This window comes from Deferribacter abyssi (assembly GCF_049472655.1).
GTDB classification, from domain to species: Bacteria; Chrysiogenota; Deferribacteres; order Deferribacterales; family Deferribacteraceae; genus Deferribacter; species Deferribacter abyssi.
The window spans coordinates 1-57671 of record NZ_JAQNCS010000004.1 but is presented as its reverse complement, the minus strand read 5'-3'; the positions used below and the strand labels follow the sequence as shown (position 1 = coordinate 57671).

55 protein-coding genes, 3 tRNA genes and 1 pseudogene (1 of these 59 running past the window's edge) are annotated in these 57671 nt (G+C 31.5%); 47 read left to right on the top strand and 12 right to left on the bottom strand.

Annotated features, from left to right (window positions below; genetic code table 11):
• The 14 genes from OWK30_RS03270 to OWK30_RS03205 form a co-directional block, all read left to right on the top strand.
• Positions 1 to 1987, top strand: partial view of a heterodisulfide reductase-related iron-sulfur binding cluster gene (locus tag OWK30_RS03270; protein ID WP_423323558.1) — the 3' portion only. Its footprint begins 5 nt before the window's first position; the window shows 1987 of its 1992 coding nt (coding positions 6-1992); its start codon lies off the left edge, out of view; the stop codon is at positions 1985 to 1987.
• Positions 1988 to 2004: 17 nt separating this feature from the next.
• The gene (locus OWK30_RS03265; RefSeq protein WP_423323556.1) at positions 2005 to 2775 is read left to right on the top strand and encodes an electron transfer flavoprotein subunit beta/FixA family protein; all 771 of its coding nucleotides are present in this window, start codon (positions 2005 to 2007) and stop codon (positions 2773 to 2775) included.
• Positions 2776 to 2787: 12 nt separating this feature from the next.
• Positions 2788 to 3708, top strand: a complete 921-nt coding sequence (locus OWK30_RS03260; RefSeq protein WP_423323555.1) for an electron transfer flavoprotein subunit alpha/FixB family protein — start codon at positions 2788 to 2790, stop codon at positions 3706 to 3708.
• Between the two features lie 79 nt (positions 3709 to 3787).
• Entirely contained in the window at positions 3788 to 4093 is a 306-nt protein-coding gene (locus OWK30_RS03255) for a hypothetical protein (RefSeq protein WP_423323553.1), read from the top strand.
• 161 nt (positions 4094 to 4254) lie between these two features.
• Complete coding sequence (locus OWK30_RS03250) at positions 4255 to 5226, top strand: NAD(P)H-dependent flavin oxidoreductase (protein ID WP_423323551.1); 972 nt, start codon at positions 4255 to 4257, stop codon at positions 5224 to 5226.
• 253 nt (positions 5227 to 5479) lie between these two features.
• Positions 5480 to 6877: a TolC family protein gene (locus OWK30_RS03245; RefSeq protein WP_423323549.1), complete on the top strand. Its 1398-nt coding sequence runs from the start codon at positions 5480 to 5482 to the stop codon at positions 6875 to 6877.
• A complete protein-coding gene (locus OWK30_RS03240; protein ID WP_423323548.1) occupies positions 6874 to 8040 on the top strand; it encodes an efflux RND transporter periplasmic adaptor subunit in 1167 nt (388 codons plus the stop codon). The genes OWK30_RS03245 and OWK30_RS03240 overlap by 4 nt, the downstream gene beginning before the upstream one ends.
• Positions 8033 to 11119: an efflux RND transporter permease subunit gene (locus OWK30_RS03235; protein ID WP_423323546.1), complete on the top strand. Its 3087-nt coding sequence runs from the start codon at positions 8033 to 8035 to the stop codon at positions 11117 to 11119. The genes OWK30_RS03240 and OWK30_RS03235 overlap by 8 nt, the downstream gene beginning before the upstream one ends.
• A gap of 74 nt (positions 11120 to 11193) precedes the next feature.
• A complete protein-coding gene (locus OWK30_RS03230; protein WP_423323544.1) occupies positions 11194 to 11607 on the top strand; it encodes an HIT family protein in 414 nt (137 codons plus the stop codon).
• 496 nt (positions 11608 to 12103) lie between these two features.
• A complete protein-coding gene (locus tag OWK30_RS03225) occupies positions 12104 to 12313 on the top strand; it encodes a type IV pilin protein (RefSeq protein WP_423323542.1) in 210 nt (69 codons plus the stop codon).
• A 17-nt stretch (positions 12314 to 12330) separates the two neighbouring features.
• Complete coding sequence (locus OWK30_RS03220; protein WP_423323540.1) at positions 12331 to 12651, top strand: hypothetical protein; 321 nt, start codon at positions 12331 to 12333, stop codon at positions 12649 to 12651.
• Between the two features lie 333 nt (positions 12652 to 12984).
• Entirely contained in the window at positions 12985 to 13770 is a 786-nt protein-coding gene (locus OWK30_RS03215) for an ABC transporter permease (RefSeq protein ID WP_423323538.1), read from the top strand.
• Positions 13771 to 13786: 16 nt separating this feature from the next.
• The gene (locus OWK30_RS03210; RefSeq protein ID WP_423323536.1) at positions 13787 to 14704 is read left to right on the top strand and encodes a hypothetical protein; all 918 of its coding nucleotides are present in this window, start codon (positions 13787 to 13789) and stop codon (positions 14702 to 14704) included.
• Complete coding sequence (locus tag OWK30_RS03205; RefSeq protein WP_423323534.1) at positions 14682 to 15584, top strand: ABC transporter ATP-binding protein; 903 nt, start codon at positions 14682 to 14684, stop codon at positions 15582 to 15584. The genes OWK30_RS03210 and OWK30_RS03205 overlap by 23 nt, the downstream gene beginning before the upstream one ends.
• On the opposite strand, the gene OWK30_RS03200 is transcribed toward OWK30_RS03205, so the two are convergent.
• Positions 15581 to 17113, bottom strand: a complete 1533-nt coding sequence (locus OWK30_RS03200) for an ATP-binding protein (protein WP_423323532.1) — start codon at positions 17111 to 17113, stop codon at positions 15581 to 15583. The two genes, OWK30_RS03205 and OWK30_RS03200, sit on opposite strands and share 4 nt — an antisense overlap.
• 204 nt (positions 17114 to 17317) lie before the next feature.
• Between OWK30_RS03200 and OWK30_RS03195 the strand changes: the two genes are divergently transcribed.
• From OWK30_RS03195 to folE2, 13 genes are all read left to right on the top strand, one after another.
• On the top strand, positions 17318 to 17662 hold the full coding sequence (locus tag OWK30_RS03195) for a cupin domain-containing protein (RefSeq protein ID WP_423323530.1): 345 nt from the start codon (positions 17318 to 17320) through the stop codon (positions 17660 to 17662).
• Between the two features lie 3 nt (positions 17663 to 17665).
• On the top strand, positions 17666 to 18460 hold the full coding sequence (locus tag OWK30_RS03190) for a DUF72 domain-containing protein (protein WP_423323528.1): 795 nt from the start codon (positions 17666 to 17668) through the stop codon (positions 18458 to 18460).
• The gene (locus OWK30_RS03185; protein ID WP_423323526.1) at positions 18447 to 18710 is read left to right on the top strand and encodes an EscU/YscU/HrcU family type III secretion system export apparatus switch protein; all 264 of its coding nucleotides are present in this window, start codon (positions 18447 to 18449) and stop codon (positions 18708 to 18710) included. The genes OWK30_RS03190 and OWK30_RS03185 overlap by 14 nt, the downstream gene beginning before the upstream one ends.
• Positions 18711 to 18850: 140 nt before the next feature.
• Positions 18851 to 19891: a heat-inducible transcriptional repressor HrcA gene (hrcA, locus tag OWK30_RS03180; protein WP_423323524.1), complete on the top strand. Its 1041-nt coding sequence runs from the start codon at positions 18851 to 18853 to the stop codon at positions 19889 to 19891.
• Positions 19884 to 20525 carry a nucleotide exchange factor GrpE gene (grpE, locus tag OWK30_RS03175; RefSeq protein ID WP_423323522.1) on the top strand — a complete coding sequence of 214 codons (642 nt, stop codon included), beginning with the start codon at positions 19884 to 19886 and terminating at the stop codon, positions 20523 to 20525. The genes hrcA and grpE overlap by 8 nt, the downstream gene beginning before the upstream one ends.
• Positions 20500 to 22467 carry a molecular chaperone DnaK gene (gene dnaK, locus OWK30_RS03170; RefSeq protein ID WP_423323520.1) on the top strand — a complete coding sequence of 656 codons (1968 nt, stop codon included), beginning with the start codon at positions 20500 to 20502 and terminating at the stop codon, positions 22465 to 22467. Before grpE ends, dnaK begins: the two co-directional genes overlap by 26 nt.
• Positions 22468 to 22766: 299 nt before the next feature.
• On the top strand, positions 22767 to 23870 hold the full coding sequence (gene dnaJ, locus OWK30_RS03165) for a molecular chaperone DnaJ (protein WP_423323518.1): 1104 nt from the start codon (positions 22767 to 22769) through the stop codon (positions 23868 to 23870).
• Between the two features lie 158 nt (positions 23871 to 24028).
• On the top strand, positions 24029 to 25177 hold the full coding sequence (locus tag OWK30_RS03160) for a sensor histidine kinase (protein ID WP_423323516.1): 1149 nt from the start codon (positions 24029 to 24031) through the stop codon (positions 25175 to 25177).
• Entirely contained in the window at positions 25167 to 26483 is a 1317-nt protein-coding gene (locus tag OWK30_RS03155; protein ID WP_423323514.1) for a sigma-54-dependent transcriptional regulator, read from the top strand. Before OWK30_RS03160 ends, OWK30_RS03155 begins: the two co-directional genes overlap by 11 nt.
• Position 26484: 1 nt before the next feature.
• Complete coding sequence (argH, locus tag OWK30_RS03150) at positions 26485 to 27867, top strand: argininosuccinate lyase (protein ID WP_423323511.1); 1383 nt, start codon at positions 26485 to 26487, stop codon at positions 27865 to 27867.
• On the top strand, positions 27839 to 28687 hold the full coding sequence (locus OWK30_RS03145) for a hypothetical protein (protein ID WP_423323509.1): 849 nt from the start codon (positions 27839 to 27841) through the stop codon (positions 28685 to 28687). The genes argH and OWK30_RS03145 overlap by 29 nt, the downstream gene beginning before the upstream one ends.
• A 98-nt stretch (positions 28688 to 28785) precedes the next feature.
• Positions 28786 to 29505 (top strand): tetratricopeptide repeat protein, encoded by a 720-nt coding sequence (locus OWK30_RS03140; RefSeq protein WP_423323507.1) that lies wholly within the window; start codon positions 28786 to 28788, stop codon positions 29503 to 29505.
• Positions 29506 to 30291 (top strand): GTP cyclohydrolase FolE2, encoded by a 786-nt coding sequence (folE2, locus tag OWK30_RS03135; protein ID WP_423323505.1) that lies wholly within the window; start codon positions 29506 to 29508, stop codon positions 30289 to 30291.
• Between the two features lie 255 nt (positions 30292 to 30546).
• Here the strand turns inward: folE2 and OWK30_RS03130 are convergent, their stop codons facing one another.
• Positions 30547 to 31329, bottom strand: a complete 783-nt coding sequence (locus OWK30_RS03130) for an IclR family transcriptional regulator (RefSeq protein WP_423323503.1) — start codon at positions 31327 to 31329, stop codon at positions 30547 to 30549.
• Positions 31330 to 31833: 504 nt separating this feature from the next.
• On the opposite strand from OWK30_RS03130, the gene ffh reads away from it, so the two are divergent.
• From ffh to rpsI, 8 genes are read left to right on the top strand one after another with little or no spacing between them, the layout of a single operon-like run.
• Positions 31834 to 33177, top strand: a complete 1344-nt coding sequence (gene ffh / locus OWK30_RS03125) for a signal recognition particle protein (protein ID WP_423323499.1) — start codon at positions 31834 to 31836, stop codon at positions 33175 to 33177.
• A 14-nt stretch (positions 33178 to 33191) separates the two neighbouring features.
• Positions 33192 to 33470 carry a 30S ribosomal protein S16 gene (gene rpsP, locus OWK30_RS03120; RefSeq protein ID WP_423323497.1) on the top strand — a complete coding sequence of 93 codons (279 nt, stop codon included), beginning with the start codon at positions 33192 to 33194 and terminating at the stop codon, positions 33468 to 33470.
• A gap of 15 nt (positions 33471 to 33485) precedes the next feature.
• Positions 33486 to 33716: a KH domain-containing protein gene (locus tag OWK30_RS03115; RefSeq protein ID WP_149266084.1), complete on the top strand. Its 231-nt coding sequence runs from the start codon at positions 33486 to 33488 to the stop codon at positions 33714 to 33716.
• A gap of 35 nt (positions 33717 to 33751) precedes the next feature.
• Positions 33752 to 34264 (top strand): ribosome maturation factor RimM, encoded by a 513-nt coding sequence (rimM, locus tag OWK30_RS03110; protein WP_423323495.1) that lies wholly within the window; start codon positions 33752 to 33754, stop codon positions 34262 to 34264.
• On the top strand, positions 34251 to 35516 hold the full coding sequence (trmD, locus tag OWK30_RS03105) for a tRNA (guanosine(37)-N1)-methyltransferase TrmD (protein ID WP_423323493.1): 1266 nt from the start codon (positions 34251 to 34253) through the stop codon (positions 35514 to 35516). The genes rimM and trmD overlap by 14 nt, the downstream gene beginning before the upstream one ends.
• A gap of 11 nt (positions 35517 to 35527) precedes the next feature.
• Positions 35528 to 35875, top strand: a complete 348-nt coding sequence (gene rplS / locus OWK30_RS03100) for a 50S ribosomal protein L19 (protein WP_423323492.1) — start codon at positions 35528 to 35530, stop codon at positions 35873 to 35875.
• Between the two features lie 14 nt (positions 35876 to 35889).
• Positions 35890 to 36315: a 50S ribosomal protein L13 gene (gene rplM, locus OWK30_RS03095; RefSeq protein ID WP_423323490.1), complete on the top strand. Its 426-nt coding sequence runs from the start codon at positions 35890 to 35892 to the stop codon at positions 36313 to 36315.
• Between the two features lie 10 nt (positions 36316 to 36325).
• Positions 36326 to 36715 (top strand): 30S ribosomal protein S9, encoded by a 390-nt coding sequence (gene rpsI / locus OWK30_RS03090; protein ID WP_423323488.1) that lies wholly within the window; start codon positions 36326 to 36328, stop codon positions 36713 to 36715.
• Positions 36716 to 36848: 133 nt separating this feature from the next.
• Here rpsI and OWK30_RS03085 read toward each other — a convergent pair.
• The 8 genes and pseudogenes from OWK30_RS03085 to OWK30_RS03050 form a co-directional block, all read right to left on the bottom strand.
• Positions 36849 to 36968: pseudogene (locus tag OWK30_RS03085) on the bottom strand (hypothetical protein); the annotation flags it as partial.
• A gap of 64 nt (positions 36969 to 37032) precedes the next feature.
• Positions 37033 to 37108, bottom strand: a tRNA-Asn gene (locus OWK30_RS03080).
• 162 nt (positions 37109 to 37270) lie between these two features.
• Positions 37271 to 38557 carry an adenylosuccinate synthase gene (locus OWK30_RS03075; protein ID WP_423323486.1) on the bottom strand — a complete coding sequence of 429 codons (1287 nt, stop codon included), beginning with the start codon at positions 38555 to 38557 and terminating at the stop codon, positions 37271 to 37273.
• A gap of 10 nt (positions 38558 to 38567) precedes the next feature.
• Entirely contained in the window at positions 38568 to 39665 is a 1098-nt protein-coding gene (locus OWK30_RS03070; RefSeq protein WP_423323484.1) for an ATP phosphoribosyltransferase regulatory subunit, read from the bottom strand.
• Positions 39662 to 40819, bottom strand: a complete 1158-nt coding sequence (locus OWK30_RS03065) for a pyridoxal-phosphate-dependent aminotransferase family protein (protein ID WP_423323482.1) — start codon at positions 40817 to 40819, stop codon at positions 39662 to 39664. Before OWK30_RS03065 ends, OWK30_RS03070 begins: the two co-directional genes overlap by 4 nt.
• Before the next feature lie 15 nt (positions 40820 to 40834).
• Positions 40835 to 41479 (bottom strand): ribulose-phosphate 3-epimerase, encoded by a 645-nt coding sequence (gene rpe, locus OWK30_RS03060; protein ID WP_423323740.1) that lies wholly within the window; start codon positions 41477 to 41479, stop codon positions 40835 to 40837.
• A 109-nt stretch (positions 41480 to 41588) separates the two neighbouring features.
• The gene (locus tag OWK30_RS03055; RefSeq protein ID WP_423323480.1) at positions 41589 to 42917 is read right to left on the bottom strand and encodes a 2-dehydropantoate 2-reductase; all 1329 of its coding nucleotides are present in this window, start codon (positions 42915 to 42917) and stop codon (positions 41589 to 41591) included.
• Positions 42895 to 45294 (bottom strand): ATP-dependent Clp protease ATP-binding subunit, encoded by a 2400-nt coding sequence (locus tag OWK30_RS03050; protein ID WP_423323478.1) that lies wholly within the window; start codon positions 45292 to 45294, stop codon positions 42895 to 42897. Before OWK30_RS03050 ends, OWK30_RS03055 begins: the two co-directional genes overlap by 23 nt.
• Positions 45295 to 45436: 142 nt before the next feature.
• Here OWK30_RS03050 and OWK30_RS03045 point away from each other — a divergent pair, with 142 nt between their 5' ends.
• The 8 genes from OWK30_RS03045 (at position 45437) to OWK30_RS03010 (ending at position 55034) form a co-directional block, all read left to right on the top strand.
• Positions 45437 to 46666: a cyclic di-GMP phosphodiesterase gene (locus OWK30_RS03045; protein ID WP_423323476.1), complete on the top strand. Its 1230-nt coding sequence runs from the start codon at positions 45437 to 45439 to the stop codon at positions 46664 to 46666.
• Positions 46663 to 47202 (top strand): glycine cleavage system transcriptional repressor, encoded by a 540-nt coding sequence (locus tag OWK30_RS03040; RefSeq protein WP_423323474.1) that lies wholly within the window; start codon positions 46663 to 46665, stop codon positions 47200 to 47202. The genes OWK30_RS03045 and OWK30_RS03040 overlap by 4 nt, the downstream gene beginning before the upstream one ends.
• On the top strand, positions 47203 to 47706 hold the full coding sequence (gene def, locus OWK30_RS03035) for a peptide deformylase (protein WP_423323472.1): 504 nt from the start codon (positions 47203 to 47205) through the stop codon (positions 47704 to 47706).
• Positions 47703 to 48653 (top strand): 2-hydroxyacid dehydrogenase, encoded by a 951-nt coding sequence (locus OWK30_RS03030; protein WP_423323470.1) that lies wholly within the window; start codon positions 47703 to 47705, stop codon positions 48651 to 48653. The genes def and OWK30_RS03030 overlap by 4 nt, the downstream gene beginning before the upstream one ends.
• A gap of 54 nt (positions 48654 to 48707) precedes the next feature.
• Positions 48708 to 49664, top strand: a complete 957-nt coding sequence (locus OWK30_RS03025; protein ID WP_423323468.1) for an ABC transporter substrate-binding protein — start codon at positions 48708 to 48710, stop codon at positions 49662 to 49664.
• A gap of 103 nt (positions 49665 to 49767) precedes the next feature.
• Positions 49768 to 51636, top strand: a complete 1869-nt coding sequence (locus OWK30_RS03020; protein WP_423323466.1) for a two-component system sensor histidine kinase NtrB — start codon at positions 49768 to 49770, stop codon at positions 51634 to 51636.
• Between the two features lie 3 nt (positions 51637 to 51639).
• A complete protein-coding gene (glnE, locus tag OWK30_RS03015) occupies positions 51640 to 54486 on the top strand; it encodes a bifunctional [glutamate--ammonia ligase]-adenylyl-L-tyrosine phosphorylase/[glutamate--ammonia-ligase] adenylyltransferase (RefSeq protein ID WP_423323464.1) in 2847 nt (948 codons plus the stop codon).
• Complete coding sequence (locus OWK30_RS03010; RefSeq protein WP_423323462.1) at positions 54483 to 55034, top strand: thiamine phosphate synthase; 552 nt, start codon at positions 54483 to 54485, stop codon at positions 55032 to 55034. The genes glnE and OWK30_RS03010 overlap by 4 nt, the downstream gene beginning before the upstream one ends.
• Here OWK30_RS03010 and OWK30_RS03005 read toward each other — a convergent pair.
• A tRNA-Cys gene (locus tag OWK30_RS03005) sits at positions 55035 to 55105 on the bottom strand.
• A 12-nt stretch (positions 55106 to 55117) separates the two neighbouring features.
• Positions 55118 to 55190, bottom strand: a tRNA-Gly gene (locus OWK30_RS03000).
• Between the two features lie 635 nt (positions 55191 to 55825).
• Between OWK30_RS03000 and OWK30_RS02995 the strand changes: the two genes are divergently transcribed.
• The 4 genes from OWK30_RS02995 (at position 55826) to OWK30_RS02980 (ending at position 57490) form a co-directional block, all read left to right on the top strand.
• On the top strand, positions 55826 to 56080 hold the full coding sequence (locus OWK30_RS02995; protein WP_423323460.1) for a ComEA family DNA-binding protein: 255 nt from the start codon (positions 55826 to 55828) through the stop codon (positions 56078 to 56080).
• Positions 56081 to 56194: 114 nt separating this feature from the next.
• Positions 56195 to 56683, top strand: a complete 489-nt coding sequence (locus OWK30_RS02990; RefSeq protein WP_423323458.1) for a coiled-coil domain-containing protein — start codon at positions 56195 to 56197, stop codon at positions 56681 to 56683.
• A gap of 296 nt (positions 56684 to 56979) precedes the next feature.
• On the top strand, positions 56980 to 57228 hold the full coding sequence (locus OWK30_RS02985; RefSeq protein ID WP_149266592.1) for a BfmA/BtgA family mobilization protein: 249 nt from the start codon (positions 56980 to 56982) through the stop codon (positions 57226 to 57228).
• The gene (locus OWK30_RS02980) at positions 57206 to 57490 is read left to right on the top strand and encodes a type II toxin-antitoxin system RelE family toxin (RefSeq protein ID WP_149266593.1); all 285 of its coding nucleotides are present in this window, start codon (positions 57206 to 57208) and stop codon (positions 57488 to 57490) included. Before OWK30_RS02985 ends, OWK30_RS02980 begins: the two co-directional genes overlap by 23 nt.
• Positions 57491 to 57671 lie beyond the last annotated feature (181 nt).

Sequence of the window (57671 nt, the reverse complement as noted above, 5' to 3'; positions counted from 1 at the left end):
AGCTACAAGAGAAATTTATTGGAATGTAGGGCACGGTGTACTTATACCGATGTATTTATTTGCTATTATTGCCATCGGAATTCTTGTATACGGTTTTAAAAAGCGTTTGGAAATTTATAAGATAGGAAAACCATTGAATCGTTTTGATAATATAGACGAAAGAGTTAGGTTATTACTTACAAATGTACTTGGACAAACAAAAGTATTGAAGGTTGCAGCTCCTGGCACTGCTCACGCTCTTTTTTTCTGGGGTTTTTTGACTTTAACCATTGGAACAACTCTTGTATTTTTACAGGCAGACATTTTAAATCCTCTTTTTGGTATTAAATTCCTAAAAGGGATATTTTATAAGCTATTTTCAGTCACTCTAGATATTGCAGGACTTATTGCAATATTGATGATGACGGGATTCTTTATCAGAAGATTTTTTGTAAAACCAGAAGGTCTAGAAACTATAAAAGATGACTATATAATGCACGGACTTCTATTTGCCATTCTAATAACCGGTTTTTTTGTGGAAGGTGCAAGAATCGCAGCAACAGAATTGAGAAACAATGTTTCTCTGGCATACTGGTCTCCTGTAGGTTTTTTTGTTGCAAATATACTTAGTGGGATGAGTGAATCATCCCTCCTTGCCCTTCATAAAGGATTATGGTGGGTACATCTATTCCTTGCTTTCGGTTTTATAGCATTAATTCCATTTATAAAGTTTAGACATATTTTTACTACATCTGCAAATTACTTTTTTACAGATTTAAGACAAAAGGGGAGCATAGATACCATTGATATAGAAAATGAAGAAGCTGAAAGTTTTGGAGTTAGTAAAGTCAGTGATTTCACATGGAAAGATATTTTTGATGCTGATGCTTGTACAAAATGTAAAAGGTGTCAAGATAGATGTCCGGCTTACAACACTAATAAGCCATTGAGTCCAATGAAACTTATTTTAGATATTGGAGAATCAGCTACTAGCGGTGCTGAAACCAACGTAATCGAAAAGGTTACAAAGGATGTTATTTGGGCTTGTACCACTTGTAGAGCATGTCAAGAGATCTGTCCTGCAAACAATGAACATGTGAATAAGATTTTAGAAATGAGAAGAAATCTTGTATTGATGGAAGGGGAATTTCCTGGTGAAGAAGTAATGATGGCAATGGACAATGTAGAAGTAAATGGTAATCCTATGGGGATGGGATTTGCTACAAGAGGTGACTGGGCTAAAGAGCTCAATGTGAAGATTATGAGTGAAGACAGTGAGGTAGATATCCTTTATTTTGTAGGTTGTTATGCATCTTTTGACAAAAGGAATCAACAAGTAGCAAAAAGTTTTATAAAACTTTGCTATGCAGCAGGTATCAAAGTTGGTATTCTTGGCAAAGAGGAAAAATGCTGTGGTGAGCCTGTAAGAAAGATGGGGAATGAGTATCTTTATCAGATGGTAGCAATGGAAAATATTGAAGTAATCAAAAATTACAACGTTAAAAAGGTTGTTACCACTTGTCCTCATTGTTTTAATACACTGACTAGAGATTATAAGGATTTGGGATTTGATATAGAAGTGGAACACTATACTACATTTTTATGGAAACTTATCAATGATAGAGAATTACAAATTAAAGAACTACCTTTTGAGTGTACTTATCATGATTCATGCTACATCGGAAGATACATGGATATTTTTGAAGAGCCAAGGGATGTATTAAAGATAGCTGGAGCTAACTTAAAAGAGATGAACAAAAACAGGTACGAGAGTTTTTGTTGTGGTGCAGGTGGCGGCAGAATACTTGCTGAAGAGAATATTGGAGAAAAGATCAGTGTAAAAAGAGTCAAAATGGCTGAAGAAACTGGAACAGATATGCTGGTATCAAACTGTCCTTTCTGTCTTACTATGTTTGAGGATGGATTAAAAATGGCTGAGCTTGATGAAAAGATAAAAGCAAAAGATTTGGCTGAGATATTAGTAGAAAGATTGGAAAATCAAGAATAAACAAAGAGGAGGTAAGAATGAAAATTCTTGTTTGTATTAAACAGGTTCCTGATATGGAATCAAAATTTAAGGTTAATAGTGAAGGGACATGGTATGATGAGACTGATTTAGCATATCGTATGAATGAATATGATGAATATGCAGTTGAGCAAGCTGTAAGATTAAAAGAACAAGTAGGAGATGCTGATATTACAGTGCTTTCCATAGGACCAGAGAGGGTAAAAGAAGCTATTAAAAAAGCACTTGCAATGGGATGTGATAGGGGTGTCCATTTAAAAGATGATGATGAATATAAGAAAGATCCTTATCAGAAAGCTCAAGCAGTTTATGAATTTGCTAAAGATAAAGGGTTTGATATAATCTTCACAGGTATGCAATCTCAAGATAGAGGAAGCGGACAGTTTGGTGTACTGCTTGCAGAAATGCTTGGTATTCCAGCTGTTACTACTATCGTTAGTTTTGAGTATGCTGATGATGCAGTTACAGTGAAAAGAGAGCTTGAAGGTGGTAAAAAAGCAGTTGTAAAAGTAAAACTTCCTGCTCTTTTCACATGTCAGCTTGGTTTAAACGAACCAAGATATCCAACATTACCAAACATTATGAAAGCAAAAAGAAAAGAGTTACTTACACATGAAATATCTGAATTTTTAAAAGAAAACAATCTAGTTGAAACGGTTAAAGTCGATTATCCTGAAAAGAAAGGTGGAGCACTTGTATTAGAAGGTGATATTGCTGATCTTGTTGAAAAAACTGTCCAAATTTTAAAAGAAAAGACATCAGTGTTATAAGGGAGGGCTGAAATGAAAGTATTGTTAGTTGCAGAATACAGAGAAAAACAACTTCTTGAAACTACATATGAATTGGCAACCTTTGCCGATAAATTAGAGGCAGAAAAAGTATGGTTTGCTGCTGGATATAAAGACAATCTACCTAAAGTTGCTGGAAAAATTTATTTAGCTGATGCAGAAAAATATGGTGAATTTAATCCTGATGTTCATAAAAAACTTATTTTACAAGTTGTTGAAAAAGAAAACCCTGATTATATTGTATTCATTCATTCTTCTTATGGTTGGGATTTGGCTCCAAGAATAGCTGCTGCTCTTAAAATAGGTCAGGTATCAGAAGTAGTAGAGGTTAGTGATGGACAATTTGTTGTACCAAGTTGCAATGCAAAATTGAGGAGATTTGTAAAGCCAAACACTGATAAAGGAGTTATAACAATCCAAGCAGGAGCTTTTCCTCCAGCTGAGCCAAACGGTGAGCCTGAAGTAGAAGAAATTTCTATCGACTTGGAATCAAATATTGAATTTGTGGGATATGAGGAAGCAGAAGCAAAAACAGTAGATTTAACAAAGGCTGAGATTATAGTAAGTGCTGGTAGAGGTGTTGGTAAACCAGATAATATTCCTGTAATAGAAGAGCTTGCTAAGGCTTTTGGTGGTGAACTCGGTGCAAGTAGACCTGTCGTAGATGCAGGTTGGGTTGATCATTCAAGACAGGTAGGTACCACAGGACAAACAGTAGCACCAAAACTTTATGTGGCATGTGGTATATCAGGAGCTATTCAACATCTTGCTGGTATGAAAAAGTCAGAATTTGTTCTTGCTATCAACACCGATAAGGATGCTCCTATAGGTGAGGTGGCTGATGTGCTTGTTGTAGCTGATGTTATGCAATTTGTGCCTGCATTGACAGAAAAAGTTAAATCCTTGAAAGGGTAACAAAGTTGGCGCCCAATAAGGCGTCAACTCTATGTTACGTTTATAATCTACTAAAAAAACTGATAAAAGTGGGGGAATAATGGAAAAAATATTAGAAGAGGCTAAACAAAATTATAAAGGAATGGGATCAGACTATGTTTATTACTTTGTAATAGATGATACAATTAAAAAAACTGTTTTTGCGAAACCTGATGGACTTGAAATCAAAGATGGCAAAGCCGTAGATAATGCCGACTGTGTTTGCAAAATCAGCTCAGATCTTTTCAAAAAGATTTGGTATGAAAATTATAAACCTGGAATGAAAGAAATTTTTTCTGGCGAGTTGAAAACTAATAGCCCTGACTTATTACAAAAGTTTTTAAAAGCCTGTAAAAAAGCATCTTGAATAATTATCTGCCCATTGTGGTAATGAATCAACAATATAGTTATTTTTTTCTTACTTAATCCTTATAAAGTAGTTTGGCCAAATGGGTGATTGTAAAATTTTAAAAATTATTCCAAAAAGATTTTCAAATGAATAAGTGATTAGATAAAAAGGAGGATGAAATGTTTAAAACAAAATTAACAGAACGCTTGGGTATAAAATATCCTATTATTCAAGGCGGAATGATGTGGATATCAAAGGCCGAGCTTGCAGCCGCAGTTTCAGAAGCTGGGGGGTTGGGTATTATTACAGCTCTCTCTTTTGATAAGCCAGAAAAATTGGCAGAGGAAATTGATAAAGCAAAGAACCTCACAGATAAGCCTTTTGGAGTCAATCTTACTTTTTTACCAACACTCAGGCCTGTAAATTATGATGCATATATAGACGTTATTGTAGATAAAGGTATTAGAATTATAGAAACAGCAGGTAGAAATCCAGAACCGTATATGAAAAAATTGAAAGAAAATGATATTATTGTAATTCATAAATGTACTTCAGTTAGGCATGCGTTGAAAGCTCAAAAAATTGGTTGTGATTTTGTAAGTATCGACGGTTTTGAGTGTGCTGGTCACCCTGGTGAGGATGATGTAACTAGTTTAATTTTAATACCAAGAGCAGTTGATGAGCTTGATATTCCAGTAATCGCTTCGGGTGGTTTTGGAGACGCAAGAGGTTTTGTGGCAGCTCTTGCCCTTGGGGCTGAAGGAGTAAATATGGGGACTCGCTTTGTTGCAACTAAAGAGGCTCCTGTACATGAAAACATAAAACAGATTTTAATAGAAGCAAAAGAAACAGATACTATGCTTGTGGAAAGAAGTCTTAAAAATACTGTAAGGGTACTTAAAAATAAGCATGCTGAAAAAATTCTTGAGATGGAAAAAAATGGAGCAACCTTACAAGAATTAGCACCGCTTTTAAGTGGATTGAGAGGGCTTGAGGCTATTAAAACTGGTAATGCAGATGATGCCCTTTTTGCTTGTGGTCAGGTTGTTGGGCTTATTAACGATATACCCACAGTAAAGGAATTGATAGATGATATTGTAAATGAAGCAAAAAAAATAATCAAAAATAGATTGGCAAATATAATAGATTAAGAACTCAATAAATTCCTAGAAATTTGAAGAGAGTATAAAGTTTGAATTTAAATCCAGACTTTGTACTCTCTTTTTTTTATGAACAAAATTATAATTTTCTTTTCTGGCTTCTCTCCACAATTATTTATAAACTCAAATATATTATTATATCATATCGAAAAATGGGTGATCATAGAAAGTGAACTTATTGCATTTTTAATAAATCACATTTATAAATTAGTAAAGATGCATTAAAAAGCTACAAGGATATAAAATGTCCAGATATTTAGTATTGTTATTTATTATTTTAATAATGGTAGGATGTGTCTCAAAAAATGAAACCGAAGACATGATAGTATTAACTCAAAAAGAGTTTAACTATAAAATCCCAACCTCATCTAAAAAACTCCAATTTGACTGGTGGAAAAGTTTCAATAGTAAAGAGCTAGAAAAACTCATAAGTATGGCATTAAAAGACAATTTTAACGTGCAAACAGCACTCTTAAAGATTAAAGAAGCTGACCTACAATATAAGAGAGATAAAACAACTCTTTTTCCTCATGTTAATTTTTCGACAGGATACACAAGAAACAAAACAAAACAAAAAGGATTCCCGACAGTTGCTACAAATCAATACACGCTAGGGATCAATACTTCATATGAAATAGACTTATGGGGAAAAATTAGGGAAGGGATAAAAATTACAGATTTAAATAAACTTGAGCAGCTTGCAGCTTTTAACACTGCTATTATTACGGTTTCTTCAGAAATAGCTAAAAACTGGCTTAATATTTTATCAATTAGAGAAAAAAAGAAAATTTTAGAAGAACAAATCTTTTTTGCAAAACAAAAATTATATGTCTTAGAGGCAAACTATATTAACAATATTGCAACATTAAACGATTTTATCTCTACAAAACAACAGCTCATCAGCTATAAAAATGAATTAGTCCAACTTGAAGCAGAAGAACGTATCTCTTTGAATCAGTTGAATCTGCTTATTGGAAAAAGTAGTACCGAACCTATTAAGGTAACAAATAATTCATTACCTAAAATGCCACCTTTATTAGATATAGGACTCCCTGTTGACCTTCTGAAAAATCGTCCTGATGTAAAAGCTGCACAAATCAAGCTTGCTAAAGCATTTTCAAATGTTAAATTGGCAAAAACGGATAGATTTCCAAAACTAACACTTTCAGCAAACTTTGATTATAACTCAAATAGAATTTCAACAATCTTTGATAACTGGGTATTCAATCTTGCAGCTAATCTTGCATATCCACTTATTGACTATGGAAAAAGAAAATTAAATGTAGAAATAGCAAAGATTCAAAAAAATGAAGCATTTATAAACTATAAAAATACCGTCTTTACTGCAATAAAAGAGGTTGAAGATGCTCTTATTAATCTAAAAAAAAGTAAAGAAATTTTAAATATAATTACTGAGCAAATTAGTAGCGAAAAAAACAAATTATCAAACATTGAAAATGATTATTTATCAGGCAAGACTAATTATATAAATGTGTTGAGCACAAAAATATCATTGTTAAATTATCAAAAAAGCTCCATAGATGCAAAGTTAAACTATTTTTTAAATCTTATTAATCTATATAAAGCTGCTGGTGGTAAGTATTATGAAAAATTGGCTAAGGTTAAAGAGAGGAAAAAATGAAAAATAACAATGGATATCATAAAAAGACATGGTTGCAACGTTTAATATCCTTAATCGTTATCATATTGATTATATATGCAGGATTATCGATGTCGAAATACCTGATGAAAACAAAGAAGAAAGTTTCTAGAAAAAAACCAAGCAAAATTGTTACTTACGTTGAAACTACGCAAGGTAAAGTAGTAAATATAAATTATACAATCTATTCCTTTGGCAACATCTATCCTGCAAAAAGTGTGACGATTTATCCTGAAGTAAGTGGTAAAATCAAATACATTAATAATAGACTGTTGGAAGGAAACTATTTAAAAGCGAATGAATTAATTGCCAAAATAGATGATAGTGACTATCTGTTAAACTTAAAGATAAAAGAAGCAAGTTTAAAAGCTCTGTATGAAGACTTAAAAATTGAAATTGGTAAGCAAAAATCGGCTGAAAAGGAATTAAAGGCTGCAAGAGGAGTTATTAGAAACATAGACAACGAATCTCTTTATTTAATACTTAGAAAACCCTACATTAATAAGTTAAAAGAAAATATTGAAATTGCGAAGGCTGATCTTGAACTAGCTAAACTAAAATTAGAAAGGACAAAAATAAAATCCCCTTTCAATGCGTTTGTTTTAAAAAAATATGTGGATGAAGGAACATATGTAACACAGGGAACTAAAATAGTTGACTTAATATATGCAGATGAGTTTTACCTGATTGCCCTTTTCCCGATATCTGAGTTAAAATGGCTTGATCTAAAGACGATAAACTTTGCAAAAATAATTTTTGACGATGGCACTGTTATAAAAGGTAAAATTAAGTCTATAGAAAAAGCAGTTGATGAAAAAGGATTGATGGTAAAGGCAATTATTTCAATTAAGCCAAAGCAAAATGACTTGTCTCCGGTAATGATACATAACTATGCCAATGTGGAAATTTTCGGTAAAAAACTAACAAAAATCTTAAAGTTTCCAAGAACTGCTTTAAGAGAAAACAATATCGTTTGGATAAATAAAAATGGAAAGCTAGTTATAAAAAAAATACATGTTGTTTTTAAAAATAAAAATTACGTATATACATATGATTTAAGTAAGAATGATAAAATAATAATTTCTAACATAGCCGCTCCTGTTGAAAATATGCCATTAAAAGAAGTAGGTATGGAAAGTGAATAATTATACCAAAAAAGGTCCCATAGCCTGGTTTATCGAAAATCCTGTAGCAGCTAATATATTGATGCTGTTTTTAATTGTTGGGGGGCTTTATTGGAGTACTCAGATCAAACAGGAGGTTTTCCCAGAGTTTACAGTGGATCAGGTGATTGTACAGGTTGCATATCCCGGAGCAAGCCCAGAAGAAATTGAAAGAGGTGTAATTCTCCCTATTGAAGAAGCAGTAAACGGTCTTGATGGTATAGATAAGATTACATCCACAGCTAACGAAGGTGTTGGGACAGTAGTTATAGAAGCAACAAATGATGCAGATTTAAATCAACTTTTCCAAGATGTAAAAAGTGAAATTGATAGAATCACATCATTTCCACAAGAGGCAGAAGAACCTAAGGTTTATATCCCCTCAAGCAGAAGGGAAGCAATAACTCTAATACTTTTTGGGAATCAAAATGATCATGTTTTAAGAGAAACAGCGGAAATGATAAAAGATAGGCTTTTACAGAGCAAACAGATTAGTTATGTAGAGCTTCTTGGTGAAAAACCTTATGAGATTTCCATCGATGTCTCTGAAAGTACGTTAAAAAAATATAATCTTACTTTATCTGAAATAGCTAGAAAAATTAGAGAATACAATCAGGAAATACCCGCAGGTAGAATAAAAACCTCTGGAGGAGATATTCTGATTAGATTGTATGAACGCAGGGATTTTGGTCAGGAGATAGCTAATATTCCCATCATTAAAACTGACTACGGCAAAGTGATTCCCCTTGGCAATATCGCTGTAATAAAAGACAGTTTTGAAGATACTGACACATACTTAAAATACAACGATATGCCTGCTATTGGTATCAGTGTTTATAGAGTGGGTGATCAAAAACCTATAGAAATTGCTAACGAGGTAAAAAGATTTATAAAACAATTAAAAGATGAGCTCCCCAACGGTCTCTATGTGGATTTTGTTAATGATAGATCACAGATTTTTAAACAAAGAATTGAACTACTATTGAAAAATGCCAAGTTAGGATTAATCCTTGTATTCGCTCTCCTTGCTGTATTTCTAGAAATAAGATTGGCATTTTGGGTAATGCTCGGAATCCCTATTTCATTTCTAGGTTCTATGCTTCTTTTTCCGCAAATGGATGTTTCCATTAACATGATATCACTTTTTGCTTTTATTATTTGTCTTGGGATTGTAGTTGATGATGCAATTGTGGTGGGAGAAAACGTATACAGACACCGTCAAGAAGGCAAATCTTTTAAAAAAGCTGCTTTTTTTGGTACAAAAGAAGTGGTGGTTCCTGTAATTTTTAGCGTGCTTACCAATATGGTTGCTTTTTTGCCTATGTATTTTGTCCCTGGTGTTATGGGTAAAATCTTCAGAATAATTCCTGTGATTGTTATTTCAGTATTCACAATATCTTTGTTAGAAAGTTTGTTAATTTTACCTTCTCACATTGGTCACCAAAAAGATAAGCCTTTTAGGTTTCTTAAATATATAACTTTTGTTCAGCAGAAAATAAGTCTTTATATTCTAAAATTTATTCACTCTGTTTACGGACCGGTTTTGAAGTTTTCCATTAAGTTTAGGTACGTGACCTTTACTCTTGCTATAATGATATTACTTCTTGCTGTAACTTATGTGAGAAGTGGTAGGGTGGGGATAGTCTTTTTTCCAAAAGTGGAATCTGATTTTGCCTATGTAAAATTTGTTTTGCCTGTGGAAAGTTCTGTATTTGATACTCTCAGAGTTGCTGAAAAACTTATAAATAATGCAAAAAAAATAATAGCCGAGAACGGTAAAGAAAAATTGGCCCAAGGAATTTTAACAAATATCAACAAAAATTCAGGATGGATACAGGTTTATTTAACAGATCCAGATGTTAGACCAATAAGTACTGTTGAATTTACACGCAAATGGAGAAAATTGTCAGAGGGGTTAGCTGGTATTAAAACAATCAAGTTTTATTCAGATTTTGGCGGTCCGGGGCACGGTTCGTCCCTTACAGTGGAACTGCAACATAGAGATATCCCTACTCTAAGGAAAGCAAGTAGTGAATTGGCAAATTATCTTGCCACTTTTTCAAATGTTTCTGACATTGATGATGGTTTTACCGAAGGAAAAATTCAATTTAATTTGACTATAAATGAGAAGGGTAAGGCATTGGGGTTAACATCAGATTTTATCGGAAGACAGCTTAGAAATGCATATTACGGGGCTGAAGCTAAAAGATTTTTAAGAGGAAACAACGAAGTAAAAATTATGGTACGATTAACGGATGAAGAGCGTAGTTTCGAGCATTTTTTTGATACTTTTATATTGACTTTAACAGATGGTACGAAAATTCCTTTGAAGGAAGTAGTAAATATTGATCGTGGTAGATCATATACCACCATAGAAAGAAGAAATTTTAGAAGGATAGTCAATGTAACGGCAAATGTGACACCAGAAAAGGAAACTACTAAAATAGTTGCTGCTTTAAAAACTGAATTTTTGCCAAAATTAAAAGCAAAATATCCTGGCTTAAATTTTAGTTTTGAAGGGAAACAGTCGGATTTAAGAAAGAGTATGTCAGCTCTCTTTAAAGGGTTGTTAATTGCAGTAATGGCGATTTATGTAATGCTTGCCATTCCGTTTAAAAGTTATTTTCAACCTATTATAATCATGGTGGCAATCCCTTTTGGTATTATCGGTGCAATTATAGGTCATATGTTGCTTGGTTATAGCTTGAATCTTGTGAGTATGTTTGGGATAGTTGCCCTTTCTGGAGTTGTGGTAAATGATTCCCTTGTATTGATAGATTTTGCAAACAGAAAAAGAAGAGAGGAAGGCGAGTCATTTCATGATGCCATATATCAGGCAGGTTTAAAGAGATTTAGGCCTATTCTTTTGACTACTCTAACAACATTTTTTGGACTTATGCCAATGATATTTGAAACTTCAAGACAGGCTAAATTTCTTATCCCTATGGCCATTTCTCTCGGATTTGGTATTCTTTTTTCCACTTTTATCATATTAATTCTTGTGCCCGGATTATATGTAATAATTGAAGATATTCTCGGCTTTGCTAAAAAGCTTTTTTAAAACATGAAAATTATTGAAATACGAAGAAATTTAATTCATAATAGGTGTAAGTAAACAAGTTCATGGAGGATTTTATGGACTGTATTTTTTGCAAAATTGTAAATGGTGATATTCCATCTGCAAGGGTGTATGAAGATGATGATTTTATTGCCATTCTTGATATTAGGCCGGTAAATCTCGGGCATACTTTGCTTATTCCTAAAAAACATTTCAGAAATATATTAGATACAGATGTTGTAGTTGGTTCAAAAATTTATCCAGTGCTTACTAAGCTTTGTAATGCAATAAAAAATGCTCTAAATTGTGATGGTCTAAATGTTATTCAAAATATTGAAGCTGCTGGTGGTCAAGAGGTTTTTCATTCACATATTCATATTATTCCAAGGTACAAAGATGATGGTTTAAGATTTACTAAAAGTCACAAAGAATATAAATCCACAGATGAAATGCAAGAATTTGCCAAAAAAATTGCTGAGAAACTAACTTAAAAAGTGTGGCTGTATAGATCTTGTTAGTAGTTGTTTATAATAATCCGTTATTAATTTATTGTTATTAGTTGTAATTTGTAGGTATCAGTAGTTAATTTATGAACTTTAATATGTTATCAATAAGGATGTTTTGAAATTGCTACAAATACACCACAAATAACAACTAACAACCATGAATAACTAATGATATTTTTATAATTTGACAATTTTGTCATATCGTTAACATTTATGTTAAAATATTGAAACTGTGTTGGATAGCTATTTGATATCAGTCTAATTTGCTGATAACATTGAGTTAATTATACTAGTGCTTGTGATAACAACTATTTTATACTTCTTTGCGAGGAGCGTAAGCGACAAGGCAATCTTTTATCTATCAAAGAATTATAATTAAGCAATTTATAATAATAGTAGGGCTTTTTTAATTTTATAATACAAAAACAATTTGGCATGCTTTTTTCTATTAAATTGCCAAAACTATAAAAGGAGGTAAGATATGAAGAAAACAAACAAAAAGGGTTTTACCCTTATCGAGCTTTTAGTTGTTGTAGCTATCATCGGTATCCTCGCAGCTATCGCTATCCCCCAATTTGCGAAGTACAGGACGAGGGCTTATAACTCTGCTGCTCAAAGTGATCTTAGAAATGTAAGAGGTGCTTTAGAAGCTTATTATGCTGATACTCAGCAATATCCTTCAAATTTATAAATGTTAGGAGGGTTGAAATGAGGAAAATATTAATGATTATTAGTGTGACATTATTTACATTTTCTGTAGCATACGCAACAATCACGGCTAATAAAGAGACATCTATTGATAATATTGATTTTCAGCCATCTAATAATGTCTACATGTTTTATGCTTCTCCTGATAATCAATCATTTGGTCTAGGTAGTGAACATCAAGCTGGTGACAGATCATTTGGAACAAGCTCTGGAACCACAAAAATATATTATAAGTCAAAAACCAAAGGAACAGTAAGTAATTCTTTGGATGTCCCTGCAAATGACAATTCAACTGAAACAAATGGATGGTCTTCGTTGTAAAAATATGTAAGCAATAGGTGGTTTTGCTTACCACCTATTGCTTAATATTCTTACATGATGTTTGTGAAATAAATATTTATAATTTAAAATCTTTTTGGATTTTTTTTAAAAAGCAAGTTATAAATTTTTTTAAAGAACTTATGAAGATATATTTAACTTAATATGCTATGTTATTCTAAAGATTGCTTCAATTTTGGCGAATAATTATGTTGTTAAGGTTAAAATTAATAAACTATAATTAATAAAAATGTATACTTAAAATGTATGTTTGAACTAAAATTTATAAAAATTAAAAGAACACTTAATATATAATGTAAGAACATTAAAGGTGATATGTTATATTTATATTTGACTTTTAGATCAGTAATAAAAGATAGAATATTTTTAATAATTGTCTTTCTTGTTTTCATTTATGGATTAATACCTGTTTTTAGTTATTTTTCAATGCGACAAGTTCAAGAAATTTCTATAACTATGTCTCTAACGCTAAATTCTTTCATTTTGTTATTTTTATCATTGTTTGGCGGCATCTCTACTATATGGAGAGATATTGAAAGAAAATATACGTATACATTACTAAGTTATCCTGTTACAAGAATAAGCTATTTGGTTGGTAGATATTTTGGATTTGTTTTGTTATTATTATTAATAACAATATTGAATTTCTCGTTATCTGTCATTGTTATTAAAATATCCGCAGGGTTTTATAAATCACAATTACCGATTATATGGCTAAATATTTTTGGAGCTTTTGCATTTTCATTTTTAAAATACTGCTTATTGTTGGCTTTTGGTTTCCTTTTTGCATCATTTTCCACGTCATTTTTCACCCCTATTTTTTCTACAGTGGCAATTTTTATAGCCGGTAATTCAATTCAGGGGATTTTTGATTATGTTATGAAAGAAGCTGATAAAATTTCTGTTTTTGTTAAATCTGTGGTGAAACTTGCTTATTATATTTTGCCTAACTTTTCTGCTTTTGATTTGACTTCTTATGCCACTTACGCTTTGCAAATAAATGGGAAATCCATAATATTTACTTTAGTGTATTTTTTGTTTTATTTGACAATTGTATTGAGCCTTACAGTTATTATTTTTAATAGGCGTGATTTAACTTAATGACAAACATAAAGTTATGAAAGATATGACAACAAAAAATATTTCAAATAAATTGTTTTATGTTTTTGCACTTGTAGCTGTTGTTTGCCTTGTATTATTTTTCCCGTATTTTCAAAAAGATATGCAAAAAAGACCGTTATTTGAAAAACTCGGTTATACGCCTCAAGGAAAATTTTATAAGATTGTTTTAGGTGAATTCAGATGGTTTATGGGTGATTATCTTTCATTCAAGTCTATAATTTATTATGGGGGGAAAGTTGATAAAATCAGTGAAAGAAAATTTCATGAAGTAGAGTTTTATAACCTTTATAGGACTATTGAGACCTCAATCATTCTAAATCCATACAATGAAGATGCATATTATTTTGCTCAGGGTGCTTTTACTTGGGATATTGGTAAAATTCGAGAAGTAAACGCTTTGTTAAAATATGTAATGAAATATCGTACATGGGATTTTAAAATACCCTTTTTCTTGGGGTTTAATTATGCTTATTTTTTAAAAGACTATAAAACTGCAGCGTATTATTATAAAAAAGCTTCAGAAATTTCGGGTTCGGCTTTGTTTACTAATCTCGCTGCACGGTATTTTTATGAGGGTGGGGAAACCGAGCTTGGAATTGCATATTTAAAGACAATGATAAAAATTACAAGAAAAGAGAGTATAAAAAAGTCATATGAAGTAAGATTACAGGCTTTAGAAGCAATCTATACAATCGAAAGAGCAATAAAAAGATATAAGGAGAAAAACAAAGCATTACCTAAAGATATCGATGAGCTTGTAAGAAAAGGTTTTCTTAGAGAAGTGCCCAAAGATCCTTATGGTGGAAAGTTTTATATTGATAAAGATGGAAAAGTGAGGACAACAAGCAAGCTTGCTTTCAAAAGACCAAAACATAAAAAGGGAAATGAAAATGGAAGTAATAAGAGTAAATAACCTTTATAAAACTTTTAAAAGTAAAAGGAAAAAGGTAAACGCTTTAAACGGAATGTCTTTTACTGTTAATAAAGGTGAAATCCTTGGATTCTTAGGTCCAAATGGTGCTGGTAAAAGTACCACAATTAAAATTATGATGGATTTAATAAGAGCAGATAGAGGATCAGCCAAGATATTAGGAATTGACTCATCTAGTCCTGTAGCAAGGCTAAAAGTGGGTTTTATGCCGGAAAATCCACAGTATTATGATACATTGACAGGTTATGATTTGCTTATGTTTTCCGCAGCTATTTTTAAAGTGGATAAAAACGTGGCCAAAAAGAGGGCATGGGAACTCTTGGAAGAGTTTGAATTAAAGGATGCAGCTAAGCGTCCAATTAGAAAATATAGCAAAGGTATGATTCAGAGGATTGGATTTGCGTCCACTTTGATACATGATCCAGAAATTTTAATATTGGATGAACCGATGAGTGGGCTTGATCCAATGGGTAGAGTATTATTTAAGAATAAAATGTTAGAGCTTAATAAAAAGGGTGTTACGATTTTTTTCAGCTCTCATATCATACCTGATATTGAAGATATCTGCTCAAGAGTATTGATTGTAAATAGAGGGAAAGTTGTTAAATCTCTGGAAAAAACTGAAATAAAATATTTAACCACTACAGGTTTTAAAGTAATCATCGACAACCCAGTAAATATAGGCCTAAAACTTGAAAAAATTACAGATAATCTTTACAGTTTTTTATGTCCAAAAAATAATCTAATTGACATTTTAGAAAAACTAAAAGCACATAGCACTGAAATTATTGACATTGAGCCAGTCAAAAAAAGTTTAGAGGATATTTTTGTCGAAATTACCTTGAAAAGTAATGACAATTAATGCTCTATCACTTCTATTGATATATTATTGATATTTCGCTTTTGTTTATAAAACTCAATGCCTATGAGATAAATCTCTTTTCTTTCTGATAGGTATTTTTCATAATATTTTTTCTCTTTTATTTGCTCGAGTGCGCCTTTGCCATCTTCTTTAAACTCAATAATGTAAATTACGTCATCGAATTTTAATGTGATATCAATTCTACCCTTGTTTGTCACATTTTCTGCTATTAAATCCACTCCCAGCGCTTTCATGTAAGCGTAAAATACACTCACATAATAACCTTCATACTCATAAAGCTTCTCACCTGTGAAATTATTGTAAGGAATAGATGCATATAATGATTTTAGCTCTTGCATAAACATATCTAAATTTTTATTTAAAAGTGAGAGATAAAGATTATTACTAATAATTGCGGAATTATATGATTTTGTAATATAATCAGCAATGCTTCCAAAAAGGGAAAGCTCAACTTCATAATTAGGTATATCAAGATAGTAAAACATTCCTCTAACTGTTTTTTCTTCTTTTGCAATTGTCAAATACCCTGTCTGCCACATTAGTACTTCAACATCGATGTTATCCACATCAAAGCTGTCAAGCATACGATAATCCTTCACTGCTCGCTCTAAATTTGGCAAATGATAACGGTTTTTCTCTATCATCTTTAGTAGAAATGTGGGGGTAGCCGTGGAAAACCAATAATTGCCGAATTCACATCCTTTTGAGATAAATAAAAGTATATCAAAGGGATTATATACAGACTCACCAAGCCAGCGATAACCGTTGTACCACTTTTTTATTTTCTCAAAATCTTGCCCTTTCAAATGCTCTGCAAATTCTGTTACCAGATCTTTCTGCGTATATCCGCAAATTGTGGCATATTTTTTATCTATTGTAATATCATTCAAATTATTTAGCCCAGAAAATAAACTTACTTTGGAAAACTTACTTACTCCTGTGATAAATACAAACTCAATATATGGATCACTGTCCTTTATCACAGAGTAAAAGTTTTTTAATTCTTCTCTTATCTCTTTTGCTCTCTTGCTATCTTCAATGTTATCTAAAATTGGTTTGTCATACTCATCAATTAAAATTACTACTCGTTCACCATGTCGTTTCATTGCTTGTAAAATAACTTTTTTAAACAACCCGCCAATTGTTTCACTCGTTGGCATATTGATCGATAGCAAAAGACAATTTTCCTCTAATATTTCTTTGATTCTGCTATTTAACGTAGTTGCATCTTTTATTCCACCACTTCCAAAAGATATGTGAATTACAGGATACTTTTTGAAGTCGTATTTATCATAAATATAAAGCCCTCTGAAAAGCTCTTTGTTACCTGAGAAAATTTCTTTTAATGTATCAAGGAATAAAGTTTTACCAAACCTCCTTGGGCGAGAAAGAAAATAGTATGAGCCATTTTCAATCAATTTTAATGCAATTTTTGTTTTATCAATATAAACGCAGTTATTTTCCTTTATTTTACGTAAAGTTGAAATTCCAATGGGCAGTTTTTTCATAATTTACTCCTGCTAATACACTCTTGTATCCTAATTATAATAAATTTTTATGTAATTTAAAATAAAAAGTGCAGGTAGTATATTAACCCAATTTGTCAAAACATTGCACAAGCTCATGTTAAGCTTTTGGTTGCTTTTTTTATTACTTTCATTATAGTCAAAGTCACTTATATAGAAATATGGTGTCACTTTTGGAGGTAAAGGATGATTGTAAGATTGAGTGAAATTGAGCCAAAAGAAATGGTAAAACCACGTGATGGTAGAGGAAGTTTGATAAATTTTGCATATGAAGCTGCTACAAAGTACAGCGGTAAGATAAAAATGTTTTCAGTGGTGGAATTAAAGCCAGACTCAAAGGTTGGTTATCATGTGCATGAAAATGATATGGAGATTTATTTAATTCTTGATGGAAAGGCTGTTGTGAGTGATAATGGAAATGAGGATTTATTAGGTCCTGGAGATATGCTGATTACTCCAAAGGGAGAGGGGCACGCAATCGAAAATAAAACAAATGAACCAATAACATTTTTAGCAGTGATAATAGAGTAGCCTATGATTACAATAAACGATACACCTGTTTTAGTTGGAACAAGCGGTTATAAGTACGATGACTGGAAGGAGAGTTTTTATCCTAAAAGTATTTCTAACTTTCATATGCTTTCATATTATGGGAAAAAAGATTATTTAAATCTGCTTGAAATAACATTTACATTCTACAATATCCCTTATCAAAATACTGTTAAAAGCATTGTGGATAGAGGGGAGAATCTTTCTTTTTCAGTAAGATTAAATAAAAGGTTTTTAAAGGGTAGATATAATAAACAGGATGTAAAAGATTTTTATGCTGGTTTAAAACCTATGATTGATAAAGGAAAACTTGAAGCTTTGTTTGCTGATTTCAATTTTTCTTTTTCTGCCTCAAAGGAAAATTTTGAGCATATATTAAGGCTTTCAAATGAATTTAAAGATTTCCCTCTCTTTTTTGAATTACCAAATCGAACATGGTACAAGGACAGATTTTTAGAATTGTTTCGTGAGCACAGAATAGGTATCATAGTCCTTGATATGCCAAAAATTAAGGGACTTGCACCTTATTATCCGTTTTCTTCGAATAATTTTACTTATTACAGGTTGTATGGACGTAGCAAATTGTGGCTTACCCCAGAAGATAAATATCTTGATTATAAATATAGTAAAGAGGAGTTGACTGAATTTATTGATGATATAAAAACTCTTTCATTAATAAGTAAAAAGGTGTTTGTAAGTTTTTGTAATGTAATAAATGCGTCAGCCTGCAAAAATGCCGGAGAGTTTGTACAGTTAATAAAAGAAAATGAAGAGATTTAAAAAAGCTGCTGCTCTAAAATATAAGCCAAACAGTGATAAAGCGCCTAAGCTTGTAGCCAAAGGGCAGGGAGTTATAGCAGAAAAAATTATTGAGAAGGCTAAAGAACATGGTGTATTTATTCAGGAGGATGCTGATCTTGTAGAGGCGCTTGCTACTTTAGATCTATATGAGGAGATACCTGAAAATTTATATAAAGCTATAGCAGAAATTCTTGCCGAATTATATAAAATTAATAAAAATATAACTTAGTTCTTGCTGAACAAGTGGCAGCTATTTTGAATTTTATTAAATCTAAACAAAAAAATTAAAAAATTGCTTGACATAAATTGGCTCAACTTTATATTAATACTAGCACTCTATAAAAGAGAGTGCTAATGCAGAGGAAAGAAATGGCAAAGCTTACTGAAAGGGAAGAGACGGTATTAAAAATTATTGTCGATGAATATATTAATAGTAGTGAACCAGTGGGCTCTCGTTTTGTTTCTAAAGTGGGGCCTTTGAAGCTGAGTCCTGCTTCTATTAGGAATATAATGAGTGATTTGGAAGAAAAAGGGTTCATTTACCAGCCTCATACATCTGCAGGGCGTGTACCAACAGATTTAGGATATAGATATTACATCGATAAGTTTGTTACAATATCACCAGTTTATTCAGAAGAGATAAAAAAACTTTCTGATAAACTCAATGCTACAAACTTAAGGACTCTTTTTAAAGAAGCCACAAAACAGCTTAGCAAACTCACTCACTCTGTAGGTTTCGTGGTAACTCCAAAATCAAATATGCTGTATTTAAAGCATATAGAATTTTTGAAACTTAATAAGTATGATGTTTTGGCAATTTTGGTGACAAAAACGGGTATTGTGCAAAATGTTATATTAAATTTAGATATAGACATTCCTGATAATATTTTAACTCAAATCAGTAATTATTTAAATGAACATTTTAGCGGTTACTCATTGGTAGAAGTTAAAGAGCGACTTTTTAAAGAGTTGGAAAAAGATAAGCGGTTATTTGATAATTTTATTGACTCATTTCAAAAATTATTACCCAAGATTTTTGAGATGGATGAGGTAGAAGGTGAGCTTTATTATGATGGTACAAGTAACATATTGGATATGCCTGAATTTAATGATGTTAATAAGCTCAAAGAGTTTCTTAGAACATTTGAAGAAAAAACATTGATTTACAAAATAATAAATAAATGCGTAGAAGCTGATAGTGTACAGATATTCATTGGTTCTGAAATTGATAAAGGTATTGATGATATTGGTCTTGTAGTTAAGCCTTATTCTAAAGGGAATAAAATATTAGGAACGCTAGGTATTATAGGTCCAAAAAGAATGAAGTATCCTCATGTTGTTCCTGTAGTTGATTATACAGCTAATTTGTTGAGTGAAGTTATTGAAAGGTTAGGAGGTAGAGATGAGTAAAAAAATAAAAGTTAATAAAGAAAAAGACATTGTAGAAGAAGTAGAAAAAAGAAACAAAAAAAATACTCAGAAAAATAAAAAAGAAGAAAATGAGCATAAGAAAGTAGAAACACAAGGAGATGATATTATAAAAAAATTAGAAAATGAAAATAAAGAATTAAAAAAACAGCTACAGGAAAAAGAAGAGACTATTTTAAGATTGTCTGCAGAATTGGATAATTTCAGAAAAAGACTTTTGAGGGAAACAGAAGAAAAACTTAAATATGCTAACCAGGTTCTGCTTGAAAGTTTGTTACCTGTGATAGATCATTTAGAAATGGCTCTTGACCATATTAAACCTGATTCTCCTGTAGAGTCATTAAAGCAAGGTGTGGATCTGACTTTAAAGCAGATGAAAGATATTCTTGCTAAATTTGGTTTGCAGGAAATAGAATTAAACATTGGAGATGATTTTGATCCCAACTTCCATGAAGCTTTAATGTTAGATTATAAAGATGATTTTGAAAACAACAAAGTTACTCAGATTTTGCAAAAAGGTTATACTCTCAATGGTAGAGTAATAAGGCCATCTAAGGTTTCTGTTAATAAAAAAGAAGAAAATAATAATAATGATAAGGAGGATAAAGATGAGTAAAGGAAAAGTAATAGGTATTGACCTTGGTACAACAAACTCTGTTGTGGCTATAATGGAAGGGGGACAGCCTAAAGTAATCGTTAATGCAGAAGGTATGACAACAACTCCTTCTGTTGTGGCCTTTACTGAAAGTGGAGAAAGACTTGTAGGGTTACTTGCAAAAAGACAGGCTGTCACAAACCCAGAAAACACAATTTTTTCAGTAAAAAGATTAATTGGTAGAAAAATTGATGACCCTCAAGTAGAAAAAGCTAAAAGAATTTTACCTTACAAAATAGTACCATCTGACAATCAGGATGCATGGGTTGAAGTAAAAGGTAAAAAATATGCACCACCAGAAATTTCTGCAATGGTATTACAAAAGCTGAAAAAAACTGCTGAAGATTACCTAGGAGAAGAAGTAACTGATGCTGTTATTACAGTACCTGCTTATTTTAATGATGCTCAGCGTCAGGCTACAAAAGATGCTGGTAAGATTGCTGGATTAAATGTTTTAAGGATTATAAATGAACCAACTGCAGCTGCTCTTGCCTATGGACTGGATAAAAAGAAAGATGAAAAAATAGCTGTATACGACCTTGGTGGTGGGACATTTGATATCTCTATACTTGAATTAGGAGATGGTGTATTTGAAGTAAAAGCTACGAATGGTGATACTTTTCTTGGTGGAGACGATTTTGATAACAGGATAGTAGAGTGGTTAATAGATGAATTTAAAAAAGAGACAGGTATCGATCTATCCCAAGATAAAATGGCTCTTCAAAGATTGAAGGAAGCAGCAGAAAAGGCAAAACATGAGCTATCCACTGCTCTTGAAACGGAAATAAATTTACCTTTCATTACTGCAGATGCTTCTGGACCAAAACATTTGATTAAAAAACTTACTAGAGCTAAACTTGAACAATTGGTAATGGATTTAGTTGAAAGAACACTTGAGCCCTGTAAAAAAGCATTAGAAGATGCAGGATTAACCCCATCAGATATTGATGAAGTTATTCTTGTTGGTGGTATGACAAGAATGCCTCTTGTTCAACAAAAGGTAAAAGAATTTTTTGGTAAAGAACCACACAAAGGGATCAACCCTGATGAGGTTGTAGCTATTGGAGCAGCGATTCAAGGTGCTGTATTAAAAGGTGACATAAAAGATGTGTTATTGTTGGATGTTACGCCACTTTCGCTGGGTATCGAAACACTTGGTGGGGTGATGACAAAAATTATTCCTAGAAACACAACAATTCCAACAAAGAAAAGTCAGATATTTACAACCGCAGCTGATAATCAAACATCAGTTACAATACACGTATTGCAAGGAGAGCGTGAATTAGCAAAAGATAACAAGTCAATTGGTAGATTTGAGCTAGTTGGTATTCCTCCTGCTCCAAGGGGAGTACCTCAGATTGAGGTAACATTTGATATTGATGCAAATGGTATATTGAGTGTATCTGCAAAAGACCTTGGTACAGGTAAAGAACAGTCTATCAGAATTACTCCAAGCAGTGGATTAACTGAAGAAGAAATTGAAAAAATGGTTAAAGAAGCTGAACTGCACGCTGAAGAAGATAAAAAGAAAAGAGAACTTGTTGAACTTAAAAACCAAGCCGATACGCTTATTTACTCTACAGAAAAATCTCTTAAAGAACATGGTGATAAAGTTGATGCTGCTACAAAGGAAGAAATTGAGAAGGCTCTTGATGAGTTGAAAAAAGTTCATGCTGGGGAAGATGCTACCGCTATAAAAGCAGCTATCGATAAACTGACATCGGTATCTCATAAACTTGCTGAAGCAATTTATAAGGCTACTGCAAGTACTTCAGGAGCTGATGCTGGTACAGGATCAAATACTGGAGAAGGGAGTACCGAAGCTAACAACAACTCTCAGGAAACAAAACAGGAAGATGTAGTGGATGCTGATTATGAAGAAGTGAAAGAAGATAACAAATAGTTCATAATGATGATAACTAAAAAAAACTATTAACATAAAAAGAGCAGTTGGCCATATTATGGCTAACTGCTCATTATTTTTAATATTATGAACTAAATGGAAAGAGTAAGTGATAACAATAAAATTTTTAACATAAAACTCCACAAGATACATTTTATTTCTAATAAAACTTTTTGGTTACAAGAAAATGAAAATTTTCAAGAAAGGAGTTTTACTTTACTTCAACAGTATGATAATCTTTATAACCTACAATGATTTTTACAATGTAAATATCTTTTTTAAACTTATGGAGGTTAAGATTGGCTAAGGATTATTATGAAATTTTAGGTGTTAACAGAAATGCAACAGAAATAGAAATAAAAAAAGCTTATAGAAAACTTGCATTGAAATATCATCCCGATAGAAATCCAGGGGACAAAGAAGCTGAAGAAAAGTTTAGAGAAATAACAGAAGCTTATCAAGTTTTAGTAGATCCGCAAAAAAGAGCTCAATATGACCAATTTGGACGAGTTTTTGATGATAATGGAGGATCTCAGGACTTTTCATCTACAATTTTTGATGATTTTTTTGATGATATTTTTGAAGGTTTCTTCGGTTTTAATAGAGGAGGAAAAAGAAGAGAGCGCCCAACCAGAGGTAGTGACATAGAAACTGATGTTGAAATAGAGTTTGAAGAGGCTGTTTTTGGGGTCTCAAAAAAAATAACAGTGGAAAAAGAAGAGCTTTGCTCTAGGTGTGACGGTTCAGGTGCGGAGCCAGGCGGTAAACAAACATGCCCTACTTGTCATGGAAAAGGTCAGTTTATCCAAAGACAAGGTTTTTTTACTGTATCAACTAGTTGTCCAACGTGTCACGGAAGCGGTCAAGTTATAAGAGAAACCTGTAAAGAATGTCGTGGTCGTGGTTTTAAATATAATAAAAAGACAATTGAATTGAAAATCCCCCCTGGTATTGATGCTGGTATGACGTTAAGGGTTTCCGGCGAAGGAAATTCTGGTAGATATGGCGGGCCACCAGGAGATTTGTTCGTAAACATCAGGGTTAAGTCTCACAAATATTTCAAAAGAAAAGGGAACGATATTTATCTAGAGTTGCCTATACCTTTTACTGATGCTATTTTAGGTACTACTGTTTCAATCCCAACATTAAAAGGGGAAAAAACTTTGGATATTAAACCTGGAACACAACCAGGAGATCAAATTATTTTAAAAGGATACGGTGTACCTGAAGTAAAAGGTTATGGTGTAGGTAATATGTTTGTTAATATACGAGTAATATTGCCAAAGAAGCTTAGTAAAGAGGAAAGAAAATTGATAAATGAATTTAAAAAACTATCGGGAAATGGCTATATGAAAGAAGATAAATCGTTATGGGATAAATTTAGAAGATTTCTTAAAAAATGACAGGATATATTCTTTGGTATATTTTATAAAAAACATTATTAAGATGATGATATATGGAATATTTAAAAAAATTTAAGATTCTTGTTATTATAGGAATAATTATAAGTATATCTATTTTTACACTTCATTTGGTTTCTTCTTTTAATTCCTTGAAATATATGAAAAAAAATTTAATTGAGCTTGGAAGATTCATTACTTACTCTTTTGAAGTTAGTAATAGGTTTTTGTTCTCGAATAACCGTGCTGGTTCAACATGCTTTCAAGAATTTTCCAAAGAATTTTTATCCAATGAAGCTATTTATAATCTTATAATATACGATATAAATGGAAACATACTATTTAATGGAAAAAACAAAAATATTGAAGTAAAAAAAGTTTACCCCGAATACGAAAGTGTAATTGAAACTGAAGATTACATTATCATCGTTAGAAAAGTGGAAAAATTACTTGGAATGGGCATGATGAGAATGGTACGTCACATGCAAAAAAGAACTAATCAACAGTTTTATGTAGAATTATTCCTTGACAAAAGTAGTTATAATTATTTCAAAAAGAAAATGTTTTCTGATTTACTGCAAATGATTGTTTTATATCTATTTATAGTTGTAATTTTGTTGTATTCATACAGGTTGTTTAAATTATATACTGCTTTAACCAATAAACTGAAAAGGGTTGAAAGGAATGCGGAGCTTGGTAAATTTGCAAGTTTATTAGCCCACGAAATAAAAAACCCTCTTAGTTCAATGAAAGGTTTGTTAGAGTTTACTCTGGATAAAGAAACAGATATTAATCAAAAACAAATATTATCAAAAATTAGAGCTGAAATGGAAAGATTAAATAATCTTGTAAATGATTTTTTAACCTTTGGAAGGGAAGTATCTTTAAGAAAAAACAACTTAGATGTTTTGCAACTAATTAATGAAACAGCAAATCTTTTGAAATACGATATAAATAATAAAAAATTAAGAATTTCTATAAAAGGAGAATCGTTTATTATAAATGGTGATAAAGATAGAATGATTCAAGTTTTGATGAATCTCATATTGAATGCAATAGATGCATCAAAAGAGAATGATGAAATAAAAATTGTTGTTAAAGATAATAAAGTTGCTATTATTAATAGTGTTTACAACGATAACAAGATAGATAAAGATAAAATTTTTGAGCCATTTTATACCACTAGATCAAAAGGTAGTGGTTTAGGATTAGCAATAGTAAAAAAAATTATGGAAATGCACGGATATAAAGTATATGTTGAAAGAATCAACCCTTTTAAAATAGTTTTGGATTTTGGTAATGGAAAATAAAAGAAAAATCTTAATTGTTGATGATGAAGAAAACCACCGTTTTATGTTAAAGCTTCATCTCGAAGGAGAATACGTCGTAGATGAAGCATCAAATGGCATTGAAGCTTTAAGTAGCGTTGAATCCAATCATTACGACTTGATACTTCTTGACATTAAAATGGATATTATGGATGGGATGACTTTTTTAAGTCATTTGAGAAGAAATGGTATAAATATACCAGTTATTGTTATTTCAGCTTTCAACAACGTAAAAACAGCAGTAGAAGCAATGAAACTTGGTGCTGTGGACTATATAACAAAACCTGTAGATGTAAAAATTCTAAAAAAACAAATAAAAGAACTATTAAATGATAAACTTAGGGATAAAGAGGTAAAAATAAATGATGATTATCATTATGAGGGTGTATATTCTGAAAACGGCCTAGGTAAAATCATTGATCTTTTAAAGATGGTTGCTCCCACTGATGCTACGGTTTTAATTATGGGAGAGTCTGGAACTGGAAAAGAATTGATTGCAAAATCCATCCATCACAACTCTCCAAGAAAGAATAAACCGTTTCTTGCTGTTAATTGTGCTGCATTGAATGAAAACTTGATTGAAAGTGAAATTTTTGGTCACGAAAAAGGCGCTTTTACAGGTGCAGACAAAGCTAAGCCTGGGAAATTTGAACTTGCAGATGGTGGGACAATATTTCTCGATGAAATTGGAGAATTACCATTACAAACACAAGCAAAACTTTTAAGAGTCTTACAAGATAAAACTTTTGAGCGTGTAGGAGGTTTGAAAACATTAAAAACAGATGCAAGAATAGTGGCCGCTACTAACAGAAACCTAGAAGAAATGGTTAAAGAAGGCAAATTTAGAGAAGATCTTTACTTTAGACTAAATGTATTCCCTATTTTAGTTCCCCCTTTAAGGGAAAGAAAGAATGAAATACCACTGTTACTTAATTTCTTTATTAAAAGATATAGTGAAAGATTCCAAAAAATTATTAAAGGGTATTCAGATGACTATCTTAATGTTTTGATGAAGTATGATTTCCCGGGGAATATCAGGGAATTAGAAAATATTGTTGAAAGAAGTATAATCCTTTGCAAAGGAGAAGTTTTAACCCCAGACCTTTTACCACCTCTTAAAATAGAAAATAACACTACTAAGAAAAACAGTATGAAAGAGCATGAAAAAAGTCTGATAGAAAAAGCATTAAAAGAAACAAATGGAAACAAAAGCAAAGCTGCAGAATTACTAGGTATATCAAGGAAAACATTACATAATAAAATCAAAGAATATAATATTGAGGTGTGATGTGTCTGAAAAGTTGTGGAGTGGACGTTTTGAGCTATCTACAGATAAATTTGTGGATGAATTTAATGCATCAATTCATTTTGATAAAAGACTTTATAGATATGATATAAGAGGAAGTCTTGCACATGTAGAAATGCTTGCTAAACAAGGAATAATAAAACCTTTAGAAGCTGAAAAAATCAAAGAAGGGCTATTAAAAATATTAGATGAAATTGAAAAAGGAGATTTTGAATTTAAAACAGAAGATGAAGATATACATATGGCAATAGAAAAAAGATTAAAAGAGATTGTTGGGGAGATAGGTGGAAAGCTGCATACGGCTAGAAGTAGGAATGATCAGGTGGCCGTGGATGTGCGAATGTATTTACGTGATATTATTGCAGATGTTAAAAAGTATATAAAAACTTTTTTAGAAGTGCTAGTAAAAAAAGCTGAAGGTAATATTGACGTAATAATGCCTGGTTTTACACATTTACAAACTGCTCAGCCAATTCTCTTTTCCCACTATTTATTAGCTTATTTTCAGATGTTTAAAAGAGATCTTGAAAGATTTGATGATTCATTAAAAAGGTTAAACAAAAACCCTCTAGGTTCGTGTGCTCTAGCTGGTACAACTTTTCCTATTGATAGGTTTTTTACTTCTAAACTTTTAGGATTCGATACTCCCACAGAAAATAGCCTTGATTCTGTGAGTGATAGAGATTTTGTGCTGGAATTTTTGAGTAATGCTTCCATTTGTCAGATGCATTTGAGTAGACTTTGTGAAGAATTGATTATTTATGCCACTAGTGAATTTGATTTTATAGAATTTTCTGACGATTATTGCACAGGTAGTAGTATTATGCCTCAGAAAAAAAATCCTGATGTTGCAGAGCTTATCAGAGGGAAAACAGGTGCAATTTATGGTAGCATGGTTAGTTTATTAACAACAATGAAGGGATTACCACTTGCTTATAATAAAGATATGCAAGAAGACAAAATACCTCTTTTTAATACAGCTGATAATTTACTTGGCAGTCTAAAAATCATTTCACCAATGATAGAAAAAATAAAAATCAACAGAAGAAAAATGTTTGAAGCAGCGGCCAAAGGATATTCCACAGCTACTGAACTTGCAGACTATCTTGTAAGGAAAGGTTTACCTTTTAGAGATGCCCATTTTGTTGTAGGGAAATCGGTCAAATATGCTATTGAGAAAAATAAAAGACTTGATGAACTTTCGATCGAGGAACTGAAACAGTTCTCAGAATTGATAGATGGTGATGTGTATGAGTATATTAGTGTTGAAAATGCGGCCAAGAATAAGAACAGTTATGGTGGCACGGGATTGAAATCAGTTTTGGAGCAAATCAAGAGTGCAAAACAATATTTACAGAGCATTTAATTTTTTTATCATCTTGGCTGTTATCCTTTTTTATGGTTGTGGGAAAAAAACAGACCCGGTGGCTAAAAGCTCGTTTAAAATTGCTCCTCCTCCAAAAGATTCAGTAATATTAGTGGATAATGGTTTTAAAATAATTAACCGATCAAAGGATTATATTTTAGAAGTTTATAAAAAAACTGATAATAGTTGTACCAAATATAACTTAGTAGCTAAAATAGAACCTAAAAAACACATTATTGATGATAATATAAGTTTAGGACAGAAAGTCATTTATAAGCTTCTACGCAAACATCCAGAATACAGAGTGTACTCTGAACCAGTTTATATTGAAAAGGTTTTTGCCAAAAAAGCATTTGTCAAGGTAGATAGAATTATAAAAAATGGTGACTCGTTTGAAATTAAATTGAATTTTTCTAAAAATACCAAATTTGTTTTGTATGGTTTTGATAAAAATAAGTTGAATAAAATTTCAACAAAACCTGCAATAAAAATAAAAACTGACAGGCCGATAAAAATATTCATTTTACCATATAACGATTACAACTTAAAAGGAGATTTGATTAATGTTGAACTGACTTCTGATTACTTTCAAAAACTACATCCGATAAGAAATATAAAGGTGCTTAAAAGCAACGGAAGGTATTTGATCTCTTGGGAAAATGATGCACCAAAAACAAAAATCATTGATGCAAAAACAGGCAAAACTGTTTTATTGACAGATACAAACTTTATAGAGATTACAAAGTGTTCTGATTATATTCTAATAGCTACAAATGGTATTGTAGATTCTGATGGAGTGATGGTTAACCCCTGTAATTAGATTTTGATGAGCTAATAGTTATAAGTGTTGAAAAATTTTTATTTGTAGTTATAATCCTCAAGTCTTAAAAACAAGAATCCAAATGGAGAGGTTGATATATGTTAACTTTACTTATTTCTTTATCGGTTTCCTTACTTGCAGCAATAGGACTTTATTTTATAACCTATAATTATATTTGGTCTTTAATGTTGATGGTTGTGATAATTCTTGGATTAAATTTCTTCATCGGAAGATATTTTTTAAAAAAGTTAACAGCAGTATTTCAGGAAATTGAAAAAGATTTAAAAAATAATCGTTTTGAAAAAGCAATAAACAGGTTGAAAAATGCTTATGCTTTTTCCAAATGGCAGTTTTTTGTCAAAGAACAGATAAATTCTCAAATAGGTATCATACTTTATATGCAAAAGAAATTTGATGATGCAAAAAGTTATCTTGAAAAGGGGTTTGCGAAAAACTGGATGGGAATGGCTATGCTCGCCACACTTTACTTTAAAGAAAAAAAATATGAAAAAGTAAAATCAACGATGGATAAAGCTATAAAAAATGCTCCTAAAGAGGGTTTTCTTTATAGTCTGTATGCATATTTTTTAACAGAAATGGGTGAAAAGGACAAAGCAATCGAAATTCTTGTTAAGGGCAGTAAAAAAGCTCCACTTGATGAGAAACTTGAAACCAACTTAGAAGCATTGAGAAATGGTAAGAAAATGAAAATGAAAAATTATGGTACACTGTGGTTGCAATTAAATATAGAAAAAATGCCACAAGGATTTAAACCATATCAAATGGTACTTGCTAGGCAAAAAATTAGAAGAAGATAGATGTTGAAAGATATTCAAAATCAGTTCGATGATAGAAATCTTGCTATAGATAAAGTTGGAATTAAAGGGATTAAATACCCTATTATTTTAAGAGATAAGAGAAAAGGGTCCCAGCATACTATTGCCTCAATAAATATGTTTGTAAAACTTCCCCATAACTTCAAAGGGACGCATATGTCCCGTTTTGTAGAAATACTTAATAAGTATAGAGAAAATATAAGTATATCTTCATTTAAAGAAATCTTAGAGGAAATGCGAATAAAGCTAAACTCTGAAGAAGCCCATTTTGATATGGAATTTATTTATTTCCTTGAGAAAGAAGCTCCTATTTCTAAACAAGCATCATCAATGGATTATTTATGTAAATTTAGTGGTAGTGTATTTAACGAAGGGGTAGATTTTATCCTAACTGTTACAGTACCAGTTATCAGTGTTTGTCCTTGCTCAAAAGAGATAAGTCTTTATGGAGCACACAATCAAAGAAGTTATGTTACAATCTCAGTACGTTATAATCGCATGGTATGGATTGAAGACTTGATAGAAATCGCTGAAAAATCAGGTAGTTCTCCTATCTTTTCATTATTGAAGCGTGAAGATGAGAAATTTGTTACTGAGTATTCTTATGATAACCCTGTTTTTGTAGAAGATATTGTAAGGAATGCTGCACAGTATTTGTTGGAAGATGATAGGATCGATTGGTTTGAAGTTTCAAGTGAAAATTTTGAAAGTATTCACAATCACTCTGCTTTTGCTTCAATAACTATAGATAAAAAAAATAATAGTTAATTTTTACTAATATTTTATTTATTGTGGAATAAATCTGGGGTCACCCCATTTTTTTTATTGCTAGATGCAATGAATTTATCATTAATAAGCTATATACTTGAATGTGCATTTGTAATATCTGGCTGTATACTGTTCAATATTCTCCATTAGCTTTATCGTTAAAAACGCTAGTAAGAAAATAATCATTAATTTATTAGTATGTTACAAGAATATTTATTAAAAAAGCCCCTTTGATATAGGGGCTTGAAAATGTTTTTATGCGTTAGGTTTATAGCCATATTTAATGGAGAGTTTTTGAGCTCCTTCGATTATTGTTGGAATAATCTCCCTTTTTATTCTCTCGTCATCCATGCGTTCTATAGGAGCCGAAATACTTATTCCAGCAATTACTTTTCCCATAAAATTAAAAACTGGAGCTCCTACACATTTCACACCAACTTCAAACTCTTCATTGTCTATTGCGTATCCTTTATTGCGTACATCTTCAAGATTATCTAACAGATCATCTATGTTGTCTATTGTATTATCTGTCATTTTAACCAGCTTATCTGAATAATATTCTTTTATCTTATCAAGTTTTAGGTATGCAAGTTGCGCCTTACCTGTAGCAGTGGCATAGGCTGGCCCAATATTACCAATTCTGGGTACCACTCTCACTGCATGATCAGTTTCTATAGCATTGAGATATACTATATTTCCTTTTCGCAATACACTTATATGCACCGTTTCATTTACTTTTTGTTTAATTTCAAGAAGAATTTGCTTAGAGGCGTCAATTAAATTCAGCTTATTAAGATAAGCTTGTGATATTTGAAAAGCCTTAACATCCATTCTGAAATTGCCAGTTCTTTTATTATACTCTACATACCCAAAGTTTTCAAGGGTTGCCAACAACTTGTTTACATTGCTCCTTGTGAGCCCAAGCTTTGCACCAATTTCACTGATGCTAAGTTCTTGCTCACTACCTCCTAAAAGTTCCAAAATGTCCAACGCATTATTAACTGCTTGAACAGCATATTCGGATTTATCTCTACGCACTTTCAACTCCTTTAAAATAGTGTTTAAACTGTAACATATTATAAACAAATTATAACTTACAAATCGAAAATGTCAATAGGAACAGAATAAAACTCTGTTAATAGCTAGCGCTTTCTGAGAAATGCGAAAACTAAATAAAATATATTCATATTTATTAATTTTTAAATCAAAAGAGTTTTTTTACTGTAAATTACTACACAATTTCAACTACAATCAATTTCTATCCGAAGTTATAATAATAATCTTTGTTTTGTCAATGAGAATATCTTCTGGAGTTTCCTGTTTTAGCAAATTCATACTTGAAGGCATTATTTGATATTTTTACGAGAATGAAGAATATGGTTTTTTTATAAACAATAAAGTGTATCTTCTTGAAAGATAAACATAAATTGTAGTGGCAGCCAAAAAATAGAAAGATTAAGCGAAATTCTAATTGACAAATAATGTACACTACTATAAATAGAACAGTTCAAAATTTAATAAGTGGCAGGTGATGGGAGTTTTATGTTCGCTACATTGAATGAAAAGTTGAATACTATTTTCAAGAAAATTAAAGGGCAGGCAAAAATTACAGAAGAAAATATAAAAGATGCAGTCAAGCAAGTTCGATTGGCCCTACTTGAAGCAGACGTTAATTATAAAGTTGTAAAAAAATTTGTTTCTGCAGTACAGGAAAAAGCTCTTGGTGAAGAAGTATTAAAGAGTCTTACTCCAGATCAAGTTTTTATAAAAATAGTTCATGATGAAATTGTTGAAATTCTTGGTGGTGACGAATCAGAATCAAAAATAAAGCTTAACCCCATCCCTCCTACAAAAATCATGCTAGTAGGTTTACAAGGTTCTGGTAAAACTACCACAGCAGGTAAACTAGCTCGTTATTTCCAAAAAAATAAAAAAGATGTTATGCTAGTTGCCTGTGATATATATCGTCCAGCTGCTATTGATCAGCTTGAAATTCTTGGAAAACAGTTAAAAATTGATGTCTTTGCTAATAGAGAAGAAAATGATGCTGTTGCAATTGCAAGTGAAGCTGTAAAATATGCAAAATCTGCAGCTAAAGACGTAGTCATAATCGACACAGCTGGTCGCTTACATATAGACGAAAATTTAATGAATGAACTTATCAATATAAAAAACAATATCCAACCTGATGAAATACTTTTTGTAGCAGATGCAATGACTGGACAAGATGCTGTAAATATTGCCAAGACCTTCAATGAGTTGCTTGGTATTACTGGAGTAATTCTCACAAAATTAGATGGTGATGCTAGAGGTGGTGCAGCCCTTTCAATAAGAGAAGTCACCGGTAAACCAATAAAATTTATTGGTACAGGTGAAAAACTTGATGCATTTGAGCAATTTTATCCTGATAGAATGGCATCTAGAATTCTAGGAATGGGTGATATAGTTACCCTAGTTGAGATGGCTCAAGATGCCATTGAAGAGGAAGAAGCTGAAAAACTTGCAGGTAAAATCCAAAAAAAAGGGCTTGATTTCAATGATATGCTTCAACAAATGAAAATGATAAAAAAAATGGGATCTTTTGAAAGTATATTAAAACTCTTGCCAGGCTTTTCAGGTATGGGACAAATCAATGTTGATGATTCACAATTTAAAAGAATTGAAGCCATTATTAATTCTATGACTCCTCAAGAAAGAACAAATTATAAAATACTTAATGCTAGCAGAAAAAGAAGAATAGCAAAAGGAAGTGGAACATCTGTTGCAGAAATAAACAGATTGGTTCAACAATTACAACAAATGAATAAAATGATGAAAAAGTTTAAAAAACAATTTGCTGGTAAAAATAAACTTGATAAAAACATGCTAAAAAATCTTTTTAGATAAAAGGAGGTGCATTAGTGGCAACAAAAATAAGATTATTGAGAATGGGAAGGAAAAAGAGGCCTTTTTACAGAGTAGTAGTGGCTGATAGCAGGGCAAAAAGAGATGGTGCATATATTGAATCTCTTGGATATTACAATCCACTCACAAATCCTGCAGAAATTAAAATTGATGCTGATAAAGCGTTAGAATGGTTAAAAAAAGGAGCAATACCGACCGATACAGCAAGAAGTCTATTGTCAAAAGCGGGAGTTATGGCTAAGTTCCATGAATACAAATTCCCAAAGAAAAGCTAATAGTGGAGGTGTAATGTGAAAGAGTTAGTAGAATTCATCGTTAAGTCATTCGTTGATAATCCAGACAAAGTAGTTGTTGAAGAAGTTGAAGGGGAGAAGACTACTGTTATCGAATTGAAAGTTGACCCTGCTGATCTCGGCAAAGTAATCGGAAGACAGGGTAGAACTGCAAGAGCAATCAGAACAATTCTTGGTGCAGCTGGTATTAAAAGAGGCAAAAGAGTAGTTTTAGAAATCCTAGAATAAAATAAGCCCTCGAAAAGAGGGCTTTAATTTTCATTATGAAATATATAAAAATTGGTATTATAAAAAACTCACACGGTTTGAGTGGTGAAGTAAAAGTATTACCCATAACAGAATATCCAGAATTGTTTGAAACACTTAAAATACTAATGTTATCAAAAGAAGGTGAAATCATCAAGTCATTAAGAGTAGAAGAAATTAGAACGCATAATGAATATTACTTAATAAAGCTTGAAGATATCAATGATAAAGAGACAGCAAAAACTTTAAGTGGCCTTGAAGTAATGTATCCTATTCATCTTTTGCCAAAATTAAACGAAAATGAATATTACTGGTTTGAAATTGTAGGCTGGGAAGTTTACGACACTGATGGCAATTTTATAGGAACACTTGTAGACTATGAAGAAACAGGTACAGCCGAAGCTTTCAGAATAAAAGGTGAAAAAACATTTTATATGATATCAAATAACAAAGATCATGTTTTAAAGATGGACAAAACCAGAAAAAGATTAATTATCAACAGGGATGGGCTTGTAAGTGAAGATTTATAATATTCTTACCATATTTCCAGATATGTTTAAATCCCCTTTTGAACTCGGTGTCTTGTCAAAAGGTATTAAAAACTCTCTATTTAAGATAAATCCTATCAATCTCCGCAATTTTGCAGAAGATAAACATCAGATGACAGATGATTACCAGTATGGTGGTGGTGCTGGTTTAGTAATGAAACCTGAACCCATAGTAAAAGCAGCGAGATATCTAAAAGAGAAGGAAAACTCTCACATTGTACTATTAGATCCTCGAGGAAAAACCTTCAACCAAAAAAAGGCTGAAGAACTGTTAAAGCACGACAGTATTACATTTATCTGTGGAAGGTACGAAGGAGTCGATGAGCGAGTTAGAGAACTTGTTGTAGATGAAGAAATATCTTTAGGCGATTTTATTCTTACAGGTGGTGAATTTGCTGCAATGGTTATAATTGATGCTATTGCAAGGTTAATTCCAGGAGTATTAGGTGATGAAAACTCTCCTGTTGAAGAGTCGTTTACCTCAGGGCTTCTTGAATACCCTCACTATACTAGGCCTTATGAATTTGAAGGGAAAAAAGTTCCTGAAGTTTTAGTATCAGGTCACCATCAAAAGATTTATGAATGGAGACTTGAAAAATCTATAAAAATAACTTTACAAAATAGAGTTGATTTGTTAAAAAAGTCTGCTCTGGATAATAATGTTTTGTCCAGAGTTAAGGGTTTGCGCCGGCTGTACGTTGGGTTGTTGCATTATCCAATGTACGACAAAGAAAGAAATATTGTAGCCACAGCGATAACAAATATGGATTTGCATGATATTTCAAGGAGCTGTCGTACATTTGGAGTAAAAAGGTATTACATTGTAAACCCTCTTAAAGCTCAAAGAGAGATAGCTAAGAGGGTCTTAAAGCACTGGAAAGATGGTTTTGGTGCTACATATAATGAAAACAGGAAAGAGGCTTTTGAGGTAACTAGTGTAAGCGAAAGTCTCATTGAAGTGATAGATGAAATAGAGAAAATAGAAGGTGAAAAGCCAGTGCTGGTTGCAACCACTGCAAGAAAAGTGGAAGATGCAATCAGTTTTGATAAATTAAAAAGTTTTGTATTTCAAAAACCTGTCCTCTTGTTATTTGGTACAGGATGGGGTTTTGCTGATGATATGTTTGACATATGTGATTATGTATTAGAGAGAATTGAAGGTTTTGAGAATTTTAATCATTTATCTGTAAGAAGCGCAGTTGCAATAATATTGGATAGATTAAATATAAATTAGGAGGATACATTATGAAAAATAAGCTTATAGAAGCTGTTGAGCAGGAATATACTAAAAGACAGCTTCCAGAGTTTAGACCTGGCGATACTGTAAGGGTATATTTTAGAATTGTAGAAGGTAACAGAGAAAGGGTTCAGCCTTTTGAAGGTGTTGTAATTCGTATTCACAGAAACGGAGTATCAACCACTTTTACTGTAAGGAAAGTTACTGGTAATATTGGGGTTGAAAGAACTTTTCCTTACTATTCTCCAAGAATCGAAAAGTTGGAAGTGGTCAGAAAAGGTAGAGTTAGAAGGGCAAAACTTTACTACTTAAGGGCCCTAAGAGGTAAAGCTGCAAGAATTAAAGAAAGAAGATAATAGAGGGGTTAAAAATGAAAACAACATGGGCAAAACCAGATGTAGAAAAAAAATGGTATCTAGTAGATGCTGAAGGACAAACCCTTGGGAGATTAGCATCCAAAATAGCAAAAATATTAATGGGTAAAAATAAACCTATTTATACACCCTTTATTGATACTGGAGATTTTGTTGTAGTTATCAATGCAGATAAAATTCATGTAACAGGAAAGAAACTCACCGACAAAATTTATTACAGACATTCAAGATATCTTGGTGGTTTGAAACAACGAACATTGCAAGAAATGCTCGATAAAAAACCTGAAGAAGTTTTAAGGCTTGCTGTTAAAAGGATGCTTCCAAAAAATAGGCTTGGAAGAAAGATGATCAAAAAGCTTAAAATTTACGCTTCTAATGAGCATCCACATGCAGCCCAAAAACCTGAAAAGATAGAGCTTTAGGAGGCAATAGATGGCTGAATACTACTACGGAACAGGAAGAAGAAAAACATCAGTTGCAAGGGTATTTTTAAAACCAGGTAACGGTAATATAACAGTAAACGGAAAGACTTTAGATGAATATTTTGAACGCCCCACACTTAAAATGATCATTTTACAACCACTTGAGACAGTTAATGCGATAGGAAAGTTCGATTTTTATATTACAGTAAAAGGTGGTGGTAAATCAGGGCAAGCTGGAGCAGTAAGACATGGAATTGCAAGAGCTTTAGTGGCTTATAATGAAGAATTCAGACCAGCATTAAAGAAAAAAGGTTTTCTTACAAGAGATCCACGTATGGTGGAAAGGAAAAAATACGGAAAACCAAAAGCAAGAAAAAGTCCTCAGTTCTCCAAACGTTAACTACTTCTCTATTATACAGGTTGGCACTACAACGTGCCAGCCAATTTTTAAAACAACTATTTTATAGTTCTTCTTTGATAACTACTAAATTAGATTTTGTTGTGATTTTATCCTTTAGTTTGTGAATATTTTTTCAAAGAGTGTTTAAAAAAGTTTGCATATCAGGTGAATAGCCGTATTGACGAAGGGTCCTCTTTACATTCACGCTAAGTTTTAACTTTGAGCTTTCTTTTACCCAACAGTCTATTGATGTATTTTTCTTTACCTAGGTAATAATAAAATATTAGGATTTCTTTGGATGTGTTTGGAAATTTAAATGGCTCCCCGGGACGGACTCGAACCGCCAACCTAGTGGTTAACAGCCACCCGCTCTGCCGATTGAGCTACCGGGGAGCATCAAAGCGAATGTGTATATAGCAATATTGTTTTTCTTTGTCAACTTTTTTTTCTAAAAATTACTACACTTTTGCATTTTATTTATGGAAACCTTTTTCCTAATATTTCTTATCATTATTTTATCCAACAAATTATTTATACAAAACAAATTAATTTCATCTAAAACACATTATCAATAAGTATTGTTTGTTCTCTATCTGTACCTAAAGAAACAAGAGAATATTTAATCCCTAGATAACCTTTGATAAAATCTAAATACTTCTGAGCATTAACAGGAAGATCTTCATAATTCCTAACATTAGTTATATCTTCAGACCATCCATCAAGCTCTTCATAAACAGGCTCACACCCTTCTAATATTTTTAGTTCTGGTGGAAATGTATCATAAATTTTATCTTCGTATTTGTAACCTACACACACTTTTATTTTTTCCAAACCACTTAACACATCCAATTTTGTAAGTGCGATATAACTTATCCCATTTATAATAACAGAATACTTCGCTGCTACGAGATCAAGCCAGCCACATCTTCTAGGTCTTCCAGTGGTAGCTCCATATTCTCCACCCACTCTTCTAAGTCTTTCACCCATATCATCTTCAAGCTCTGTAGGGAATGGACCGCTACCAACTCTTGTGGTATAAGCCTTCATAACTCCAATAACTTTACTAATTTTAACAGGAGACAAACCTGTACCTGTGCAAGCTCCACCAGCTGTTGCATTACTAGAAGTTACAAAAGGATAAGTCCCATGGTCCACATCAAGTAGTGTCCCTTGAGCTCCCTCCATCATTATCTTTTTACCATCATCATAAAGCTTATTAATTAAATAACTTGTCTCAGCTACATAAGGTTTTAAATATTCGCCATATTTTTTGTATGTATCAAAGATTTCATTTGCATTAAGTTTTTCAAGACCATATATTTTTTCGGCAATTCTATTTACCTCTTCCACATTTTCAAAAATTTTCTCCCTCAAAACCTCATCATCAAACAAGTCGCATACTCTAATCCCAACTCTTGCCATTTTATCAGCATAAGTTGGCCCAATACCTCTACCTGTAGTTCCAATCTTTTTGGATCCTTTTTTCTTCTCAGAATGTTTGTCAAAAAGCTTATGATATGGCATAATTAGGTGACATCTTTTACTTAGAAAAAATCTCCCTTCAAAATTTATCCCTTTTGATTTCAAATCCTCAATCTCTTGAATTAAAGCTTCAGGGTCAACGACAACACCATTACCAATAATATTAACCTTATCCTCATGCATGATCCCAGATGGTATTAGATGTAAAATATACTGCTCACCCTTTATAACCACTGTGTGGCCTGCATTATGCCCACCCTGGTATCTTACAACTACATCACTTTCAGCAGTATAAATATCAACAACTTTACCTTTACCTTCATCGCCCCATTGGGCACCTAACACAACACTACATGGCATAACATACCTCTCACTTAATTATTTTTCTAAACCTATAATACTGAGGCATTTTGTTTGCCTCATTTTCCTCTAAAACCCAAATAACTTTATACCCTTTTTGTTTTAACTTTAATGCCTCAAAAAATCTTTTTTCTCCCACAACAAGATAATCATAACTCAAATCATCATCTTCAAACTTGAGATAACTTAGTAACTCCTCCACATTTATGGCAAAACCACAAGCCTGCAAAGGAAAACCATACTTGTTCATTAAATTATCATATCTACCGCCACCACAAAGAATATCACCTAAAGAAGAAATTATATCAAAGTTTATACCTGTATAATAATCGAAACCTCTCATTTCACTGGCATCAAAAACTATACAATCCTCTGGGATGCCTGCCTGTACAAGATTTTCCAGAAGCTCATTTACATATTCAAGTCTCTTTATAAAAGGTGCTGGTATATCTTTATTTTGAACCAAATTTTTAACTACTTCTCTATCACCAAAAGACTTTATCAAACTAATCAAAAAATCATAATTATCTTCATCAATTACGTTTTTATTCTTTAACTCTTTTAATCCATTTATACTTTTTTGCTTTAAACATTTAAGAATATTTTCATTATTTTTAAAGTGTTTTAAAATTTCATTAACTAAAAAGCTGTCTCCTATAATAATTTTAAACTCATCTATTCCTAGATTTTTAATTGAATTATATGCCATAAACAAAATTTCAGTATCACCTAAAAACTCTTTTACACCAAAAAGTTCACAACCAATCTGATACTTTTCTGATTTCAACCCTTTATTTAAATCAACATTCCTAAAAACTCTTCCTTTATATGATACCCTTATGGGCAAAGGATACTCTTTCATGTATAGAGAAACAAATCTACATACTTGAGGTGTAAAATCGGGCCGAAGAACCATAGATTTGCCACTAAACCTGTCAATAAATCTTATAATATTTTCATCTTTAAAATCCCATGCCACATCTTTCAATACATCATAAAACTCATAAAGAGGTAAAAATATTTCCGTGTAGCCATTTTCTTCGAATATCTTTGATAAAGTTTCTATAATTTTATTTAATTTCTTTGCTCGTTTTAAAGCTAAGCTCATAGCCCTTTAATCCTATGTTCGTAAATCACATCCTCAGCAGCTTTTATGCCAGCTCCCATTTCAAATTCAAATCCGAACTTTTTAAGTCCTAGTTCAAGAGCAGAAATTGCTATTATAGTATCAAAAACATCATGATAGCCCAAATGAGAAATTCTCATAATCTTACCTTTAAGATGATCTTGACCACCGGCAAAAGTAACTCCCATACTCTCCCTTAAAAATTTTACTAATTTTCCACCATCAATCCCATCAGGCAAATAAAAACCTGTTGCCGCATTTGATGGTATATCTTTAGCTAGCAACTGTAATCCTAAAGCTTTCACTGCTTTTCGTGTTGCATTAGCACAAATACTATGCCTTAAATAAACATTTTCCAACCCCTCGTCATGCATTAAATCGAGCACTTTATTTAAACCTATTATCAAAGATACTGCTGGGGTATAAGCTGTAGTATCATTACCTTGTGCTTTTTTTTCTTTTACTAAATCTAAATAATATTTAGGTAACTTTGATTGTTCTACAAACTTCCACGCTTTATCACTCATGGCAATAATTGACAAGCCAGGAGGTAGCATAAATGCTTTTTGAGAACCTGTAACGAGGATATCTATCCCCCACTCATCCATTTTTGTTTCCACAACTCCAACAGAGGTAATCCCATCCACTATAAAAAGTGTACTGTCAAATAATTTTACAAGATTTCCTATTTTCTCTACGGGGTGATATGCAGTAGTGGAAGTTTCGCTTGCCTGAATAAACAAAGCTTTTGCATCAGGATGTTCAATTAATGCAGACTCTACCTGCTCAACCCTTACAGAACGCCCCCATTCTAAATCTATTGTCACAACTTCAAGTTGAAATTTTGTACAAATTTCTGCCCACCTCTTACCGAATTTACCCGCATTGACAACCAATACTTTGTCACCAGGAGACAATGTATTAACAACAGCAGCCTCCATAGCGGCTGTACCACTGCCTGATATCAATAAACATTCATTTTTGGTTCCAAATATAGGTTTAAGCTTTTCTCTAACATTAGCAAAAATACTAGAAAATTCCGAAGTTCTATGATGCATCATAGGTTTTGCCATCTCAAGCAAAACTGATTCAGGTACCATAGTAGGACCAGGTGCAAGCAAATACTTTTTAATCATACTAATCTCCCCTTCTCAAGTCTTTAACGATACTATTTTTTCTTTATAATCATTAGAATTAAAAACATAACTTCCTGCCACAACGACATCACAACCTGCTTCTTTCAAACTGGCAGCATTATCACCATTTACTCCGCCATCAACTTCAATAAAAATATCATTTTCAAGTTTTAGTATCATTTTCTTTAAACGTCTTATTTTATCTAATGAAGTCTTTATAAACTGCTGCCCACCAAAACCTGGATTTACACTCATAATTAGTACCAAATCTACAAAAGGTAAAATTTCTTCGAGCATTGATAAAGGTGTCGCGGGATTTATAGAAACACCTGCTTTTACACCTAAATCCTTAATCTGTGTAATGAGTCTATGTAAATGAATTGACGCTTCGATATGAACTGTCAAGATATCTGCACCAGCTTTAACAAATTCTTCCACATACTTTTCAGGTTCTGATATCATCAAATGAACATCAAACGGCAGTTTTGTAACTTTTCTCAACGATTTTATTACAACAGGACCTATTGTAATATTGGGCACAAAGTGACCGTCCATAACGTCTATATGAATCCAATCAGCCCCTGCCATTTCAACTGCTCTAACTTCATCACCAAGTCTTGAAAAATCAGCACTTAAAATTGATGGTGCAACCAACATCATTTTCCCCTTGCTACAAAATCTTATCATATGAACACCAACATTCCAAAATTACTCAGAAGTTGTAAAACTTTATAAAAGAAAAGGCAAGATTTTTCTATAAATATGATTATTAAGCAAAATTATTTTTTAGCCTAAAATAATCATTTAATATTTTCCTATGATCAAATGCTATCAAAGAAGGCAATCTGTCCTTAGAGAAAAAATTTGCACTTTTAGCATCATCTCCAGCTTCGAAATGACCATCGAATTCAGTATAATACACCACACTTACTGTATGACCTCGAGGATCTCGTTTTGGATCAGAATAAACACCTAATAATTTTATATCATTTACGTTTATATTTGTTTCTTCAAACAATTCCCTTTTAGCAGCATCCTCCACCCTTTCTCCATAATCCACAAAGCCACCAGGTAGAGCCCAACCATAAGGTGGATTTTTTCTTTCAATTAACAAAATCGCCCCTTTACTGTTTTCCACTATTACATCTACAGTAAGCTTTGGAGTATAAATAAATTTACTTCCATATTTAAACTTCAATGCTCTGTAAATAGTATCACAATAAGGAGCTTCTACACCATGTTTTAAGTGCCTTCTTATAACCGGCATCAAAATTCCATCTACTTCTGGATTTTTACCTTTTTCAATATCTTGTAGCATACTAGTTTTATAATTTTCTAGATTTTTAGTCATGTTAATGACATTTTCATAATATTCTTTTTCAATCTCTACACCATCAAAAGATGCAGCCTTCACACCTTCTAAAATCATCATATTCATTAAATCCTTAATCTTTGAATCAGCAACCATTTTACCACATGTACTTTCCAATAAAGCTGACAAAGGGTTGAAAGCAATATTCCAAAGAAGTTTTTTCCATAAAACTTTTTCAATATTATTATCAACTTTATACTCAAACCTAGCTCTTTTAAAAATTTCCTCTAACACACTAATATATTTCTTACCACCCATGGTGGCCGCACCAAAAGTAATATTTCCTGCAGCAGAATGATTAACAACTCCTGGCGGATCAATATGTAATCCTACAAAAAGGGTGGCAAGAAGTATTTTATCTTCAGAAAAATATCTCTTTATAATATCTTTGTTATCCACACCATTTTGAAACGACACCACAAAGCCATCATCACTTAGGTGATTTTGCAACATCAAGCATGCAGTCTCAGTATCTTGAGACTTCACTGAAATTATACCAATATCATACTTTTTATCCAGTTTATCTGACGCCTTGATATCAATAACCTTTTCTCCTAACTTAAAACTTTTTATTCTTAAACCAGACTTTTTTATAGCTTCTAAATGTCTTCCTCTACATATTAATGTTACATCATATCCTGCATCTCTAAGTAACCCGCCATAAAAAGAACCGATGGCACCTGCCCCCACAACCACAATTTTTCTATTTGAAAACAAGCTCACCATCCTTCTCCTGAACTTTAATGTTTTTTCTTCTTTTAAATTTTCCTGCAAGGAGTAAATCACTCAATACATCTTCAATATGCTTTTGCAATATTCGTTTTATGGGTCTTGCTCCATACATAAAGTTATAATCTTTTTCAAGCAATATCTCTTTTGCTCTATCATCCATTTCAATACGTTTTCCAATTTTTAATAATCTTTTATTAATTTCTTCAAGCTGGAGATCAATAATCTTACATATCTCTTCTTTAGTCAAAGGTTTAAAAACTATGACATCGTCAACCCTGTTGATGAATTCAGGAGGAAACCTTTCTTTCAATTCTTTTAAAGCATTCTTTTTAAAAGATTCATATTCCAGATAATTATTTTTAATGTTTCCAAACCCAAGTTTTTTGCCAGTTATAGAACTTTTAGTACCTAAATTCGAGGTCATTATTATAATTGTATTTTTAAAATTCACTTTATAACCATGACCATCAGTCACAAACCCTTCATCCATTATTTGAAGGAGAATATTCAACACATCAGGATGAGCCTTTTCTATCTCATCAAAAAGGACTACAGCATAAGGTCTTCTTCTAACCTCTTCAGTAAGTTTTCCACCTTCATCATACCCCACATAACCAGGAGGAGCGCCAATCAATCTTGAAACATTAAACTTTTCCATATACTCACTCATATCTATTCTAATTAGAGCATCCTGAGAGCCAAATATAATCTCAGCAAGTCGCTTTGAAAGCTCGGTTTTACCCACACCAGTAGGTCCCAAAAAAATAAATGAACCCAAAGGTCTACTGGGGTTATTCAAACCTGCAAAGCTTCTCTTTATAGCTTTTGACACTAAATCTATTGCTTGATCCTGTCCTACCACATATTTTTTTAACATCTTATCTATAATTGCTGCCTTTTCAGAATCTTCTTGTCTCAGTTTTTTTACAGGAATACCGGAGATTCCTGAAACAACTTCTGCTATATCATCTACAGTTAAAATAGGCCAATTATCGTCGATTCGCTCTTTCCAATCGTTATATTTTTCATTATATTCTCTCAATTTTTTATCAATTTTATTAGAATATTTTTCAATTTCAGCAAAATTATTTGTGCCAAAGCAAGATGCTCTTTTTTGTTTCAACTGTTCTATTTCTTCTTTCAGCTCAATTAGCTCTTTGGGTAACGTATTTTTTTTCAGTTTTAATTTACTTGCTGCTTCATCAATAACATCTATACTTTTATCGGGTTGATACCTGTCCGTGATGTATCTATCTGTCAAATATATGGCCTCTTTTATTACATCATCTGGGATAAAAACTTTATGGAAGTCTTCATAATATTTTCTTAGCCCTTTGAGTATGTTTTCAGTCTCTTCTGTTGAAGGTGGCTCCACAATTATAGTTTGAAATCTTCTTTCTAATGCACCATCTTTCTCAAAGTACTTTCGATATTCTTTAAATGTAGTGGCACCTATACATTGAAAATTCCCCCTAGCAAGCGCAGGTTTCAACATATTTGAAGCATCAATAGAGCCTTCTGCTGCTCCAGCACCTATAATTGTGTGAATCTCATCTATAAAAATTATTATATTACCAGCATTTTCGATTTCTTTGATTATATTTTTCATTCTTTCTTCAAATTGACCTCTGTATTTCGTCCCAGCAACAATTGTTCCTAGGTCGAGAGAAATAAGTCTTTTTCCTTTTAATATTTCAGGGATTTCACCTTTTGCCATTCTAATAGCAAGCCCTTCCACAATAGCCGTTTTTCCAACCCCAGGGAATCCTAACAAAATAGCATTATTTTTAATCCTTCGTCCTAATATTTGAATCAACCTATCAATCTCTAGTTCTCTACCAATTACTGGATCTAAGACTCCCTTTATTGCCATTTCTGTTAAATCTTTACCAAATTCATCGATGGTGGGTGTAGCAACAGAGGACTGCTTATTATAATTTTTAGTAAGAATCCTAACTTCATCTCTTAGCGTAATGAGATCAAAGCCTAGTTTTTTTAGTATAGAAAACGCCTTTCCCCTCTTTTCTTTCATTAATCCCAGTAAAATATGCTCTGGATTTATATATTTATGATTCAATAAATTTGCTTCTTCTACTGCATATTCTAAAACTTTTCTCGCAAGGGGGCTAAACGGGATACTACCTTTTATCATTAAATTCTTACCTTCACCAGAAAGATTTTCTATCTCCTTTATCAGGGTAGTAGTATTAAATCCTCTCCTGCTAAAAATCTCGCAAGGAACCCCATTTTTATCTTTCAAAAGGCCAATCAAGAGATGCTCTGTATCAATGAATGAGTTCATCAGTTTTTCAGCTTCTTCTCTAGAAAACAAAATCACCCGCCTTGCTCTTTCTGAAAAATATTCAAACATAATTTCCTCTTTTTCCTTTAATTATATATAATTCCACACAAGTTAACCAACTATTATTTGCAAATATAAACTTTATTGATTATAATAAACTATAGCAGGGTTATGTCAAGAATTGTTGAATTAAAACTTAGGGGAGTATTGGTTGATTAAAATTCCTGTTGATCAAATTAAATTGGGGGTAACTATTTTAAAAACTGATAAACCATGGTTAAATTTATCATTAATGAATAAACCCGTAACAGATCTTAACATTAAAGATATTCTCAAAAACTATGGTGTAAAAGAAGTTTTTATAAAAAAAGATGACATCGCTGAAGATATTTATGGCTTAGAAAAATCCTTTAAAAAAGAATTACTCAAACAAGCTGAAAAACTTGATATATCAAAATATACAACTACACTCAAAGAAATTGATGAGTTAAAATCTCTACATGAAAGAGCAAAAAAAATCACAAAACAACTATATTTAGATGCTAGAGCAGGAAAGTCGATAGATACGGATACGGCCAAGAAAGTAGTAGAAACTTTTGTTGATTCATGCTTTAAAAAACCACATCTTGTGGTAACTCTTTCAAGGCTTAAAAGTTTTGATGAATATACTTTCGTTCATAGCCTAAATGTTGGTATTTTATCCATTGTACTAGGCAAAAGATACGGTTTTGACGTGCCTGGGCTTAAAAAGTTAGGATTAGGTGCATTATTGCATGACATAGGTAAAATGAAAGTGCCAGATGAAATTTTAAATAAACCTGGAAAACTAACAGAGGAAGAATTTGTCATAATGAAAAAACACCCTGTTTATGGATATGAACTTTTAAAAAGCGATCCAAACATGACAGAAGAAGCTTTAAAAGCAGTCTATTTACATCATGAACGAGCAGATGGTAGCGGCTACCCTTTAGGGTTAAAAGAACCTCAAATACATTTATATGCTAAGATTGTTTCAATTGTTGACGTTTATGATGCAATCACTTCAAAAAGAGTTTATCATGATGCTATGCTTCCACCAAAGGCTTTACAAACAATATTTAGCTGGTCGGAAAAGCATTTTAACAAAATCCTTGTAAAATTTTTTATGGAGGTAGTCGGCATCTACCCTGTAGGAACTCTTGTTTTATTAGATACTGGTGAGCTAGCAATTGTTTTTGAACAAAACAAAGATGATCCCACTAGACCTAAAGTGCTTGTAATAACTGATGAAAGGAAAAAAACTACAGAGCCTTATCTTTTTGACCTAGGAAAATACAACCTATTGACCAAAAAACCTTATAAATCAATAATAGCACCTCTTGATTCAAAAAAATTACATATTGATACAAATAAAATTATGGATAAATTCCTATTAAAGGTAAAACAAGGAGTATCTATATGAAAAAAAATTATTATGCGCTTACTTTTATCAGTGAAGATAGGCCTGGTATTGTAGCAAAAGTATCTAAGGTCTTATATGAAAATAATTTTAATGTGGAGGACTCTTCCTCGACTCTATTAAGAGGTTTTTTCTCAATGATTCTGATAGTTAGTTGTACTAATGATTATAAAGTAAACGAGATAAAGAAAAAATTTGCACCTTTAGTTAAAGAACTTGGGATGGCTATAAGTGTTAGAAAAATTGATAAACTAAAAACGCTACCATCAGGAGAGACATTCATTATCTCAGTGTATGGTGCTGATAAACCAGGTATTGTGTTTAAAGTAGCAGATTTTTTAGCTAATAATGAAATTAATATCATAGATTTACAAACAAAAGTTGCAGGTAGTACTGAAAAACCTGTTTATATAATGGTGTTAGAAGTTATTATCCCTGAAGATCTCAAAAAGCAAAACTGGGTAGAAGAATTAAAAGAAATTGCAAAAAATATAAACACTGATATAAGTATTCGTCATATTGAAACATACGAGTTATAAATGGCTGTTAGAGATGTTTTAGTTTATCCAAACCCGCTTTTGAAAGAAATAAGTAAAGAACTTGATGATATTAATGAAAAAACAAAAAACGTAATTAAAGACTTAATAGACACAATGGATGCCACAAGCCATTCTACAGGTATAGCTGCGCCACAGATTGGTGAATTAATCAGAATTATAGCTATAGATCCTGGGAAAAATAAAAAATGTAAAAGTCATCATGGTAAAAGAGTAATGATAAATCCTGAAATTATAAAATGGGAAGGTCTTATTCAATCTCGTGAGGGGTGTATGAGTGTACCTGATTTTACAGGAAATGTTAATCGAGCTGAGAAAATTGTAGTCCAATTTTTTGATGAAAACATGAAACAACACGTTTTTGAAACAGAAGGATTTGAAGCTATATTGATTCAGCACGAAATTGACCATCTTGATGGAATACTATTTATTGATAGGATTATTTCCAAAAGAACCGATTTGTTTAGGAGGAAAAAGTACAAATGAAAGTGCTAATAACTCAAAAACTTCCTTTTGATATGGAAGAATACCTTAAAGATTTTGAATTGGATTACCGTAAAGAATCTACTCCCATACAATATGAAGAGTTATATGAAAGAGGGAAAAATGCTCATGGGATCATCTCGATGCTTTCTGATAAAATAGATAAAAATTTCATTGAGAATTGTGTAAATTTAAAGATCATTGCAAATTACGCTGTAGGTTATAATAACATTGATGTAACTTTTGCCACCAAAAAAGGGGTTGTAGTATGCAACACTCCAAATGTTCTAACAGAAACTACCGCAGAATTAGCTTTTGCTCTTATGATTTCAGTAGCAAGGAGAATTGTAGAAGCTGACAATTTTACAAGAAACGGTAATTTTACAGGATGGAGCCCCGAATTATACCTTGGTACCGACCTTTATAAAAAGACTGTAGGACTATTTGGGTTTGGAAGAATTGGACAAGCTTTTGCAAGATGTTGCAAAGGGTTTGATATGAATATTATTTATCATACTAGACATAGAAACTTTCAGGCAGAAATTTTAACGAATGCAAAATATGTGTCTTTTGACGAACTGCTTGAAGAATCCGATTTTATTGTAATTATAGCGCCATTAAATGATGACAGCTATCACAAATTTACTATCAATGAATTTAAGAAAATGAAAAACAGTGCTTATTTAATAAACATAGGTAGAGGTCCTATTATAAAAGAAGACGACCTTGTAACAGCACTTAAAGAAGGATTGATAAAAGGTGCAGGGCTTGATGTTTACGAATTTGAACCAAAAATACATCCAGAGCTATATGATTTAAAAAATGTTATTCTTCTACCTCACATAGGTAGTGCTTCTGTAGACACAAGAGCAAAAATGGCAAAGCTATGTGCAGACAGCATTATATCTTTGCTTAAATACAATAAAAAACCTATGAACGCCATAAATTAAAACCTAGTTCTATTAGATGTTGACAAATGATCAATTTTTATATAATTAAGTTAAATGAGATACAAAGTAAAGTTATGTTTACTCTTTTTTTTCGTATTCGTAGAAATATCGTATTCTAAAGAAATATTATTAGTGATAAGTTATCATAAAGATTTTCCATGGGTTAAAGATTTTGAAAAAGGTTTTTTTGAAGTAATTACAGAAAAAAGAGTAGAAAAATTTTATTTAAACTCTAAACATGGTTCAAATATCGAGATTGCCAACAATGTTACAAAAGCTGTAAAAATTATAGAAAAACAAAGCCCCAAAATTTTAGTATGTCTTGATGATAATGCTTTTGAATTTGTGTGTAAAAAATATTTCAATACTGACAAACAGATTGTATTTGCTGGCATAAATCGAGATAGATCTTATTATAATTTGGAAAAAGTCTCTAATGTAACAGGAGTCTTTGAGCACATTTATTTTGAACAAACCTTTGAAATAATTAAAGATGCATTTCCAGCAGCAAAAAATATTTTGCTTCTATCTGATAAAAGTGCCAGCTCTTTATCTGCACTTGAAAAGTGTCCCAAAAAATATAAAGGGCTACATATAACCATAAAAAATATTGAAAATTTTACAGATTGGCAAGAAGAGATAACGAAAGCTCAAGGTATTTATGATATATTAATTATTTTAACATGCGCAAAAATAAAAGATAACAAAGGCCGTTATTTACTTAATACTGATGTTTTAAGTTGGACTTTAAAAAATAATAGACTTCCAGAAATTACTTTACTAAACTGGATGGTACAAAAAGGGGCTCTAATGGGTGTGACGATATCTGGTTATTATCATGGCATAGAAGCTGGAACTATCGTCCAAAAACTATTAAATGGATTCCCCATATCCAAAATACCATACATCAAATATACCAAGGCTGAGCTTACTGTGAATTTAAAAAGAGCTAAAGAATTAAATATTCAACTACCTATAGGTATTTTAATGTTTGCAAATACCATTAATTAATCAATTGTCACCCTTTGGTGGCAAATAACGGATATTGAAGTAACAAAATTTAACATTAATACTTTTGATACTAAAAAGAATAAGTATTACTTGGATAATAATCATGTTTAAAAAAATTGCTTTATCAGGTTTTATTTTAATTTTTATATTTATTTTTTCTTTCTTCATTATACTACAATTACAAAAAAAAGAATACAACATAATCAAAGAATCAAATGCAAAACAGATAAAAATGTTAATAGCCGAACTTAATAATAAAATTGAATCAAACATAAATTCTGAAGTAGAAAAACTTCATATTTTATCAAAACTTATCACATATGATATTAATAACTTCCCAGAATATAGTGAGATAATTATTGACAATAATACAAATTCTTTCATTATGCTAATTTCTCAAGAGGGAAATATAGTTTTTACTTATCCTTTTCGGAAAAGTTTTGTAGGTTTTTCCATATTGTCATTTCCAGATATAGCAAATTTTTTTATCAGGTTAAAAAAAACAAACACACAACAAATTTCATTTTTAAACGTTAAGTATTTTGATAACAAAAATCTAAATTTTGTAAATAAAACATTTATAAGCATTGGAATTACTAGTAAACTTGTTAATAACAATAATTTTTATATTATAAAGTTCGTACCATATAACGTATTTTTTGGTAATGCGTTAAAAAAATTTAAAAATATGTTGGGTGAATCGATTGTAATTTATTTGAAAGATAAACCTGCAGTTTCTGATAATAATAGTATCTTTGAATACAATATCAAAGGTTTAAAATATTTTGTTGTTATAAAAGGAATACATGATTCTACAGCAAAGAGTCTTAAAACCCATTTTAAAAAAATTAACTTTTTGATAATTTTGTTAATTTCAATTACATTTCTAATGGGTGCTTTTATTATATTTAATCTGTTTGCATCTCATAAGAAACTTGAAAGCTTAGTTAATGAAAGAACCAAAGAGTTGAGTATTGAAAAAGAACGTTACAGACTTTTCTTTAATTATCTTCCATTAGCAGCCATAGTTTATGATCTTAAAAATCTACAAATTTCTAATTTCAATGACAATGCTGCAAATTTAGGAATCAGCAAAGGAAAAATCTTGAATGAATTAATTAATAACGAAAAAGCACTCCAGGAACACCTTGCTCTTGTTGAAAAAGAAGGATACGAATCTTCTGTTATCTACAGCGCTGACAAAAGAATTTTTGAACTTCATACTATAAAGCTTATGGATGAAAATAAAGCGCTATCCATAATTAATGACATAACTGAACAAAAGGCTATAGAAGAAAAACTTCAACAAGCGCAAAAACATGAAATAATAAACACAATCACCTCAGGAATATCTCATGACTTCAAAAACACGATCAATAATATACAAATTTATTTATCACTCATTGAAAAAAATAAAGAAAATTCTCAACATTATATAAATACATTGAAATCTATTATTATGTCGGCTAAAGAACATATTGAAAATTTATTAACTATTTCTCATCAAAGAAAACCCAAAACTATAAAACTTACATCAGAAGAGCTGATGAAAAACTTTATCCAGCTTGTTAATAATTATATTCCTAAAAATATTTATATAACATACATTAACTTGATTCCCCAAGCTAAGCTGAGGATTGCAAAAGGAAGTGTTATTCAAGCTTTTTTAAATATTATAATAAATTCTGTGGAAGCAATAGGAGATAATGAAGGAACAATAAGCATTATTGTAGACAAGGAACAAATAAATAAACAAAATTTTGTAAAAATAACTTTTAATGATAACGGACCTGGAATTAAAAACGATATACTAAAAAATATTTTAAAGCCTTTTTATACTACTAAAGAAAATGGTTGTGGTTTGGGACTTACTCTAGTAGATAGAGTAATCAAAGAATCAGGCGGATTTATGAATATTGAAAGTAATTATGGTGAAGGAACTACAATAAGGATTTTTTTACCGGAAGTTTGACACATGTTTAAAAACTTTGCTGAGATACTGAAGATAAACATAAAAGATAAAAATATTTCAGAAGAAATCATTTACTTATGTAAACATTCCTTGTTTCTTAAAAACTACATTTTAAAATTTCCAGAATCACTTTTAAAAGTAAAGCCATTATTAGGGAAAACTAGAGACAAACAAACAATATTTGCAGATTTATCACAAACTGATTACTTGAAATTTACTCCTCAACAATTTTGCAGCTTTTTACGTCATAAAAAAATGGAAGAATATATTATTATCGCTTATAATGATATAATTAAAAATATTGATGTATCAGAAACCACTTTCCACCTTTCTTCCTTTGCCTGTGCAATTTTAGAACTTACTTATAAATTTGCTTATAATCAACTAAAAAATAATTTTGGTACCCCTAGAAATAACGCTGGAGATGAAGTACCTTTTGCTATTATAGGATTGGGTAAACTAGGTGGTGAAGAATTAAATTTTAGTTCTGATATCGATATAATATATGTATACGGTACTGAAAAAGGGTTTACTGATGGAAAGAAAAAAATTTCTAATCATGAGTTTTTCGTAAAATTAGGTGAAAAAATTTTTCATTATCTATCCGATAGAGACGAAATAGGTATAGTTTTTAGAGTCGATTTAAGGCTGAGACCAGACGGAGAAAAAGGGCCTTTGGCTTTACCATTGAGAAGCTACGAAATTTACTATGAAACTTATGGGCAAAGTTGGGAAAGAATGATGCTTTTAAAGGCAAACCCTGTGGCTGGAAACATTGATTTTGGATATCAATTTCTTGAAACTGTAAAACCTTTTGTTTTTCGTAGGACCCTTGACACCAAACTCATCAATGATTTAATTGAAATTAAAAATAAAATTCAACGTCGAGTCGATTTAAAATCAAAAAATGAAAAAAATGTCAAATTAGGGTTTGGAGGCATCAGAGAAATAGAATTTATAGTTCAAGCTCTCCAAATACTAAATTATCCAAAACATCCGGATATTTTTCATAGAAATACTTTAAAGGCGTTAGAAAAATTAACTGAAAAAAAACTACTAAACGAAAATGATAGCAAAACATTAACTAATGCTTACAAATTTTTAAGAAAACTTGAACATATGACACAAATTGAAAATGAATTGCAAACTCATACAATTCCTGAAAACAGTACAACATTCCACCTATATTTAGAAAGATGTGGGTTTAACACCAAAGAAGAGTTTGAAAGTAGATATAATGAAATTACCTCATCTGTTAATAGAATATTTTCTAAGCTTTTGGAAAATAAAGATTATGATGAAACAGCTGTTCTGTTTGACGAAGAACTAGATATAGAAGATATAACTTTTTATTTAAAGAGTAAGAACATAAAAAAACCTGAAAAATGCGCAAAAATTATAAAACAGATAATTAGAGGAAATAGATATACTCCAAGACAAAAAGATGAAAAAAAACTCTTAAAGCTTTTTTTCAAAACCATTATCCCCAATCTTTATCAATACGAAAATCCAGATGAAATCTTAAATTTTTATGAAAAACTTTTTTTAAGAAGATCTAATCTCTATTTAATTTATGATTTGGGTTTAGAATCACCTCACTTTTTGCAAAAATTAACAAACCTGTTTGCAATGAGTAAACATCTTTCAGAAATTGCATTGAACAATCCAAACACATTAGAATTTTTATACGATCCAATCTCTCCTGATTATACTGTAGAGAAAATACTTTCTTTACTTAAAGATACCATCAATAAAAAAAATATTGATGAAGAACTGGAATACGAACTTTTAAGATTAAAACAAAAAGAATATATTTTTAATATAGGGTATCTTTATCTCAATAAAAATATAAACATTGTTCAAGCCATGTATTCTCTTACCAATATAGCAAGGGCATTTACTATTTTAGCTTTTGAAAGAAGTTTTAAGAAATTAACAGAAAAATACGGATCACCTATCACTAAGAATAAAAATATTTCCGACTACCTTGTCGTAGGTTTGGGTAAACTTGGAAGCTTTGAAATCAGTTTTGGATCCGATTTAGATTTAATAATTTTGTATGAAGATAATGGATTTACAGATGGTCCAAAAAAAATTACTAATAGAGAATTTTTTTCCAAATTAGTTCAAAAAGCAATTCATTATTTATCTACAATGACTTACAATGGATACCTTTACAAGGTTGATATGAGATTGAGGCCTAGTGGTTCAAGTGGAACTCTAGTAACAACAATAAAATCTTTTGATGAATATCATAAAAAAGAGTCAATGACATGGGAAAAGCAGGCGCTTTTAAGAGCTGACGTTATCAACGAGCAATCTTCACTTACACAACTTTTTTTCAGCATTAAAAATAGAATATTATTTACAAAAGAAGTTAAAATAAATCAGCTACAAGAAATATATGATATGAGAATGCGAATTGAAAAAGAAAAGGGGTCTCCTTATAACAAAAATGATTTCAAAGCAGGTTATGGAGGCCTAATAGATATTGAATTTATTGCTCAATCATTTCAATTAAAATATGGTTATACTTCTGAACTTTTGAAAGGAACTAACACTCATTATATTTTACATTTTTTAAAAGATTTAGGTTTTATTACAAATAGAAATTTCTATGCACTCCACAATTCTTATCTTTTTTTAAGGCATATTGAAAATCTGACTAGGGTCTATCAAAATTTATCAACTTCAAAACTTCCTAACGATAACAACCTGTTAGCACAGATTGGACATTTTTTTGGTTACAAAAAAGATGCTCATGAAAAAATTATCTCCGATTTTCAAAGTGTTAGGAAAACTGTAAGAGGAGCATTTAATCGCCTATTTGCAGAGCTTTTAAAAGAATGAAAATTCTTTATGTCCTTGATTACAACACTTTTTTAAGTGATTATGTTGGTGTAGCTAAACATGTCAACATTTATGCGGATTTCATCTGGTTTAGAATAAAAACAAACAATTTAAACTTAATTTATGAAAAAACACTAAAACTTACCAAGTTTATAGATAGGAAGAAATTGATTATTTCTGAACATATAGAAATTGCAGATATTTTATCCTTAAAAGGTGTTCATTTGAATAAATATTCAATACCTACAATAGAAATTAAAAACAAATTTCCATATTTAACTGTTGGCTATTCAGCGCATTTTCTAGATGAAATTTCAAAAATTGATGCAGATTATTACACTTTAAGTCCTATTTTTTATACAAAGAAAAATTATCCCATTACACCAATAGGTCATTGTATTCAAATTCCACTAAATAAAAAAGTATTCGCCCTTGGAGGGATAAACTCCAAAAATGTTTTATTGCTTAGAAACAAAGGATTTTACGGAATAGCAGGTATTAGCTTTTATAAAGAGCTTGAAAATATAAAAAATTTGCTGAATGTTTGAAGGCGACGCCCGGAATCGAACCGGGGTACGCGATTTTGCAGACCGCTGCCTAACCACTCGGCCACGTCGCCTTATGATAAAAAAGCGGGTGACGGGACTCGAACCCGCGACCTCAACCTTGGCAAGGTCACGCTCTACCAACTGAGCTACACCCGCTTACTAACTCATAATGGGATTTACTTAATATATTCAATGTCTTTTTTTGTCAATAAAAATTTTTTTCTTGAAGTCATCCCGTTTTTTTATTGCTAGTATAATTTGTGTTTATGTTTCAAATAGTTATACGTTTTTATTTATGGAAAAACATTTTCTTCATTCTCGCAAAACATCCGGTTTTGCTCCGAGGCAAGCTCCTCTAAAACCGCCATCCATGGCGGTTTTATGGGAACTTGAACCCAAAAAATGTTTTTCCATAAATAAGTTCAAGCGATGTAGTGTAAAAAATGAGGTAACTCTAGGGTGATTTTCGCTTGACATTTCTGATGTTCATTATAATTATACGGTATGTTGACAATGATTTGGTTGTGCTGGGGAGGACCTTTTTAATTTTAATATACACAATTTTAAAACAGTAGGGTTGTGTGAAATATATGAAGTATGGATATTACAAACGAATGTTTTTCAAGCCACTTTCAGAAGGTGGCATTGGCGGTAGCCTGCCCAGTATCCGTATTAGTGATTCATTTCATGGTCATTTGTAGCTATTTGGACTTGTTTGCAATTTTAAGTTTGAAATAATATCTTATTTTTATTGAAATTATTTTTATTGGGGCTGGTTTAGGGAGGATGTGATGAGAGTTTTGTTGTTTTTTCTCATTGTATCACTAAGTGCAGCCATTTCATTTGCTAAGGTAAACCTGAATACTGCAAGTTTAAAGGAGCTTATGGAATTAAAAGGGCTTGGTAAGAAAAAGGCAAAAGCTATTATTGAATATCGTATGGTTCTGCCTTTTGAGAAGGTGGAGGATGTTTTAAAGGTTAAAGGAGTAGGTAAGAGATTTTTAGAGAAGAATAGAGACAATTTGTGTGTTGGTGATGATTGTTAGTTAAGAAAATTATTACCAGCCCCATTTTTTAGGTAGAGTTAGATTTTATTTTGCAAGTCATTTTATTTTTTATTATATTAATTAAGTGTAGGAATAGGATAAAGAGGTAGTTTTATGGGTGAGAATAAAAAAGATAAAGAGATTTTCCCAACGGAAATTCAGGCGCTTATAGCGGGGATTTTTCCTAATACAAGGTATTTTGATGATAAGTTTAAGTATTTGCAGTTTCAAATAAATGTTCTTAGAGATAATCAGAATGAATTTAGAGATCAACTGAAAGACTTCAAGAAGGATGTTGATTATAGGTTTAATCAAATAGACAAACGTTTTGAGCAAGTGGATAAGCGCTTTGAACAAGTAGATAAAAGAATAGATGAATTAAAAAGTGATATGATTTATAGGTTTGAACAGGTAGATAAACGTTTTGAGCAAGTAGATAAACGTTTTGAGCAAATGATAGCAGCTGTTGAGAAGCTGTCAGATAAGTTGGATAAACGTGATATAGAGCAGAGGAATTTTACCATTAGGATGTTTTCCATCTCTATAGCTATTTCAATATTAGGGGCATTAGGTGCTTTTTTGAAGATATTAGGGGTTATATAAAATTATAAATTTTGAGTGTTGGATTTTGAATTTTGAATTATAAGTTATGGATTTTGAATTATTTTTTAAATAATTAGCAAACAATAAACTAACTATAACTAACTATAAATTTAAACCCAGCACAGAAAATGAGAAAAATAAACCCAAAGCCAAAAATACCCAACACCCAAAACCTAATATAATTACTGCGAACTACCATGAATAACCATAAATAACAACAAAATAAAAACATATTGATTAAAATCTCTTTGGATATATAATTGTATATATAATGTAAGTTTGTAATTGGAGGTTTTATGGCTGTTGTGAAAAAGCTTATATCGTTGGATGAGTCTGTTGCAAGAGAATTGGAAATAATCTCAAAAGCCTTAAATAAAAGTCAGAAAGAAATCGTTGAAGCTGCTTTGGATTTTTATTTCGATTATACTGATGGTATTATTGCTGACAAAATTACTGATGACATCAAAGAGGGTAAAATAAAAGTTTATGATAGCAAAGAAGTTTATGATGAGTTAGGAATAGATGTCAAAGAAGTTGAAGGTTAAATATTCTGAGATTGCCGTAAAGGATTTAAAGAATTTTAATGTGGCCGAAAGACAACTAATTGTTAAGAAAATTCATTACTTAGCTGATAATTTTGAAGAGCTCAAAAAAACAAAAAAAATCACAGAGCTTAAAGGGACAAAATACAAAGGACAATATCGTTTTATTATAGCAAGAAAAATAAGAGCTATTTTTAGGATAGAGAATGAGGAGTTAATTTTATTAGTTTTGCGCATTGGTAAAAGAAAAGATGTTTATAAATAATAGATTTTGGATTATGAATTTTGAATGTTGGATTTTAGATTATGGATTTTGAATTATTTATTTAAATATTTAGCAAACAATAAACTAGCGATAAACTAACTACCAACTAACAATTAACTAACCAAAAATTACTTGGGATACCGATACATGATTTTCAATATATAGTGAGTTAGAATAGTGG

Bases quoted from the DNA above. Each gene is read 5' to 3' on its own strand.
- OWK30_RS03265 (WP_423323556.1), top strand. From the start codon at position 2,005: ATGAAAATTCTTGTTTGTATTAAACAGGTTCCTGATATGGAATCAAAA.
- OWK30_RS03260 (WP_423323555.1), top strand. From the start codon at position 2,788: ATGAAAGTATTGTTAGTTGCAGAATACAGAGAAAAACAACTTCTTGAA.
- OWK30_RS03255 (WP_423323553.1), top strand. From the start codon at position 3,788: ATGGAAAAAATATTAGAAGAGGCTAAACAAAATTATAAAGGAATGGGA.
- OWK30_RS03250 (WP_423323551.1), top strand. From the start codon at position 4,255: ATGTTTAAAACAAAATTAACAGAACGCTTGGGTATAAAATATCCTATT.
- OWK30_RS03245 (WP_423323549.1), top strand. From the start codon at position 5,480: ATGTCCAGATATTTAGTATTGTTATTTATTATTTTAATAATGGTAGGA.
- OWK30_RS03240 (WP_423323548.1), top strand. From the start codon at position 6,874: ATGAAAAATAACAATGGATATCATAAAAAGACATGGTTGCAACGTTTA.
- OWK30_RS03230 (WP_423323544.1), top strand. From the start codon at position 11,194: ATGGACTGTATTTTTTGCAAAATTGTAAATGGTGATATTCCATCTGCA.
- OWK30_RS03225 (WP_423323542.1), top strand. From the start codon at position 12,104: ATGAAGAAAACAAACAAAAAGGGTTTTACCCTTATCGAGCTTTTAGTT.
- OWK30_RS03220 (WP_423323540.1), top strand. From the start codon at position 12,331: ATGAGGAAAATATTAATGATTATTAGTGTGACATTATTTACATTTTCT.
- OWK30_RS03215 (WP_423323538.1), top strand. From the start codon at position 12,985: ATGTTATATTTATATTTGACTTTTAGATCAGTAATAAAAGATAGAATA.
- OWK30_RS03210 (WP_423323536.1), top strand. From the start codon at position 13,787: ATGAAAGATATGACAACAAAAAATATTTCAAATAAATTGTTTTATGTT.
- OWK30_RS03205 (WP_423323534.1), top strand. From the start codon at position 14,682: ATGGAAGTAATAAGAGTAAATAACCTTTATAAAACTTTTAAAAGTAAA.
- OWK30_RS03200 (WP_423323532.1), bottom strand. From the start codon at position 17,113: ATGAAAAAACTGCCCATTGGAATTTCAACTTTACGTAAAATAAAGGAA.
- OWK30_RS03195 (WP_423323530.1), top strand. From the start codon at position 17,318: ATGATTGTAAGATTGAGTGAAATTGAGCCAAAAGAAATGGTAAAACCA.
- OWK30_RS03190 (WP_423323528.1), top strand. From the start codon at position 17,666: ATGATTACAATAAACGATACACCTGTTTTAGTTGGAACAAGCGGTTAT.
- OWK30_RS03185 (WP_423323526.1), top strand. From the start codon at position 18,447: ATGAAGAGATTTAAAAAAGCTGCTGCTCTAAAATATAAGCCAAACAGT.
- hrcA (WP_423323524.1), top strand. From the start codon at position 18,851: ATGGCAAAGCTTACTGAAAGGGAAGAGACGGTATTAAAAATTATTGTC.
- grpE (WP_423323522.1), top strand. From the start codon at position 19,884: ATGAGTAAAAAAATAAAAGTTAATAAAGAAAAAGACATTGTAGAAGAA.
- dnaK (WP_423323520.1), top strand. From the start codon at position 20,500: ATGATAAGGAGGATAAAGATGAGTAAAGGAAAAGTAATAGGTATTGAC.
- OWK30_RS03160 (WP_423323516.1), top strand. From the start codon at position 24,029: ATGAAAAAAAATTTAATTGAGCTTGGAAGATTCATTACTTACTCTTTT.
- OWK30_RS03155 (WP_423323514.1), top strand. From the start codon at position 25,167: ATGGAAAATAAAAGAAAAATCTTAATTGTTGATGATGAAGAAAACCAC.
- OWK30_RS03140 (WP_423323507.1), top strand. From the start codon at position 28,786: ATGTTAACTTTACTTATTTCTTTATCGGTTTCCTTACTTGCAGCAATA.
- folE2 (WP_423323505.1), top strand. From the start codon at position 29,506: ATGTTGAAAGATATTCAAAATCAGTTCGATGATAGAAATCTTGCTATA.
- ffh (WP_423323499.1), top strand. From the start codon at position 31,834: ATGTTCGCTACATTGAATGAAAAGTTGAATACTATTTTCAAGAAAATT.
- rimM (WP_423323495.1), top strand. From the start codon at position 33,752: ATGAAATATATAAAAATTGGTATTATAAAAAACTCACACGGTTTGAGT.
- rplS (WP_423323492.1), top strand. From the start codon at position 35,528: ATGAAAAATAAGCTTATAGAAGCTGTTGAGCAGGAATATACTAAAAGA.
- rplM (WP_423323490.1), top strand. From the start codon at position 35,890: ATGAAAACAACATGGGCAAAACCAGATGTAGAAAAAAAATGGTATCTA.
- rpsI (WP_423323488.1), top strand. From the start codon at position 36,326: ATGGCTGAATACTACTACGGAACAGGAAGAAGAAAAACATCAGTTGCA.
- OWK30_RS03075 (WP_423323486.1), bottom strand. From the start codon at position 38,557: ATGCCATGTAGTGTTGTGTTAGGTGCCCAATGGGGCGATGAAGGTAAA.
- OWK30_RS03070 (WP_423323484.1), bottom strand. From the start codon at position 39,665: ATGAGCTTAGCTTTAAAACGAGCAAAGAAATTAAATAAAATTATAGAA.
- OWK30_RS03065 (WP_423323482.1), bottom strand. From the start codon at position 40,819: ATGATTAAAAAGTATTTGCTTGCACCTGGTCCTACTATGGTACCTGAA.
- rpe (WP_423323740.1), bottom strand. From the start codon at position 41,479: ATGATGTTGGTTGCACCATCAATTTTAAGTGCTGATTTTTCAAGACTT.
- OWK30_RS03055 (WP_423323480.1), bottom strand. From the start codon at position 42,917: ATGGTGAGCTTGTTTTCAAATAGAAAAATTGTGGTTGTGGGGGCAGGT.
- OWK30_RS03050 (WP_423323478.1), bottom strand. From the start codon at position 45,294: ATGTTTGAATATTTTTCAGAAAGAGCAAGGCGGGTGATTTTGTTTTCT.
- OWK30_RS03040 (WP_423323474.1), top strand. From the start codon at position 46,663: ATGAAAAAAAATTATTATGCGCTTACTTTTATCAGTGAAGATAGGCCT.
- def (WP_423323472.1), top strand. From the start codon at position 47,203: ATGGCTGTTAGAGATGTTTTAGTTTATCCAAACCCGCTTTTGAAAGAA.
- OWK30_RS03030 (WP_423323470.1), top strand. From the start codon at position 47,703: ATGAAAGTGCTAATAACTCAAAAACTTCCTTTTGATATGGAAGAATAC.
- OWK30_RS03025 (WP_423323468.1), top strand. From the start codon at position 48,708: ATGAGATACAAAGTAAAGTTATGTTTACTCTTTTTTTTCGTATTCGTA.
- OWK30_RS03020 (WP_423323466.1), top strand. From the start codon at position 49,768: ATGTTTAAAAAAATTGCTTTATCAGGTTTTATTTTAATTTTTATATTT.
- glnE (WP_423323464.1), top strand. From the start codon at position 51,640: ATGTTTAAAAACTTTGCTGAGATACTGAAGATAAACATAAAAGATAAA.
- OWK30_RS03010 (WP_423323462.1), top strand. From the start codon at position 54,483: ATGAAAATTCTTTATGTCCTTGATTACAACACTTTTTTAAGTGATTAT.
- OWK30_RS02995 (WP_423323460.1), top strand. From the start codon at position 55,826: ATGAGAGTTTTGTTGTTTTTTCTCATTGTATCACTAAGTGCAGCCATT.
- OWK30_RS02990 (WP_423323458.1), top strand. From the start codon at position 56,195: ATGGGTGAGAATAAAAAAGATAAAGAGATTTTCCCAACGGAAATTCAG.
- OWK30_RS02985 (WP_149266592.1), top strand. From the start codon at position 56,980: ATGGCTGTTGTGAAAAAGCTTATATCGTTGGATGAGTCTGTTGCAAGA.
- OWK30_RS02980 (WP_149266593.1), top strand. From the start codon at position 57,206: ATGTCAAAGAAGTTGAAGGTTAAATATTCTGAGATTGCCGTAAAGGAT.